Source organism: Microcoleus sp. S13_C3, assembly GCF_036700905.1.
Classification (GTDB): domain Bacteria; phylum Cyanobacteriota; class Cyanobacteriia; order Cyanobacteriales; family Microcoleaceae; genus Microcoleus.
Genome location: NZ_JAUBPT010000021.1, coordinates 1 through 54,203 on the forward strand (window position 1 = coordinate 1; position 54,203 = coordinate 54,203).

Here is a 54,203-nt window from a genome sequence, read left to right on the forward strand (position 1 = left end):
TATATTTCAATGATCCGGATGATGGTTCGTCGTTTAGCATAATTTCATACCACTCTCTGACTTTTCAAACACCCTCTCAGTGGAGTTTTAAGCGATCGCAGGTTATTGATATAGATAATCAACAATTTTAGTAGTTTCGTCAAGGGGTATTTGAGAAAAATTTTCACTGATTGGAGTTCAGGTATGTAAATCAGTAGGAAAAAACATCGTTATATCACGATGATGAGTGTTTTTGGCGCTTGATCGGAATGGGGCTTCTCGTTAGCCAAAATAGCAGCTAAAGGAATACCTCTAAATTTATTGATAAATAATACTATTAAGGAGTATTAGGGCTAGAGTTAATGGCTACTGGTTGACATATTCATCTCAAACTCCAAACAACAAAGCCTGAGAGCTAATGCTCTCAGGCTTTTCTAGCTGAATTTTTCACTGCTTGTTGCATCGGGCGCGCTACCTCAAGCAGAGGATTTGGTTTCTTCAGCTACTTGCTCGTTGTTGGGTAACTCCAGGCAATAACCAGCCCCGTATACGGTTTTGATGTACCGAGGATGGCGGGGATCTGGTTCCATCTTGGTTCTCAGGTGTCTGATGTGTACACGAATTGTTTCGATGTCGTCGTCGGGGTCGTAACCCCACACTTCTTTGAGAATTTCGCTGGGAGAGACTGTCTGACCGTGGCGCTGAAGCAAGCAGTGCAGCAACTCAAACTCTAGGTGGGTCAGTTTGACTGTCTGAGCGTACCAAACAGCTTCAAACCTTTCGGGGACAAGGGTCAGCGGGCCGTAATTCAGAATTTCGGAGTGTTTGGCAGCTTGGGGGATGCGGTCTGTTCGCCTTAGTAGAGCTCGCACTCGCGCCAGCATCTCTTCTAGTTCAAAGGGTTTGGTCAGGTAGTCGTCGGCGCCGGAGTTGAAGCCTTCTACTTTGTCTTGAGTTTGACTTAAGGCTGTCAACATCAAGACGGGAATGTCTGAGGTGCGCTCGTCACGCCGCAAACGCTGACATACGGTGAATCCGTCTACTCTAGGCAGCATGAGGTCTAGCATGATCAGGTCGGGGAGCAGTTGTATGGCTAGTGCCTGACCTTTGATGCCGTCTTCTGCCTGGGTGACTTCGTAGCCAGCCATTTCTAGGTTGACGGCTACGAGTTCGGCGATCGCCGCGTCATCATCAATAACAAGTATCCGGGGCATCATTATTTATCTCACCGCTAACCAGATTGGGGAGGCTACAGCCTTCTGGGGGTTCCAGGTAACTTTAACAAGCAATTTTTTAATTTTAAGCTTCATTTAAGAATTATAAGGTTGATTAAGACCTTTTTGAGCTATGTAAAAATTGTTGTATTAATTATAAGCGCCTTCAGTGGTTATCAGAAAGACTGTTCGCCAGAAATCTGGCCTGGAGTAGATTTTTTGTTGGCGGGCGCGACTTCTGTGGCGACGAGTGAGGATGGGATTTGAGATTTTAGAGCCACCCTGCGTTTGTTTGCTCGTAGTGGGTCATCGCCCCTGTTCTCGATCGACACCTTTGCGGGGCTGACCTTGCCAATTCTGCTCTCTGCAAGTTACCAAGAAACTGGGTCTAAATCCCCGTCCTTATAGGACGGCTTTAATTATAAGTAATATGAATAATTATTAAATATACAGACTTGTAAGTAAAAGTTTTAGCAAAAGTGAGAGACTATTCTAATGATAGTTTTAGAGTTTAAGTTGAAGGGCAAAGCGGAACAATATCGAATCATAGACGACATGATTCGGACGGCTCAATTTGTCCGAAATAAAACTCTTAGACATTGGGTAGACAATCAAGGGATTAAGCTAGTAGACCTGTACAAACAATGCGCGGTTATGGCAAAAGAGTTTGAATGGGCGGGCAAGCTTAATTCGACGGCACGTCAAGCTTCAGCGGAACGTGCCATTTTTGCTATCCAACGTTTCTTTGCTAATTGCAAAAGGAAAAAACCCGGAAAAAAGGGATATCCACAGTACAAGAAACATACTCGTTCCGTGGAGTACAAGCAATCCGGTTGGGCGCTTTCTACCGACAAAAGATGTCTAACATTTAAGGACGGTTTTGCTGCTGGGAGATTTAAGTTAATCGGCAGTCGGGATTTGCATTTCTATGCGCCCGATGAGATTAAACGAATCAGGGTTGTGCGTCGTGCCGACGGATACTACGCCCAATTCTGCATCAACGTTGAACGAAAAGAGGAACCCGTTTCTACTGGTAAATTTATTGGCATAGATGTCGGGTTAAACCACTTCTATACTGACAGCGACGGTGAAACAGTTCCTAATCCTCGGTATCTCAGAAAAAGTGAAAAAGCTTTGAAGAGATTGCAGCAGCGAGTTTCTCGGAAAAAGAAAGGTTCCAGAAACCGGAAAAAAGCGCTCAACAAGTTAGGAAGAAAGCACCTAAAGGTTAGTCGGCAGCGTAAAGACTTCGCCATAAAGACGGCATTGTGCGCGGTGAAATCTAACGATTTCGTAGCCTAGGTCGAACTTCAGGTGCGGAACATGGTTAAAAACCACAAGCTCGCTAAATCAATTAGCGATGTGGCGTGGTCATTGTTTGCTCAATGGTTGGAATATTTTGGAAAAGTGTACAGCAAAACAGTAATTGCTGTTCCACCTCAGTACACTTCCCAGGATTGTTCAAATTGTGGAAACCTAGTCAAGAAAACTCTGTCAACTCGAACCCATATTTGTAGTTGTGGTGCGGTGTTAGATCGCGATCACAATGCCGGAAAAAACATTTTGGTAAAGGGTTTGAAGCAGGCAGGAATCAATTTAAATACGGTGGGGCACACCGGAATTCACGCTGGGGGACAGACCGATCTCTACTCGCTGGTGGTGATATCAACGAGCAAATCGACTGGATGATCCAAGAATCCCTGCGCCTTCAGGTCAGGGAGTGTCAAATATTTTCGACGATCGCCCACTCTACGACTTGTGATTTATAAAGTTGGTGAGGTTGAGAAAAATTTTGTTTTTTTTGAGGGTTAGCCCTTGCTTTTTTTAGCTCTTGACTGTATTATTAAATAATAGAAATATAACTATTTTTTTTCAAAACAAGCGCTATTCCCATTATTAAATAATATCATACAAATGTCAAAGAGTCTATCCCAAACCCCTAAAATTTTTGGTCGATTTTGGAAAATCAGGCAATTTTTTTTGTGGCTCAGAAGCAGTGAAAGCAGTGAAAGCAGTGAAATAAGCTGTAACCATAGCCGACAGAACTACTGAGAAAGAGTTGATTTTTGAGCGGGCTGAGTATTTTTGTTGGGAAAAGTCGCCTGAGAGCCTAATTTTTGGAAATAAAGACCGCCGATGGTGGCTAAGAATATTGTGTAAGCCGCTGCTTGGACGAGATAAAGTCGATCTCTGTATCCAAACAGTGCTTTGAGAATCACTCCGGGAAATTGTCGATCGGGCAAAATTTCCGCTGCATTCCACATCATCGGGCCTAAAATACAAGAGTGGAGTGGTGCGAGGCGATCGTAATAAAAACAAATCGCTGCATACTGGCTATTCATCTGCGACAAAATCCCAGCGGCTTGGTCAAAATGCTTGAGTGCAGATACTGCCAAACCTGCCACGATTAACAGCAACAAAACCCCCATAAACTTGAAAAACAGGCGGATATCAATTTTTACGCCCCACTTGAATAGTAGCGCGCCAATGATTGCCGCCCCAGTCAAACCGCCCAAAGCACCTAAAGCAGGAGTTAAACCTTGTTGAAATTGAGCGCTGACAAATATAACTGTTTCAAAACCTTCGCGCAGTACCGCAATAAAAATTAAGCCAAATACGCCCCAGCCGGCATTGCTATTTTCTGTCAAAGCTGCTGTAACTGCTCCTTCAACTTCAGCTTTGAGAAAGCGCGCTTGCTGAGTCATCCAAATTAGCATCCAGCTTAGCATTGCGATCGCCACAATTCCCAACACGCCCTCTAATAGCTGTTTAATTACTGGTGCGTAAGGCTGCTCTGATGTTGATAGTGCTGCCAGCAATCCATTAAATAAAACACCCACAAAACCGCTAGCCGCAATGCCGGCTGCGATACCTGTATAAACCCAAGAATTGAGGTGACTTTGCTCGGCTTTTTTGAGGCAAGCTAGTACAATTCCGACGACTAAGGCGGCTTCTACGCCTTCGCGCAGGGTAATTACAAAAGTTGGTAAGGCTTCACTAAAATTCATTTTTTATAATCATGGGGCATGGGCAGGGGGCATTGGTCATTGGTCATTGGAAATACAACTTACCACTAACCAATAACCAATAACAATGATTAAATCAACTATAATCCCGCAGCATTTTTTTCAATTCTACTTGGTGCAATTCTTCTTGTCCAATTAGATTGCGGGCATATTCTTCCAAATAAACGCTGGAGTCTGTCACAACGTCAAGTAAAGATTTATACTTTTTGAGCGCTTTTTTCTCGTGATTTAAACTTTCTTCTAACAAGTCTTTCACCGAGTGTTTGTAGGTTTCTTCGATGGGAGCAATTTTCTGACTGGGATGCCCCTCTAAACCGGTGAGAATTTCTCCTGCTTGTTGGGCGTGGAGTAGGGATTCCGTTGCTTGTGCTTTAAAAAACTGCACGATGGGAATCCGGTTTGGCCCTGTTACCATTAGTGAATAGTGGGTATAGCGCACGACACCTGCAAGTTCCCATTCCATGATGGTGCATAGCAGTTCCTGAGTTTTTTTTTCGTCAAGTTCTTTCATTTGTTGTTTTAGATGTAGAATGCCTTAGAGGGCGCTATTTATAATATCACATTTAAGTTAAAAATGAAAAGTAAGGTGCGGATGGCGCACCTTACCGGAGAGATGTTGTATGGGAGTTACGGGTTAACTTCTAAGGTTCCAGTAGGAGCAAACACTACAGTAAACTTAGCGACTGGTGCTGCACTCTTACTGCTGCTAGTTTCGGAAGATTTGAGCAGATGTGGCAAAGGAGTTTCTTGGGTGTAATCCTTGGCTGGTTGATTGAGGGGCTCGAAATTGCCGATCGCCCCATCTTGACTTGTAGTGACTCGATAGACTAGATTTTGATTGAACGTAGGGCTAGTTTGCCAAGTTCGATCGATGCGATCGTAGACTTTTAGAGCTAACTCATCTAGTTTTACGCTATCGGTAATTTCTGCTGTCTGATTTGTTCCATCCACCGCCTGAACTTCCTGCTGGCCTGCTGATACAGGTACAGCTTGGACAGTCTTATCTGTAGGGCTACTCGCAATAGCCGTTTCAGTAGACGTATTAGTGAAAGGTACAACCTCTGGAGACTTGTCAGGCAGCTTTTTTTGGCTGTCAACAGCTAAAGCTGAAGGTGTTGTACTGCTGGCAATAGCTGGTTCCGTCGGTTTACTCGCAATAGCATTAGCGGGATTTTTCCCCTCGATTGTGAAAGACTTGACGTGGGAACCGAGAAACTTTTCTTTTTGGCTGACGCGCCACATTGAGATAGGAAAAGTCACAAAGAAAAGAGTCAAAACTCCCATACTAATCCAAACTATTTTGTGCATCTCCCTGGCTGGGATCGGCTTATTTTTGGTTTCCATCATCAAACCTCGCATTACTTAAGTTAAGGGCAAATAGGGGAAGAGAGGATGCCAGGACATAGCTGTCGCAGCAACTAACAAAGCAAACATCCAGAAAAATATGGTGCGACTTTTAATCTGCTGATTTTTCCACACCAGATGCAGAATGGGCCAACTGACAAGCCAACCGACAAGCAACATAGTTTCTTTGCCCGTATAGCTGCCGATGTTGCCCCACAATTCATCATTAGTCTTGCTTCCGGGAATCCAACTACCGAGGTTCCAAAGCATTTCGTTTATCTCTTTGGATGTGTCCCCTAAATGGTGACTCACCATCATTGTGAAACAACCAATTGCAGCGCTAACTATTGCTGCTGCTGCTGGGCCCGAAACCCTAGGCGCAGTTGCCGAACCCTCAGCTAAACCGTTAGGAAAGTGTTTTAATTTGCTCCAAAATTTACCGTAAAAAGGTTCATCCCCCGCATGACTTTGGCGGGATAATTGTCTGGTCATTTCACAAATCTCCTATGATAGTTGATAGTTGAGAGTTGGTAGGGGCAGTGCCACCTTGTCCGCCTTGAGAGTCAATCGATTGAGAGTTGAGAGTTGAGAGTCGATTGATTGATAGTTGAGAATTGGCAAATGCGGACTACAAAGCATGAATTTTAGCAACGCCAATTCCACTTACCATGCCACCCATTGAAAAAAACATTAGCGCCATCAAAGCTACACAGGTTGCGGTTAAAACCGGGCGATTCTGCTTTTCTAAAATTGCATCGCCGTAAGTCCACAGAATCCAGGTGCAAGCTATTGCTAATGGCAGGGTAAACAGGACGCTAAACTCGTGATATTCCATCAAAACATACTGCCCTAAAGGCGAGTTTTCTTTCAGCCAAGCCCGAGCTCCGCCAAAGTCCATGCCTGCCCGATAACGCATATAAGCCCAATTGCCGGTAGCTATGGCTAAAAAGCTCAAAATAGATGACCAAAAGGCTAATGTACGCATTTGTGGCAAGATTTTACCGGCACCCCGCAGCAAGGGGAAAGCTAAATGTCCCGTGTAAACCATCACTACCATTGCAAACATTGCGCCTAAGCCGTGAATGGTTCCCATCAATCGTTGCCAATGGCTGGGATGCAGTAGGTTGACTAGAGGTAAAAACAGAAACATACCAGCCGATAAAAAACTCAGTCCGTAGATAGAAACTTGAGCGATATCTAACTGTCTGGGAAATTCCGATGGAACTAAATCGGTAGTTGAGTCTTGGGTTGACGGCTGCACCACTGGCAAACCTCCTGTAGGTTGTGCGGAAAATTACTTGAGAATAAGCGCATTAGTATTTTGAGTTTCTTGATAATGGAGCTCGTGCAGGCAAAGCCGATCGCACTTGGGCGCGCTCGACAACTGCAAACCTACTGCTAACTATATTAAGTCGCAATAATTCGCACTTTTTAGTTTCTCTAACACGCAATACTTTGGCTGTGACTAGCTATCGGCTAACTTCACTGTTACGGTCGTCAAAAACTTAATGCTATTTTTTCTCAACAATTGAGAATAAAACCAATGAGAGATTTTCAGTAGATTCTTTATATTTTTTTAATATTCTTGTTTGAGCTTGACGGTGAATAGAATTTTGGAGTTGAATCGGTAAACAAATATTGATAATTCTTATCAAAAAGCTTCAATGTGCGAGTTGTTTGTAAAATATCCGAATAATTCTTCAGGATGATTTAATGTAAAATTTCTCATCCTCAAAATTCTGCCGATGAGGCGCTAATCTATATCCCATAAGCGATCGCCCGCCCCCCATCCCCCGATCGCTCGATCGCAGAAATACCCCCACAGGGGATGGTAAATTTTTGTAAAAAATAGTTGACTAAAGGGCTGGAAGTTCTCTTGTTTGGGATACATCAATGCACATACCTGATGGTTTTCTTTCACCGCCAGTAGCCGTTGCCACCGGCATAGCAAGTGCAGCAGTAATTGCAGTTGCCCTGAATCGAACCCGCGCGAGTCTTGGACTCCGACAAGCCCCAATCATGGGCTTAACTACAGCTTTCGTGTTTGCAGCCCAGATGATCAACTTTCCCGTCGCTGGCGGCACCAGCGGACACTTGTTGGGAGGAGCGCTGGCATCCGTCGTTTTGGGGAGCCCTTGGGCGGCAACTTTGGCGATGAGTACAGTTTTTATAATTCAGAGCGTCTTGTTTGCCGACGGGGGCATCACCGCCCTGGGAGCCAATATTTTTAACATGGGGCTAGTTGGCATTTGGGTGGGCTGGTGGCTGTTGCAGCCATTGCAGCAACTCTTGGGAGGTTCCAGAAATCGTTTGCCCCTAGCCGCGGGCATCGCCGCTGGCCTCAGCGTCGTGGCTGCTTCGATTAGTGTGGCGATCCAATTGGCAATTTCTGGTACAGTAGGGCTCAATATCGCATTGCCAGCAATGGTAGGCGTACATATTTTAATTGGCATTGGCGAAGGGGTAATTACAGGCGGCGTTTTAACTTATCTCGTCAAAGTGCGGCCGGATTTACTGCCGGGACAACAGCCACAATTGCAGAAATGGGTAGTGCCAGTAATCGGAGTTTTATTAATTTCCGGGGTGCTTTCACTGTTCGCATCAAGTTGGCCTGACGGGTTAGAAGCGGTAGCCGAAAAACACGGCTTTAAAGATAAAGAAGCTGTGGCGATCGAAAATCCCACTCCTTTAGCAGATTACACAGTTAAAGGATTAGAAGAACAGCCTATTGGTACTAGCATTGCTGGACTTTTAGGGTCTGCCTTCAGCTTCGGCGCGGCTTTTGGGATTGCTCAGTTGGTGGTAAAACCTAAAGATGTCTAAACTCTCCATACCTTTTCGATTGCGAATGTCTCTCACAATTGTGATTGGGATGGGTTTTCTGAAGACAGGCGCTTGGCTGTGGCTGGGAATTTATGGGGCGATCGCACTTTTTTGGTCGTTTTGGCTCCGGGCTCCGGTGCGAACCCTAGCGCAACTGTTGGGAGCAGAATTGGTTTTTCTCTCCTTATTAGTGCTGCCCCAAGGTTGGGAACGAGCCAGTTTTCTGTTGCTGCGTTCCCTAATTTGCCTGCTAATTATGAACAGCTTCCTGCTAACTTTGCCACCCCACAGTTTCGGAATCGCCCTCAAAGGATTACCCCTACCAGCAGGTTTGCAAGAGATTGTACTTTTAACAGGACAATACTTAGAAATCCTGCTGTCCGAAGTCAACCGCATGAAAATATCAGCCCAACTCCGGGGCTTGTCCGGTACCGGAGGATGGCTGCGCTACGCCAGTGCTTCCATGATCGGAGCGCTTTATTTGCGAAGTCTCGATCGGGCAGAAAGAGTACACGCAGCCATGCTAATTCGCGGGTATCAAGGAGCTTTACCTGCCGACTCAAAATCAACACCAAAAGAGCGACTCTGGCTGACACTAGCAATTTTAATCGCAGCCGGATTAACAACAGCTTCTTACGGTTATTCGTAATTGGGCATTGGGCATTTAACTGGTTCCCAGGCTCTGCCTGGGAATCCATATCCAGAGGCTCTGCCTCGCCTCTTGCGGAGGAAAATTGGACGCAGAGCCTCCCGATCTGCGTTCCCAGGCAGAGCCTGTGAACGAGTAGAATTGGTAATTGATTAATTCAGGCCTCTACCTTTTGCCTTATCCCTTCCCCTCTCTGCGCCCTCTGCGTTCTCTGCGGTTAAACACTCTTTTAACTGGTTCCCAGGCTCTGCCTGGGAATCCATATCCAGAGGCTCTGCCTCGCCTCTTGCGGAGGAAAATTGGAGGCAGAGCCTCCCGATCTGCGTTCCCAGGCAGAGCCTGTGAACGAGTAGAATTGGTAATTGATTAATTCATGCCTCTACCTTTTGGCTTATCCCTTCCCCTCTCTGCGCCCTCTGCGTTCTCTGCGGTTAAATACTCTTTTAACTGGTTCCCAGCCAGAGCCTGGGAACGAGTAGAATTGGTAATTGATTAATTCATGCCTCTACCTTTTGCCTTATCCCTTCCCCTCTCTGCGCCCTCTGCGTTCTCTGCGGTTAAACACTCTTAATCCTAAAATAGAGGAAAATAAAACTTGAGTAGACTAAAATCCGTGCCAACAATCGAAGTAGAAAACTTAGTATTTGGCTATCCCGATCAAAAGCCAGTATTGCGGGGAATTTCTTTTACTTTGCAACCGGGAGAAAGAGTTGCTCTACTCGGCCTGACAGGTGCTGGTAAAAGCACTTTGCTCGAAAACTTGATCGGATTAAAAATGCCTCAAGCGGGCGAGATTAGAGTGCAGGGAAAAAAGTTGGAAGAGGCGACTTTATCGCAGGCGCGCAGGCAGATTGGATTTTGCTTTCAAGATGCTAACGACCAGCTATTTATGCCCACTATTTTAGAGGATGTCATGTTCGGCCCCCGCAATTACGGAGTGCCGCCGGGAGTGGCGCGCGATCGAGCTTTATCATTATTAGACGAATTTGGTTTAGTAGAATTCGCCAACCGTTCGGCCCACGAACTTTCGGGAGGCCAAAGAAGATTAGCAGCCTTGGCAGCAATTTTAGCATTAGAGCCGGCAATTTTAATCTTAGACGAGCCGACCAACGGACTCGATCCCTCGTGGCGGCGTCATTTGGCTAAGGTTTTGTCCCAATTGCCGATCGAGGTAATTTTGATCGCTTCTCACAATTTGAATTGGATAGGTAAAACGACTGAAAGGGCGTTAGTTTTGGCGGATGGTGAGATTAAAATTGACAGAAAAACCAAAGATTTGCTGGCAGATACATCCACTCTCGAGTATTACAATTTGCCCCCAGATTGGTAATGAGCCCTTGGTCATTAGTCATTACATAAAGCAGTCATAACTAACCACAAGCGATGGTAAGGATTGGGGGGCAATTACAGGCAATATATATAGCGGTTCTCAAAAAAGTGAGGTATGCCCACGGAGGTCTATGCCCTATCCCCACGGAGGTCTATGCCCTATGCCCATGAGTACCTCATATGAGAGCTCGAAAGGCTATATCTGTAATTAAAGCTCGAATTGGCGGACGGCTTCATTATACAAATGAATAGCTAAATCCCGTATAATTTGTTCATTTTGAAACTCACTTCCTAACTTTTGTTTCGCCGTTTGAACACACATTTTCATCAACTCTGATGAACTTTCGATGTGAAGTGCGATCGCCCTATGCTTTTCTTCAAAGCCCACCTCGATTTCCGCCAGCCTTTTGACCGATTGACAATTCGCAGATTGCTCTAAATTTGCCGCCATTTTTTCCTGCTTTCTCCTTTGGACTTCCTCGGAAAAACCCGCAGCAATGAGCCCCGCAGGTAACGCAAAAATTCCGATTCCCAAAAATGCTAATATTGCTCCCAACAATTTCCCTAAAGGAGTGATTGGATAAATATCGCCGTAACCGACAGTAGTTAAGGTCACAACTCCCCACCACATTGCATCGGGGATGCTCGCAAAAGTTTCGGGATGCGCCTCATTTTCAACAAAATACATGACGCTAGAGGCAAATATTAACAGAATAAAAACTGCAAAGGCGGTGGCAATTAACTCCTCTTTTTTATCGTACAATACTGCTCCCAGAGTTCTGATTGACTCAGAATAACGGCTCATTTTTAGCAACCGCAACAAGCGCAGGACACGAATTAAATTAACGAAGTTGAAAGTAGGAAATAACAGCAAGAAGAAAAAAGGTAAGATGGAAATTAAATCTATCAAACTTAGCGGTGTAAGAGCATATCTCAATCTTCCCCAAAGCGGGTGGGTGTATCTGCGATCGACTGTAGACACCCACAGTCTTAAAAGATATTCTATTGTAAATACTAAGGAGGAAACAATTTCTATGTTTGCCAAAAGGGATGTGTTTTCTGGCGACAATGTGGGCGAAGTAGAAGCAATAAAAGCTGCGACATTTATCAGTATTAAACAAGTTATGAAAACATCATCTGCTAAACTGTATAAATTGCTTGATTCTGAGGTTTCTAAAATTTCATAAGTTATAGTTTTGATTTTTTTAGCCATCTGAGTCTCTCCTAAAAATTTAGCAATTAACGATCGCGCTTTACTACAGTCTAAGCAATTAGATTCAAAAAATTAAGCAGGAGTTGCCCTAAAGCTAAAAAATTGGTTTCTTCAGAGAGGCTCTTGTTACGAAATTCAATATTTCTCATGGAAAGTGGGTTGTTTGGGAGAACGGCGTTCTAGTAAAATTTAGAGTTGATCGGGAAAGAATTTCCCACTATTACTGGGTTTGCAGGCAAAAATCATGAAGGTAGCCGTATTCAGCACCAAATCCTACGATCGCACATTTCTGGAAGCAGCGAATGTCGGCGGCAAACACGATTTAGTTTTTTTTGAACCGCGTCTGAACCTGGAAACCAGCGTTTTGGCTGCTGGATTTCCGGCCGTTTGCGCGTTCGTGAACGACTGCTTGGACGCGAAAACGCTGCTTGCCATTGCCGAAAAAGGCGTCCGCTTGCTGGCCCTGAGATCCGCCGGATTCAATCACGTCGATTTAGCAGCAGCCAAGGATTTAGATCTAACTCTGCTGCGAGTTCCGGCTTATTCTCCCTACGCAGTGGCCGAACACGCAGTCGCTCTAATTTTGTCCCTCAACCGCAGAATCCACCGGGCCTACAACCGCGTCCGCGAAGGCAATTTCGCCTTAGATGGCCTGTTGGGTTTTGACCTCCACGGCAAAACGGTGGGAATCGTCGGAACAGGCAGAATTGGCGCAATTACTGCCCAAATTCTGCACGGATTCGGGTGTCGCCTGCTGGGATACGATGTTTACCAAAACCCGGATTGCCTCGCCCTAGGCATGGAATACGTCGCACTCCCGGAACTCTTCGCCGCTTCTGATATTGTCAGCCTGCACTGTCCCCTGATACCGGAAACTTATCATTTAATCGGTGCAGAGGCGATCGAGCAAATGAAACCGGGGATGATGCTGATCAATACCAGCCGCGGTCAGTTGATTGACACTAAAGCTGTCACCAAAGCACTGAAATCTGGTATAATTGGCTACCTCGGATTAGATGTTTACGAACAAGAAACGGATCTGTTTTTTGAGGATTTGTCAAATCACGTTATTCAAGACGACGTTTTTCAGCGTTTGCTGACTTTTCCAAACGTCCTGATTACCGGACACCAAGCTTTTTTCACCGAGGAAGCTTTGAAAAATATCGCCGAAACCACGATCAGCAATATCACCGACTTTGAACAAGGACGCCCTTGCCCGAATCAAATCGACCTCGATCGAGTGAAAAAATGAGTCAAAAGACCGATTTGGCAACGAAGGCCATTGTTTAAAATCAAGTCATATCGTTATTTTTGCTTGCAATTTGTGAAACTCTGCCTTAGTCTCATCAATTAGTCCCTGCAGCGCGGATGCTGTGCTAATTGCCGGAGAATTATACTGGCAGCAATTCACAGCCTGCAATTTTACCTGACAACGGAGGAAGTATCCAATGACACAAGCTAACTTTTCGGACGAGACACAAACCATCACTGAAATCGTGACAGTAGATCTGGTGGAGGACAAAGCGGGGGTCATGACTACAGTGACAACCACAGAAACAACGGCCAGCCAGTTCCAAGATATTAAAGACCAAGTTATTACAATTTTGTCGGAACTTCCAGCCTATCTCTCTAATTTTTTTGCTGACTACCAAAAACCCCTCATAACTGTTGGTTTAATTCTGGCAGGCGGTATTAGTATTAAGGTAATGCTGGGAGTTTTAGGTGCTCTTAATGATGTCCCTTTGGTAGCTCCAGTTTTTGAGTTGATTGGCATGGGATATACGGGTTGGTTTGTTTACCGCTATCTGCTCAAGGCTTCTAATCGCCAAGAGTTGTTAACGGAAATTGATTCTTTAAAAGAACAAGTTGTAGGTAAAGATTCTTAGAGGAAGTCATTAGTCATTAGTCATTGGTCATGGGTCATTAGTCATTAGTCATTAGTCATTGGTCATTAGTTAGTGGTTATTTGTTATTTGTAAGGCTATAGCCATAACCGATAACAAGTAACCAGCAACCCATGCCCTGCCCGGGCCAATGCCCAATGCCCTGCGCGGGCCAATGCCCAATGCCCAATGCCCAATGCCCAATGCCCAATGCCCTGCGCGGGCCAATGCCCAATGCCCAATGCCCAATGCCCAATGCCCAATGCCCAATGCCCTGCGCGGGCCAATTCCCAATGCCCAATGCCCCATTCCCAATGCCCAATGCCCAATCTTAATTTGGATGGCAAACTTGTTGCAAAGTGGCGGTAAAGTCGGGGTAGGAAATGGCAGCGGCTTCGGCCCGGTGAATGTTAGTAATACCTGTGGCGTTGAGGGCTGCGATCGCCAAACTCATCGCTATTCTGTGGTCGGTGTAGCTGTCAACATCCGCGCCGGTCAAAGGAGTTCCCCCGGTAATTTCTAAACCGTCGGGTAACTCGGAAATTTGGGCTCCCATGCGGTTGAGTTCGGCAGCAGTCACGGCCAGCCGATCGCTCTCTTTGACCCGCAACTCGGCCGCATCTCGAATTATTGTAGTACCCGACGCAAAGATCGCCGCTACGGCCAAAATCGGGATTTCGTCAATCAGCCGGGGAATTAAGTCGCCCGCAATGGTGCATCCCCGCAATTGGCCGGAACTCCGAACCAAAATATCCGCTACCGGTTCCCCAGCCGCCTCTCGCTGATTTTGCAGTTCAATGTCGGCGCCCATCATTTCCAAAGCTTCCAAAATGCCTGTACGAGTTGGATTGACGCCGACATTTTCGACTACGAGTTCCGAACCCGGGACGATCGCCCCAGCAACTAGCCAAAATGCCGCCGAACTAATATCCCCCGGTACAATCACATTCTGCCCTTGCAGTTGTGTCGGCCCAGTGACTGTCACGCTACAAGTTTCTGGATCGACGCTCAATTGGGCTCCAAACGCTCGCAGCATCCGCTCGCTGTGATCCCGCGACAGAGCGGGTTCTGTGACTGTTGTTTCTCCGCTTACCATCAAACCGGCGAGCAAAATGCAAGATTTAACTTGAGCCGAGGCGATCGGAGAATGGTAGTGAATCGGTTTTAACTGCTGTCCGAGTATCCCTAAAGGAGCTAAAGAATTACTTTTTCGGCCCCAAATTTGCGCTCCCATTTGTTGCAGCGGTTTAATGACGCGCGACATGGGGCGCGATCGCAAAGAACTGTCACCCGTTACCGCATAAAAACGCCCCGGATGAGAGGCTAAAATTCCCAACATCAGCCGCATCGTCGTGCCGGAATTACCCGCGTCCAAGACTTCCACAGGCTCCTCTAACTCGCCAATTCCGACGCCCCGGACTGTCACCCGTTCCGCGTTGAGTTCAGAAACTTTGGCTCCCAGGAGCGAGAAACATTTAGCCGTGCTGCGGGGGTCTTCTCCTAGGAGTAGTCCCTCAATAGTAGTTTCACCTTGGGCGATCGCACCCAACATCAAAGCTCGGTGAGAAATCGACTTATCGCCGGGAACTCGAATCCTCCCCACCAGCGACAAGCCCGATGCCGGTTTTTGAATGCTTAAAGTTTGAGTTTTGTCAAGAAGCGTAGTAGTTATAATGTCAGCTTGCATTGAGATAAACTAGGATTAGATGGCGTTAGCTATCCTACCTTTTTCTCAGTCCTAAGTTAGTCGTCTTTTGTACGGCCTGCGGGTTTTTTCCCAATGTGTCCGGTTAACTTAAAGCCTGATTAAACTCGCCCGGAGACTCCGCTGTCAGTTCTCGATGACACGGGAGTGCGGACGCAACGGCACGGATTTCACATTAATTTCACAAATATTATCCGTGTATCTGCTTAGATTTCATCTCCTGCTCTGAGTTATCGACCCGATGATTGAAGTTTGACTGAACAATTTTAGATTTTCGATTGCGAGTTTTAGATTTTTCATTTTTTTAAGCAAAAGCTCCGGAATTTGGAACCCAGCCCATCTAAAATCTAAAGTCTAAAATCTCAAATCTCAAACCGCCCGATCCACAACAACCCCTAAACTTTTATTTATGCTGACCCATCACCGCAAGCCTGTAAGTTTATCGCTGGTATCCACAGATTTACCTTTGTGGTCAGTCGTTGAAACCGCTGCTACGGTTTATCAAAAAGACCGGGATCGCTTTCACTTGTTGTTGCACGAACCAGCAATAATCGATCGCGACTTTTCCGACGGTTCCAACGAATCTGCCGAGCAAGTTACAATCTTACCCCCAACTACAAAACCCCGGTTGCTCTGGCTAGAAGTTTCGCCCTATCGAGTCATTATGACCATGCAAGGAAACGGCAAATACAGTTACCGCCACTGCTGGGAACGAGGAATGTACGGCCTGAGCCGTTATTGGCTTCAGGGTGAATCCTTGGCGACTCCCGAACAGTTGCGACTCCGCAACTTCACTCGCAACTTGACGCTGACAGGAAAGCCGGAACCGGATCACTTGCAGTTAGAATATGAGTTGTGGTCGGAGAAAGTGCAACTCGGTCGCTATATTTTGAATCTAGAAATTCATCACTAAATTGGGTAATGGGGAATTAGTAGATGCTATAGCCTTTCTCAGGTAAATTAGGTGTTCCTGGGCATAGGGCATAGGGCATCGGGCATCGGGCATCGGCGCTTCCTTTTCTTTCTCCGAATTCTATAGCGCGTACCTCACTTCCTTGAATACCGCTATAGATGAAGGCGATGCCTTTCTCAAACTCAAAACTCACGCATTCAAAACTCAAAACTCTTAGCCTTTAGCGATCGCCCTTACAATAATTAATCAGTTTGCTAGTCAAAGCGTCTTGATTTGCGGCTGCTTGATTCGCCTGCTGTCCGGCTCTAATAATATCTGCTTGAGCTGTTTTGATTTGCTCTCGACCTTCTATACTTGTAGAAGCGAGATTTGCAGCCTGAAGACTTTTGCTTATGTCGCCGAGTGCTTGACTAATTTCCTGGAAGGATTTAACCGATGGCTCCTGAATTTCTTTGAGGGTTGGATCTGTTATTCGCAGATTTTCAATTTCTTTGGCTATCAGGTTCAAATTTTTAGCTAAGTTGTCGGTCGTTGCAGCATCGTTGCTGTCTTTATCAACATCAATGAGAGCGTTGCCTTTGTTGACAATTTCAGTAAATTTAGTACACTGGATAGCTCGGCTATTGCTGCAACTAATCGTCAGCGTACAGCAAGCAACAACTATCAGCAGGACGGCAATCTGTTTGCGAAAAAAGTACATGAACCCTCGGTTGCAAAAAAAGTAGATTCTGGGATTTTATAGTAGAGTGCGTCACTCGATTTTCGATTTTCGATTTTCGATTTTAGATTTACTTGCGACATTGAATCAAAGGAGCTGGAACTTTGGTCTAAAATTAGGGATTGTCCACAAGGCGAGTGTACGCGGCACAGTATCCGTTTTTGGGTGTGTCAGCGGGCCGATCGATATATCGACTGTCGAAAAACTTTCGCGGCATTGAGACACGCTCTACTAAGCTAAACTACGTACCTGTTTAGGAACTATGGTCAAAAACAGCAATAACCTAAAGAAGGGAAGCATTTGGGGATATCTTACCCTGCTTTTGCCTATTTCCTTGACGGCGGTTGCCAGTTTCGAGTCGGGAAGGATGTTTTGGGCGATCGCCACCACAGCGGGCATTGCTTGGGCTTACAAGCTCTACCACCAGCAGCAAAAACACAAACTCGCTCATTTAGACTCGGTTTTCTATAAGTTGATCAAGGAAAATCAAGGGCGAGTTACGGCTTTGGATTTGGCAATGAATGCGAAACTCCCCGGAGAAAAGGTTCAAGAGTATCTCGACGAACGAGCCTCTGAGTTTGCAGCGGATTTTGAGGTGACGGAACAAGGCGGAATTTTGTATTATTTTCAAATAGCTCCACCTGTCAATCAAAGCGAAACAGCTAATGCGGGCATAGCTGTTCAAGACCCTCCCACAAATCGGGAAAAAACACAAGATAAAAAACCAAATTTATTCCCCATTGCTCAAACCAAGACTCCTCAAAAGCCCAAAATCTCTTTTACCCAGACGGAACTCTCTCGCAGGTTCAAAGTTCACGCAAGTACGATCGGCAAGTGGAAACTTAAGCCGGAGTTTGCTCAATGGAGCCGCGAAAAAGACCCAGAGGATCTCGCCTGGGAATATTCTACAGAAAACAAGCGATTTTATCCCAAAGATTGAGTTCCTTCGGTATTTACCAAAATATCTCAAGAAACGCGGTTTATACGACGCTCTGCGCTTAGTAACGAAGAATTTGGCAACAAACCTGGTTTCTGAGACTTGAGTGCGTCTTGGGCTGATTTTACTGTGGTTGACCTCCTCGCATCCAGGATACCCGCCACGTGATTCATTCCGAAAGCAGACTCAGGACCGGGGAAATAAAAAACCTGTATCCGATGAAACTTGCCCCCCGAATTTATCCGTGGGGTCAATGCTGCAATTCTTTAATCTAAAATCTAAAATCTAAAATCTAAAATCGATTGACCGCTCGATCTCTTTAGGTTATTTTAAGTAAAATCGTCTTTTGCTGAGTTTTCCAAGTAAAAATCGGTAAGTTCGATCGTCCTATCTGTGACTTTTTTCTCCTATGTCCAAAACAACCTTGCGAGTAGTCGCCCGCCTCGCCGCCTTTCCCGACAAAGTAGCAGAACTTAAATCTCTGCTGCTGAGCATTATAGAACCAACTCGTAAAGAAAAAGGCTGCATCAAATACGAACTCCTGCAAAATCAAGCCGATCCCACAGATTTTACCTATGTTGAAGAGTGGGAAAGTGCAGATTTGCTCGAGCTACATCTCGGTTCAACTCACATTCAAGACGCCGTGCAGAAATTAGACGGTTTGGCCGTTGGGCCTCCCGATATCCGCCGCTATGAGTTGCTAGCTTAATCTGGTTTTTATAGCAATTTGATTAATGTTTGTGAATTAGCTTCTATTTCTCCAAAGTTTGCGGGGAACCCTACATATATAGGTTCTGCGTAAGTCCAATTCTACTCACATCTTGCACTATTCTCGCTGAACAGGCAAGATGCCTGTTCCACAAAGAGTAGATTTTCTTGTGGAACAGGCATCTTGCCTGTTCAAAAAAAGATTATTGACAATGGTGCAAGATCTCAGATTCTACTAACTTCGGAACAGGCAAGATGCCTGTTCCACAAAGAGTAGATTTTCTTGTGGAACAGGCATCTTGCCTGTTCAAAAAAGGATTATTGACAATGGTGCAAGATCTCAGATTCTACTAACTTCGGAAAATTTTATGACATTAGCAACAATAAAACAGTTATTTATTTATCCATTTAAAGGGCTGACACCGCAAGAAATGTCGGAGTTTGCTTTAACAGCAGGACACGGAATTAAGGGCGATCGAGCTTTTGCCTTAATGTTTGCAGATAATCTTGAAGCTGCAAAGATGCCTGCCCAAAATATGCCTTGGATGAGCAAAAAAAATTTTGCTGTCCAAAACGATTGGCCTCTGTTAGCAGCTTTAGAATGTGATTATCAACCGGAAACGGCCGTTTTAACAGTCAAGCGTGAAGGAGTTGCAGTGTTATCTGCAGAAACGAACACAGCAGCGGGGCGCGATCGCATCGGCAGTTTTTTCACCGAATATTTGGCGGCAATTGAACCCACAAAAGAAGCGAGACATCCGCAGTTTGCACCTTTGCAATTAGTCGGCGACAGCAGCGGCGAAACTCGTTATCCCGATCGAGAACCCGTACACATTTCTTTACTCAGTCAAGCCACATTAGACCAATTAACAGAAATCGCTGTTCAAAACATTGACGTGGGCCGATTTCGCCCGAACATTGTGCTAGAAGGTATGGCAGCTTGGTCAGAATTTGAGTTGATCGGAAAACAGTTTCAATTAGGCACGGCGCTCATAGAAGTTACAGCACGAATCGGTCGCTGTGTCAATATAGAAGTGAATCCAGAAACAGGCGATCGGGATATTTCCCTACTCAGTTTACTCCAAAAGGAATTCGGTCACGCACAAACTGGAGTTTTAGCCAAAATCATCAACAGCGGCACAGTTAAAATCGGCGATGTTTTGACTGCTGTAAAATAGTAGCACTTACGGGCGGGCAAGATGCCCACCCCACAAGAAAACTCATTATTTGTGGAACAGGCATCTTGCCTGTTCATCATAATGGTGCAAGATGTGAGATGCACCCTACAAGTCAATAGTCTCTTAATCAAAAGCAACATTAAGATTGTGAATGCTGCCTAACTTCCTCTACTGATAAACCGAGTGCTTCTGCCACTTGCTGTGTATTCAATCCCATTGCCAATAACCGAGGGATGGCATCCCGCCGTGCTTGGGCTTCTGCACTCAAAGCCTGCTCTGCTAAGGAAGCTCGTTCTGTACCTGTCAGCAGCAAATTACCCTCGCTGTCCCACCACCGCAGCCACAGCATTGTCTGGTTTTGATAACGGCCTTCCCACAGTCCTAATTCTACCCCCATTGGCGCGATCGGATAATGAGCGCGATCGTTCGGAAGCAACTGCTGGTAAAACCCATTGTTCAGGCTGTAAACCTCCAGTCTGCCATTATTGATTTCATAAATCCCATAATACGGAATCCGCATGATCCGTTCATATACCCAAAACTTCCCAGGCCTTTGCGCCGCTCCAACTTCCGAGTACGATAGCGGCGTTGTGTCCCGCTCTTCTGAACCATCTCCCGATGCGAACTCCAAAGCAATCATCGGAGCCATGAATTCCCGCCACAGCACGTAAGAGCGACGAATCTGATTTCCTAGTGTTGGTGGCACATTCGGCACGTAGAACCAATCAGGAGCTTCTGCTCCCTTTTCAAGCGGGTCTGTTTCTCGCCAATAGATGCCACAGTCTTGCCCTATAGCATATTGCCCATCGGGATGAAGCCGTTGCAATACCGACCCAAGAGAATCAGTCAAAATAATGCTCTGGGGATGCTCCTGAAAATTCTTCACAAAAGTGCCGTCTTCCTCTGGCAGTTGAGTGTGGTCGGGGAAGGGAGAGGGAAGGACAATCTTTTCGGTTGCCGGGGTCATGCTACCTCTCAAGTATTGCAGCTTACCTGAATATCTTAACTCATCCTGCTTCCGGTACTCTCACCTTATTACCAATCAAGTTCAGAAAACTCGCTCCAAAATGTTGAATCTCCAAAAAATTAGCATAAGCAGGAGTTGACTTGTAAACTCTAAAAGTCCGCATAATTCCTAAAGTTGCCGCGCTTTCCAGCGGACCGATAAAGCTCGTATCCCTATCCAAAAAATGAGACTGCTTAGCCCAGTGTGCCATCTGTTCCGCATTCAAAAAATAGCAGCCGGAATGAGGATTCAACGCGCGCTCAAAAGCGATTGTTTGTTCCATAATTTTTCCCTTTAACTGCCGCTGCTCCTCGACATTTTGAAACGAAGAAGTCGCTGAGTCTGCTAAATCACCATCAACATATGCTTTAAAAACCGCGCCTTTAGGCGCTATTTCATAGCGATTCGGTTGCAGCAAATTTCCATTTCCTCCGTGATGCGTAAACCAGTTTAATTTACTAAAAAACCACGGATCATGCAGAACTAAATCATCTTCCAAGTAACAGAAATAATCATATTTGTTAAGACACGCTCGCAAAACTGCTTGACACTCAAACCCCAACAGCAGCGGTTCGCATTTGGTAGCATGGTGCATAAAACATCTGGGCTGCACTGGCAGTTGAGGCAACAGATGATAACCTTGAGTAGTGCAAACAACAATGTCAATTTCGTGCTGTTGAGATTGATTTGCTGGGATAGTTGCACATTCGCTAATGTCAATCATGGACTGAGATTTGCCGTACAAAGCTTGCAGCGATGTCACGCAAGCGGTTAAAGCATTTAGTCGTGGTTGCGGATCATTTCGCTGGGAAGCGTGTTTCCCGTCGCCGCTGGGATTGTAAAAGTGAGCAATAGTGAATAGAATTCGCATTGGTGTGGAGTAACAATTAGAAATTAAACAATAAAACAGAACGATCGCACAATAGCCTATAAATCTTACCGCACTTAGTCACCAAATAACTCCGGCAGGCGATCGCGCAACTCAGCATTTAAACGTGGCAACTCGTCGCGCATCTGTAAGTACCAATCTCGGCGCTGCCGGTAGTGCCCGCACAGCAAGCGGTTGTCCCGCACCCATTCGTAAGCATTCGCGGCTATTTTCCTGCGCCGAGAAGTGTCAGAAATCAGCGAATTAAGCTTCATTTCAAACTCTTTTTCATATCTATAAATCAATCCGGTTTCACCTTCGACAATCGAATGTTCGTACACAGTGGGACTTGCCAGCACCGCTACTCCCCGCGCTGCACATTCAATAAATTTTAAGTCGGATTTCATTTCGTTAACCGGGTTGGAAACAAGCGGTAGCAAAGCTATATCGCAACTGTACATAATTTCTTGATACCGTTCGTAACTGCAAAATGGTTCAAATTCTTTTTGCTGTATTTCCAACGCTTCAAAAAAACGGCTGTCGTGGATTACTTTAACTCTAATCCTGTGCTTGTGTGCGACTAAAACTCGATTGAGCGCTGCCATAATCGGCTGCCAATCTTTTTCGCGGTTGAGTGCACCAAAAAAGATGGTGACTGTATCTTCTGTCGGATAAATTCGCGCCGGAGGTAGATAAGCTAATTGATTGGGAAATACGGCAACATTGTGATTGTAAGACCGCAAAATTTTTGCTAGCGGTTCTGTAGAAGTTTGCACGCAGTGACAGCCGCGATAGCTGAGGTAATTATTGTCGGCGTATTCGCGGCGGCGAATGGGGTTGTCGTCAATCTCAGCTACTATTAAATAGCCTTGTTTAAGCAGTTCTTTGAGTTGGGGAATATAGCCGGGGTATTGCATGATTGTCCGCTGCCAGATGAAGACTTTTTCTTCTTCCGGCAGCGGCGGAATTAACTCTGCTGTTTTCACGCCGGATACGGTGCGGACACCGGGAATTGTAGCGCTAAATTTGTCCGGTTCCAAAACTCGCACGCGATCGCACCCTGTAGGAGCCATAATGATAGTCTGAATCAGCAGTCTGCGCGCAGGTACGGTCGAGTTGGTCGATCGCACGATATAATATTCAGCACCGGTTTCCGTAGCAAAACTGCTCGATGTGAGCTCTAAAGCCTGTACCATTGGATGCAGCAATTGCTGAAACTGGACAAAATTTTCGGTTTTGTGTCCCTTCCCTTGAAATTCATAAACCTGCAATCCGGCTTGAGCAAATAGTGATTTAATACTTTCTAGGGTAAACCAGTGCTGCATCTTGCTGTCGGGATTTTCCCACTGTCCCCGCAACAAATTGACAATCCGCCGCCAGTATTGAACATTAGGGATTCTGGCGAGAATTTGCCCCTCTGGATTCAGCAAAGCACTGTACTGCTTGAGCACTTCCCAAGGGTTTTTGAGATAGGGTAGCAAGTCACCAAAAACCAAACAATCGACGGTTCCTGGGGCGATGTCGAGACTTTCGAGAGCAATTTCTTCAATATCGGCTACCGTCACCCAGTTTAGCCGATCGACTGCAATTTTAGCTTTTTCTTGATCGCATTCAATGCCAATATACTGACAATGAGGATTGATCAGCTTGTACTCTTGGCCCGTCGCACCCGTACCGCAACCAATTTCAACAATGACTTTAGCATCCGGCGGTAGCAACTTCAAGAGGTCGTGGTTGACGCGATCGATCACTTTCTCTAAAATTCCTGATTAGTTTATCGTAAAATAAAACAGAGCCACCCATGCCGACAGACAACCAGCCGAAGGTTAGCATTGCGATGCCAGTATACAATGGCGATCGGCACATTTGTCAAGCACCAAATTTTCTGTTACCAACTCTTTCTCTTCCCTCTCTTCTCTTCCTCTGCGTTCTCTGCGCCCTCTGCGGTTCACTTAATCTTGTTCATCCATCCTGCAATGATTGCTATATCTTAGCCAATATTGAGCAAACTTATAATAATTTATTCTCAATCTATACCCTCCTTTAGCGCGATTAAGGAGCTCAATTAATTCGGCTTTTTCCCAAAAAATAAACCCAACAATTTGCTAAATACATTAGAAACTATGAAGCCTAATCTAGGAATAAACATCGCCGGCTACATCAACGGCGAATTTGGCATAGGAGAAGGTGTCCGAGCAAACATCCGAGCCGCAGAAGCCGCCAACATTCCCTTCGTCATCAACAATTTTACCCGCAGTCCCCACCGCAAGAAAGACACCACCTATCAAAATTTTAGCCAAGACAATCCCCATCCCGTAAACTTAATTCAAGTCAACGCCGATGAAGTTGCAACCTTTATTAAACATACAGGTTCCAGCTACTTTAAAAACCAATACAATATCGGCTTTTGGGCTTGGGAACTGCCCGCATTTCCCCCAGAATGGCAGCCAGCATTTAATCACTTTCACGAAATATGGACTTACAGCAACTATTGCGCCGAGGCAATTTCCGCAGTCTCGCCAATTCCCGTTATCAAAATCATGCCTAGTATTGCTCTTCCCGCACCTTCCCTGAAAAGAGAAGCACTGAATTTACCTAAAGATAAATTTATTTTCTTATTTGTATTCGACTTTTCCAGCCGCATCGAGCGCAAAAATACTTTAGCGACAATTCAAGCATTTAAACAAGCTTTTGGCGAAGATGACCGCCTCTTGTTGATTATCAAATCTTCTAATTCCAACAAATTTTTAGCGGCGCAAGCATCCTTAAACTCAGCCATAGCAAATAATTCAAATATCAAACATCTAGACGGGTATTTGTCCAAAAATAAACTTAACGGCTTGCTCTATAATTGCGACTGTTATGTATCGCTGCACCGCTGCGAAGGATTTGGCTTAACAATGGCTGAAGCCATGTTTTACGGAAAACCCGTAATTGCCACCGGCTATTCATCAAATACAGAATTTATGAATGTCGGCAACAGCTATTTAGTCAAGTATAAGTTAATCCCAATTGAGAAAGATTGCGGGCCTTACAAAAAAGGCAATGTTTGGGCCGAACCGGATGTCGAACACGCTGCGGATTTAATGCGGTACGTCTTCAACAATTACCGGGAAGCTCAACAAATTGGAGCGATAGCTGCTGAGGAAATTAAGACTTTACTCAACCCGCAAGTTACAGGGAATAAAATTAGAAAACGTCTCGAATATATTGCCGAGATTACCGATAGCTTTCAAAGCATACATCTTTCAGGAACAGCCAAAGCGCAGTCTGCCAAAATTAGGGCTAACTTGCCACCATCACAGCAAGAAAGTCAATCAAAAGCAGAACTGCAAAACGGGCAGCCGAAGGTTAGCATTTGCATTCCGACATACAACGGAGAAGCATTTATTGGGGAAGCAATTCAAAGTGCTTTGGCCCAAACCTACGCTAACATAGAACTGATTATATCCGATGACGGCTCCACAGACCGCACAATTGCGATCGCCCAATCATTCCAATCACAAACCTCAGTCGATTTCCGCATCATACTGCACCGCAACTACGGCTTATCACAAAACTGGAATTTTTGCATCTCTCAAGCAACAGGCCAATACATTAAATTTCTATTTCAAGACGACTTGCTCGCACCAGAATGTATTGAGAAAATGGTCGGACTCGCCCAAGAAAACCCCAAAATAGGTATGGTTTTCTCCCCGCGAGGCATCACCATAGCTGAAGATGAATCTAACCCGATTTTGCGGATAGCTTCCCAATCAATTAAAGATTTGCATAAAAGTTGGTCGAATTTAAAATCTATTCAGCCCGGAAAAGAATTACTGGCAGATACTAAGTGTTTGAGCAACCCTATCAACAAAATTGGCGAACCGAGTACCGTCTTAATTGCCGCGCGAGTCTTTGAAGAAATAGGATTATTTGATTCGGGATTATCTCAGTATGTAGACTTAGATATGTGGTGGCGAATTATGGGTAACTATCACATCGGATTTGTAGACGAAAAACTGTCCTCCCTGCGGATTCATCCCGAACAACAAACTTGGAAAAACTTCGCCGCTGGGGAAAACCATAAAGATGTAGTCAGATTTTACAAAAAACTACTAAATAGTCCTGATTACAGTTTCCTGGATCAACAAATCAAACAGACAATTCGCCAAAAGTTGGCATTGAGAACCCAGCCGAGTTTATCGGAATTGTCAGCAATGCTTGATCAATACAAGAAATTCCCCTCAAAACAGCCTCTTCTCGCGCTGCGCCCCTACCGCCAACAGCTAGCTGAATATTGGCTGAATTTGCCAGCGGAAAAATTAGAAACTGCTTACTCGAAAGACATGGGGAAAGCTCATAAATTGCTACTACATAGCGGTCTCAAACATGAAACTTTAACTGACGAAGAACAAAGTTTGGTTCAGGAGTTATCCTCGAAACTTGCTGAAGGAGGGGAAATTGCCGAGAAGATGCAATATCTCCTCGCAGTGATGCTGTACAGCGACGCTTATCAGTTGCCGCTTGAGTATAACAATGCAGCGATTCCCCAGTGGTTTTTTGACGACTTTTTGAAATTTATATTTCAGTCTCCCGGTTATTTTAAACAAAACTGGGAAGTAGAAAGGTACTCTGAATATTTCCAGCAGTTAATCAAGTACGTCGCTGCTAATATCGCCAGTTTTACCGATTCCGAAGTTTGGCGTTATTTGGCGGCTTTTATTGCGAAAAATGTTAGCTTCCAAGCTTTGTATTTGAGCGATATCAATCTGCTCAATATATTGAGTCAGCGAGCTGATATTCTGGAATTTTATTTGAAAAATATCGGCAGTCAAATAGAATGGAATTTTCCTCAGAGAGAACCTGAAAGAACTAAAATCAGAGTGGGGTTTTTGCTTGAGAAAATTAGTGATGAATCCGAGACTCGTGCAGCAATTGCGAGTTTTGAATATTTAGACAGAAGCAAATTTGAAATTATCGTGTACTATTTCCAGGTACAAGACGAGCAACTGGGGAAATATTGCGAAAATTGCGCCGACAAACTGGTGCAACTGTCAGAAGATTTGCCCAATCAAGTCCGAGAAATGCGATCGCACGATTTAGATATTCTGCTAATCTGCACCAATACTACCGACATTTCTCAACCAAGCGCGCTGCTGTGCCTGCACCGACTAGCGCGGGTGCAAATAGCTACGGGTGCATCAACCCCCGCAACCACCGGCGCCCGAAATATTGATTATTTCATTGCCGGAGATTTGACATTGCCCCCAGGTGCAGCAGCAGAGTATCGCGAAAAATTAATTAGTTTAGAAGGTTCGGGAGTTTGTTTAAGCTATACTGTAGGATCAGCACCTGGCCGAGTTGAACCGACTCGCAGGAGTTGGGGAGCCACCGACGAATCTGTAGTGTTCATGTCCGGCGCTCCAGCTTTGACAATTATCCCAGAACTGAGAGAAACTTGGGCAAAAATTATTGCGGCGGTACCAAATTCTATTTTAGTTTTGTATCCCTTTCGTTCGCGCAATGAAAACTATCCGACGGTGCCTTTTTACAACCAAATTCGATCGCTCTTTGCCGAATTTGGGATTGACAAAAAGCGCTTAGTTGTGATTAAAGCGCTGCCATCTCGCGCAGATTGCATAAAATGTCTGGAATTGGCTGATATATATTTAGACTCCTATCCATACAGCAGTGGCTGCTCCTTAGCAGAACCCCTGTTGGCCGGGTTGCCTGTAGTGGTAAGAAAAGGGCAAACAACTCGATCGCGACAATCAGCCGCAGTGATCGAAGAACTACTACTTCCGGAACTGGTAGCAAACAGCGAGAAGTCTTATTTAGAGCTGAGCACAGCACTGGGAACCAACCCAGAACTGCGTCGGCACTACCGGGAGCGAATCCAGCAAAAAATGGGGGCAAACCCCAAATATCTGGACAGTCGCGCTTGCTCGACCCAACTCGAAACACTCTTTGAAAGACTATTCCGAGAGTGAAGGAAGAAGGAAGTTCAGCAACTAAGCAGTGTACGGGATTTAACGGATGGATGTTGAGGGAAGAAGGAAGATGGCAGAAGTAAAGATTTTCCCACTCTCCCACTCTCGCATCCCCCTACCATTGTGAGACCCGTGGGGAACCCCTCGCTAGGCAGAGCGTCAAGAAATAGACAGCAATAGCGCTAGCCCACGGACGGTCTGCTATCATCGGGGAATCGAGGGGTTAGTGGTTGTCGCTCTTTTCCTGCCACAGCTAAATTAAAAGGGGAAGCGCAAGTCAGTTGGAGATAAAAAAATGACAGGACTTTTTCAAATAGGCGATAAATTACTGCAAGCTCAGGATATGCCATCGCTCCTGAAGCGGTACCAGTTGATGCCGCAATTCTTGCGCGGTGTAATAGTAGACCAAGCGATCGCATCCTTTAGTTGCAGCGACGAAGAACGCCAATCCGCCGTGGAGAACTTTCTGGCACAACACCAACTGACAGCCCCGGAAGCCAAAGAAGCTTGGCTGCGCGGCCAAAATATGACGGAAGAAGAACTTCAAGAGATGGCCGTTAGGCCCTTGCTGATCGAAAAATTTAAGCAAGCCACTTGGAGACCTAAAGTAGATAATTATTTTTTAACCCGCAAAGCCAGCCTAGACCACGTAGTCTATTCCCTGGTACGCACCAAAAATCCATCGCTGGCAAACGAACTTTACTTTCGCATCCTCGAAGGCGAACAAACCTTTGCTGAAGTCGCCCGCGACTATTCCGAAGGGCCCGAGTCCAAGTCAGGCGGCTTGTTGGGCCCAGTACCCCTCTCCCAGCCCCACCCGGCAATCAGCAAACTTTTGTCCGTCAGCCAGCCAAATCAACTCTGGACGCCGCGTCCTCTGGCAGAATGGATGGTAATTATTCGACTAGAAAAGTTCATGCCGGCCCAGCTCGATGAATCGATGCGGCTGCACTTGATTAACGAACTATTTGAAAGCTGGCTCGCCGAACAGATAGCGCAAATAGGCCCGCTACAGCCCCTCTCCTCCCTGTCTTCCATATCATGACAATCAAGCAAGTTGGTCAGGGGCCCCCGGATTTATCCGTGGAGACTTGAAAAAGCGTAGCATCCTGACAAAAACCCCCTGGATTCATCTGTGGATTCAATCTAAAATCTAAAATCTAAAATCTAAAATTGGATGACTTCTTCCGCTGTTTCCCTCTCCCAAATTCAGGATTTCCTAGCTCAAACACCTCCCTTTGACCGACTGTCAGAGACGGCTCTGACAGCCTTGGTGGCTAAATGCCAACTCCTTGGCTACCGGACGGGGCAACCCCTGTTTGAACGGGAAAAAATGCCGACTCAGGTGGCAATTATCTATCAAGGCCAGGCCCGGCTGCTGGGGTTTGACCAGCGCTCGCAGCGCCACGTAAGTTTACGCTTGGTGCAGTCGAAGGAAATTCTCGGCTGGGCTGGATTGCTCAGGGGAGTTCCCTGCGAAACCGCGATCGCCTCTACAGATGTGATCGCGATCGTCCTGCCTGCCGAAGAGTTCCTGAGCGTACTGGAAAAACAGCCGACCTTTGGAGAAGCATTTCGCGAACACTGTTCCTTGAGCGAAGTATTTGAACTGTTGAGCCTGGAATTGCAGCGCCAAGCCGACGGCACTTCCAATCTCAAGGAACTCACCCTGCAAGCTTGGCAAGATGCGACAGTTGTCAACGTGCCAAACGGCAACAAAAAAACTCAAGACATCGCCAAAGAGCTAGATGCCGATCGAGTTTGGCTTGTCAGCAGCGGCGTCTTGGGCGACTTTCCCACCGGCAGCCGCTTCTCTGTGGAAAACGCAGCCAAATCCTTAAAAGTAGAAGGCCGCCTCGGCGCCCGCTTGGTAGGGTTCCGGGAACCCCCAGAACCTCAAGAAACAGACCCATTGGGCCCGACAGATATAGTAGACCCAGGGCCCAAGCCGATCGGTGGAAAATTGATCGAGGTTTTACCCGGCCCAGACCGTCCCCCAGAACCCAAAACCGACCCCCAAACAAAGGATGGGGCGAGATACCCAGTTTTCCGCGCCAAAGGGCAGATTGACGCCCCGCTAGCTTGCTTCCAAATGTTGAGCAAGTATTTCGGCCTCAAATTTCGTCGAGATATCATCCGCAAAGTTCTAGAAAATCAGTTAAAAACCGCCGGTTCCATCAGCATCCAAGCCTGCGGGGCGATCGCCCAAAGCATCGGCCTCACGCCTCAATTGGCGCAAGTCCCAGCAGAAGCCATCAACCGCATCAAAGCTCCCGTAATGATTAAATGGCAAGATAGCTTTGCCATTATTTACAGCATCACCGAGCAAGAATTGGTGATGGCCACGCCCGAACAGGGGCTGATGCGGAAGCGGATACCTCAGTTTAAAGAAATCTGGGGCGAACAGGGAGAAGTCCTGCTGCTGCAAGCTCCGCAAGTTGAGCAAAAAGAGCAGTTCAGCTTCTGGTGGTTTGTGCCGGCGCTGATGGAACACAAGACAGTGTTTTTTGAGGTGTTGCTCGCTTCGTTTTTTGTGCAGCTATTCGGTCTGGCCAACCCATTAATCAGCCAAGTAATTATTGATAAAGTCTTAGGTCAGCGCAGCATTGACACCTTGGATATTTTGGGGGCATTTCTGTTAGGTGTTGCTCTGTTTGAAGGACTGCTCAACGGTTTGCGTACCTTTTTGTTTATAGACACCTCAAACCGCATCGATGTCAAATTGAGTGCAGAAATAATCGACCACTTGCTCCGCCTCCCCCAAAATTACTTTGACAATCGGCGCGTCGGAGATTTGGTATACAAATTCAGCATGATGGGCCAGATTCGGGAATTCATGACGAGTACAGCTCTGACAGTGGTTCTCGATGCGGTATTTTCGGTGGTTTACGTCGCCGTGATGCTCTCCTACAGCGTGCAGCTAACGTTTGTATCTTTGGCAGTGGTACCGATACTGGGGCTGATGATTGTTCTAATCAATCCGCTGGTGCTGCGCCTGATCAAACAGAGAAATATGCGTTTTGCTGACTCTCAATCTTATTTAGTGGAAGTAGTCAGCGGGATTCAAACTGTTAAGGCTCAAAATATTGAATTGAAATCCCGTTGGGAGTGGTCGAGCCGCTACGCAAAATACATTACAGCCAGTTTTAAAACAATTATCACGGGGACTACCGCAGGTACGGTTAGTAGCTTTTTAAACCAGGTGGGTAACTTAGCTCAGTTGTGGGTGGGAGCTTATTTGGTACTGGGAAATGAGATTACTTTGGGTCAGTTGATTGCTTTCCGAATTATTTCCGGGAACGTGACTGGTTCGCTGCTGCGTTTTGTGAGCGTCTGGCAGAGTTTCCAAGAAGTCTCGATGTCGATCGATATGCTTAAGGATATCGTCGATAAGCCGACGGAAACCAGCGAAGAAGACCGGAGCAATATCCCGCTGCCGGCAATTCAAGGGCAGGTTACCTATGAGGAAGTTTCCTTCCGATTCCTCGAAAGCGGGCCACTGCAATTGGCTAATGTGAATTTGGAATTTCCCGCTGGCAGTTTTGTGGGAATTGTGGGGGGAAGCGGTTCCGGTAAAAGTACGGCGATGAAGCTGTTGCAGCGTCTTTATCCGCCGCTGTCGGGCCGGATTTTTATTGACGGGTACGACATTTCTAAGGTGGAACTGTACTCGCTCCGCAGCCAACTTGGGGTGGTATTGCAAGATACTTTGCTGTTTAACTGCTCGGTACAGGAAAATATTGCTCTGAGCAATCCCGATGCAAGTACGGATGAGATTGTGCGAGCTGCGAAATTAGCGGTAGCTCACGATTTTATTATGGGCTTGCCTGCTGGCTACAATACGATAGTCGGAGAACGGGGTGCCTCGCTTTCTGGGGGTCAAAGGCAGCGTTTGGCGATCGCCCGGACGATTTTGCAAAACCCGAAACTGCTGATTTTGGACGAAGCTACAAGCGCCCTCGACTACCATTCCGAACGCCAAGTTTGCAATAACTTAGCAGAAGCTTTTGCCGGCCGCACGGTGTTTTTCATTACTCACCGCCTGACTACAATCCAAAACGCCGACATAATTATTATGATGGATCAAGGTTCTGTAGTCGAGCGGGGAACTCATAAAGAATTAATGGCTCTTAAAGGGCGTTACTACTGCCTCTTCCAACAACAAGAGTCATCGAATACCTGATATCTAACAACTCACAACCTATCGCTAACGCTTAACAACTGAGAACTAACAAATGGCAATGAAATCGTTAATACTTTCTGAGCAACCAGTCATTCTCGAAAAACCAGCGATTTGGTCGCACTTGTTTTTGTGGATGATCATGCTGATGACCACTTCTGCTGTAGTGTGGGCTTATTTTGCTAGCGTAGAGCAAGCTGTCCCCGCTGTGGGTCAATTAGAGCTAAAAGATGGTGCTAGAGACATCCAAGCACCTGCTACGGGCGCTGTGGTGAGACTTCACGTTGAAAATGGCGATCGTGTGGAAAAGAACCAGCCTCTGCTCACTTTCAACCCCCTTGCACCCAGTGCCGATTTAACATCGGTTCAGAAAACTAAAGAAGCTCTGGAAAAGGAAAATAAATTTTACGAAGATGTTGTCAACGGCAAAATTCAAGGCGCTGTTCCTTCTAACCTAGAATCAACTATCAAGGACAGACAGAGCCTCACGGCACAAAATCAAGTGCTGCAAGCTTTGATTGACGAACTGTACCTCAATCGGGGAGCCAGCGGAAATTTTGATGCTGCTCAGCAAGGACTTTATGTTAATTATCGATCGGAATTTCTGTCTCGCGTTGCTGCTGCTCAAGGCCAAGTTCAGGAGTTGGAAAAACAACTGAAGCAAGCTCAGGATGCTGAGAAAGCCGCCGGCGATCAAATGACAGTGGCACAGCAACAATTGGGTTTTGCCCAGAACCAATTAAATTATGCTCAGCAGCAGTTAAGTTCTTCGCAAGAGCAAGTAAAATCAGCCCTGGCTCAGAGAGATTTGGCCCAAGAACAGTTAACGAAATCCCAACAAGTATTGAAGTCGAACCAAAACATTCTAGGCAGACTCGCCCCCCTGGTGGAGGAAGGAGCCATTGCTGAACTGCAAAAAGAAAAACAGGAACAAGATGTTTTCAGAGGGCAAAGCGACGTTCTCAAACAGCAAGATCAAATCAAGCAGCGCGAAGGTGAAATCAACTCTCGCAAAGGCGAAATTAACACGCGCCTCGGTGAAATCAATACGCGCCGAGGCGAAATTAACGCGCGTCAAGGTGACATCCAAAAAATTACTGCTGAAATACGGCGCCAGCAAGGAGAGCAAGCACGCATTCAGGAGTCCATCAGCCGCGCCCAAGAACAGTTGAAAAACACCAAGGATTCCTGGGCAAAAGAACTTTACAGTAAAATTGCTGAAAACCAGAAACAAATTGCCAGCAGCGATTCTCAGCTAAGTCGCTTCAAAGTGGAAAACCTGAAAAAGTTGTCCGAGGTGAACGCTCAGCTAGAAAAGGCTCAACAAAACCGCGATACTCAAGTTCTGAAAGCTCCGGTATCTGGCGTTATCTTCGATTTGAAACCTTCTACGAAGGAGAAAGCTAAGTTGGATATGGCGAAAGATCCGATATGCCAATCCATTATTAATTCGGTGGTGAAACCGGGCGAACCGCGCCCAGCACGCTGCGAAGAAGCTTATTACGAAGCGCAGCAAACTGAAAAGCTGCTCAAAGTTTTGGATGACGACAACGGTCTGCAAGCAGTGGTTTACCTGGAAAACAGCAATGTGGCTCTGGTATTGGATGCTTTGAGACAGAAGCGGGCAAAATTGGAACAGTATCACGGCAAGCAATTAGACGGAGAAAAGATTGACTGCGAAATAGGTAAAAGTTGCGTTTGTCCAGAGAAGGAAGTTAACAGAGAGAAACTGGGTTTGACGAAATACCAATGCGTGCCTGTGGAAGTGAATGTAGAAGCTTTCCCGGCGCTGGAGTTTGGTACTGCTGAGGGTGAAGTGATAGAGATTAGCAGCGATGCAGAGCCTCCTACTGAACTGCGGAAATACTACGCTTTCAAAACCAAAATAAAGCTCAAAAATCAGAAGTTTGTTTTGAACAAGGGCAAGGCAAATCAAGTGGAGGTTAACTTGCAGTCGGGAATGTCCGTGAGTTCTAATATCAATATTGGCAAGCGGAGTGTTTTGCAGATGTTTATCAACCGATTTACTGGGAAAATGGATACGTTCAAGACTATTAAGTAGCGAAGAGTTGACTGTTGACGGTTGACTGTTGACGGTTGACTGTTGACGGCTGACTGTTGATTGTCAGTGGAAAAGCTGATGATGTCATGTCCGGTCGAGCGATCGCGATTTTTGTAGGGGCCCGTGAGCCAACAATACCTGCGAATAATTGACAATATCAAAAACCCGCCCCGGCCGGGATATGATGGTTAATCGATCGGACATGATATGACTAGATTTTACAATTCCGATGCTACCGGATTGGATATTAATGAAAAAAATCATATTATTTACTTTATATCTAATTCCTCTCCTCTTATTAATCGGATTTGTATCGAATTTTAGCGTTAACGTTCCCGTTGATGACGAGTGGAGGTTAGCTAGCCTTTTTGAAAAAATAGCTGCGGCAAATGTAACTTTTAACGATTTTTGGGCTTTGCACAGCAATCACCGCATAGTGTTCCCGAAAATAATTATTGCTATTTTGGCTTTTGCTTCCCAATGGAATATTAATTATCCGTTGTGTCTCAGCATAGGTTTGGCTGCGATAACTTTTATCGCTATGTACAAGTTATCCTCGATGCAGGTTAAGAATGCCGGGGATAATTTGTGGCATTTAGCTAATATTTTAACTTGTATTTGGCTTTTCTCTCTAGTTCAGCACGAAAACTGGCTTTGGGGATTTCAATTGGCTTGGTTTTTAGTCAATTTTTGTTTTGTCGCTGCGGTTTATGCGCTGGTTTTACCTCACAAATTATTGCCTAATATAGCGGTTTTTAATCGGATGAAACAGAGATGTTGCACCACGATTAATAAGCTATTTAGGAACGGGCAAGATGCCCGTTCCACAAGAAGATTGAATTTTTGTGGAACGGGCATCTTGCCCGTTCTGGAGAATGATGCAACACCTCAGATCGAACAGAGTAGGGACACGGCACTGTCGTTTCCCTACGATATTCAAATATCGATTGCTGCTTTATTCTGCTTTATTGCCAGTTTTTCCCTCGCGCAAGGCTTGCTTTCTTGGTTGGCTGCGATTCCGGCTGTGGCGGCTTTAGAAGGAAATGCGGCGCAAAAAAGAAAAAGACTTATTGTCTGGATGCTGCTGTTTGCGACAACTTGTGCTGTTTACTCAATTGATTATCATCCTAGCCGGAAAGCAAGTATTATTTCATTGTTGAATAAGCCGTTTGTGGTGATTGATTACTTTTTGAGTTTGTTGGGTTCGCCAATTGTGCGATCGCCTGGAATTTCAGCATTAGTTGGATTGCTAATAGTTGCAAGTTTCTTATTTTTGGTATTCTATTTCTTTGTCATTGGGAACCCTGCGAAGCTATCTCCCGCCCCTGCGATTCCTTCGCCCCAGGCAATGACAGATAGGAATGATATTGCTGAAAGCTATAGCAATCCCAACTCAGTTATGAACGTGGTTCAGGCTGCGACGCTGGACGGGCAAGATGCCCATCCCACAATTCATTTAGGATTACGGCAAGATACTCATTCCAATATTGATTTAGGAGTGCCATATCAGGCTTTACCTTGGCTGTCAATAGGTTTTTTTTCGGTTTTATCGGCTCTGTTTATTACGGCTGGTAGGGCAGAATTTGGGGCGATTCAGGCGATCGAATCGTCGAGATATACGACTAATTCAATTTTGCTATTAATTGCTGTGGTTCAGCTAGGGCAATTGTTTGTTCGAGGTAATTATCAAGAAACAAAAGCAACGTTAAAACGTAATTATAAATTTATTTATCGCGTAGTTGCAGGGCTGTTAATTGCCACAATTATTGTTAACTCTCAACAGGCGATCGCCCAAACTAGATCGGCACTTATTTACAAACAAGGCGCTCAAGATTGTTTGCAGTTAATTAACTATCTGGAACCCTCGGATTTTTTCCAAAATTCGCCGGAAAGCTGTTTGAGGGTGCTGAGCAAAAAAACTTGGCTGGTGAGAGAAGGCGCTGCAATTATCGACAAAATAGGTTGGAGAAAGTTCGCGAAAAATGTAGAGTTTATTTCTAATACGGAGAAAGTTTACGGTTATTTAGACAAACCTCAAACTAGCGAGAAATCCTTGACTGTTAAGCAAAATGATGCTGTCAAGGCTGCGGGTTGGGCGGTTTGGCCAGAAAAATTGCAACAGCCGAATATTCTACTGCTATCTGTCGGCGATAAACAATCTTTTTTTGCTAACGCTTATGTAAATTTGGACAGTCCCGACATCGCTAAGAGTTTAAAATCTGAGTTATACAATAATGCAAGGTGGGCTGTTGATTTGTCGGATAATAATTTGCCGATCGCCCAAACGGAAATTAAAGCTTGGGTGTATAATCCTGTTGACAACCAGTTTGTCCAGTTGCGCGGAGGATGAGGAGTGAAAATTTCTGTGATTATACCAGCCCACAATGAGGAGGGCTGTTTGTACGGTACTGTGCGGGCGATCGCCCAGACGCTCGATTTAGAAGGCATTCCGCACGAAATTTTGATTGTGAATGACAATAGTGTCGATCGAACAATTGATATTTGCCAGGAGTTGTCAGAGACTTTTCCCACAGTGAGATACATCAACAATCAACCTCCCAACGGTTTCGGATTTGCTGTGCGCCGGGGATTGACGGAATTTGACGGAGATGCTGCAGCAATTGTGATGGCGGATGCTTCCGACGATCCGATGGATTTGGTAGCAGGATACCGCAAGTTGCAAGAAGGATATGATTGCGTTTTCGGTTCCCGCTTTATCAAAGGTGGCTTGATAGTTGATTATCCAATTCACAAGTTAGCAATTAACCGCTTAGCAAACTGGTTTGTCAAAAGTATTTTCGGCTTGCGGTACAGCGATGTCACCAATGCTTTTAAAATTTACCGCCGAGAAGTAATTGAAGGCGTACAACCGATTTTGAGCCATCATTTTAATTTGACAGTGGAACTGCCTTTAAAAGCAATTGTTCGTGGTTTTTCCTATAAGGTAATTCCTTTGAGGTGGTACAATCGGACTGCTGGGATTTCTAAGCTGAAAATCAAAGAGATGGGCAGTAGGTATTTGTTTATTGTCTTGTACGTTTGGCTGGAAAAACATCTCTCTCGCGGCGACTACCACCGGACTAGAAAGATGAATGAATTGAAATTAGATTTATTGCCAAATTCAAGGAGTGAAGTTTTGACGGCGAAGGAATGATGACTAATGATTTTGGTACCGCAGCTATTGATACTTTGATGCAGATCGGAGATAATCAGTGCGATCGGTTAATCGTCATCCTACCTGGCATATTCTCGCGAGATGGAAAAATTCATGGCAACTTTGCGCTCTTCTCGCGGATTGCGTACAAAATCGAGTTTCCCGATTATAATGGTGAAGGGGATAAAAAGTAGGATAGTCAGCGATAATTTGACGAGAGAGGCGATGGGGAAGTTTGGGTTATAAAATATACCAAATTGGGAGGATTGAGTCATGGTTTTTACAGCCCAAGAAATGGCAAGATTGATGCCAGATGCCAGTCAATTAGAAAGTGACGAACCGGAAATGGAAAGTTCCCTACATTATATTCAACTAGCATTATTAGTTGCCTGTTTGGAATGGCAATGGCGCGAGCGCCACGACTTTTTTATTGGAGCAAACCTGACGGTTTACTACAGCCAGCAACAATTGCGGAATCGGGATTTTCGCGGTCCGGATTTTTTTCTGATCGCAAACACAGAAAAACGTCCGCGTCGTTCCTGGGTAGTTTGGGAAGAAGAGGGGAGATATCCCGATCTAATTATAGAATTGCTATCTAGTTCTACGGCAAGAGTCGATCGCAACGAAAAAAAGATATTATATCAGAATCGGTTTAGAACTCCCGAATACTTTTGGTTCGATCCTGAAGATTTAGATTTTAGCGGTTTTCGTTTAATCGGTCAAGAATATCAACCTATCATTGCCAATGAATTTGGTAGATTGTGGAGTGAGGTACTAGAATTATATCTGGGAATTCACGATGGGAAATTGCGTTATTTTACCCCAGATGGTGAGTTAGTTGCTACACCAGAGGAAGCTGCACTGCAAGCACAGGAGCGGGCCAATCGATTAGCGAATCAGTTGCGGGCTTTGGGCATTGAACCAGAATAGTTGAAGACTTACGCATTTCCGACCAAAGAAACCGGGTTTTTTATCTAATCTGCGGATTGCAGCGAAGGATTTTCGCAAAAAACCCGGTTTCTGGTCATCCGTGCGTCAGTCCTATAGTTGTCAAAATTCATTAAAAAGATGATTCGGTTTTAATGCGAGGTATACCTCAACACCCATTGTTCAATAATTTAACAGCAGTAATTAATCCTCTAAGAAAGTTGAGTCAATGCCTGAGAGAATTTTAATTGTGGGTGGTGCGGGTTTCATCGGCAGTTGTTTGGCAATTGGCCTGAAGAAACTGCACCCGGAATGGCAAATAATTTGTTTAGATAACCTGCGTCGCCGGGGTTCAGAATTGAATCTGCCTCGGCTTAAAAGTTGCGGTATTCAGTTTGTTTATGGGGATATTCGCACCGCGGCAGATTTAGATCCAGTTGCACTGAATGCTGACTGCATTATAGATTGTGCTGCGGAGCCTTCTGTGCTGGCTGGTTTTAGTTCGCCTCAGTACGTTTTGCAGACGAATTTACTGGGCACTGTAAATGTTTTGGAGTTGGCGAGACAAACGGGTGCGAGTTTGTTGTTTTTGTCTACGAGTCGGGTTTATCCGATCGCCAGTGTCAAATCTGTTAAGCTGTTAGAGTTGCCGAATAGATTTGCGATCGCCCCTGAGCAAACTTTACCCGGTATATCTGAGTTGGGCATATCAGAAGACTTCCCATTAAAAGGACACCGTTCGCTTTACGGAGCAACTAAATTAGCTTCGGAATTGCTGATTGAGGAATACAGGGAAGCATACAATGTGCCGACAATTATTAACCGCTGCGGGTTAATTACTGGTGCTTGGCAAATGGGTAAAGTAGATCAGGGAGTTTGCGGTTTGTGGGTGGCTGCTCACTATTTTCAAAAGTCCCTGAGTTATATCGGTTTTGGCGGCAGTGGGAAGCAAGTTAGGGATTTGCTGCACGTTGAAGATTTGTTGATGTTAGTTAATTCTCAGTTAGAAAATTTTCCTGAATTTGATGGCGAAGTTTTTAATGTAGGCGGTGGTTTTAGCAACAGTCTTTCTTTAGTTGAGACAACAGATTTGTGCCAAAAGATTACGGGGAAATCGATTTCAATTAATCCTGTTTTGGAGGAACGCGCGGGGGATATTCCGATTTTTATTACGGATTCTTCTAGGGTGATGGAGAAAACAGGATGGCGGCCTGTTATTGGGCCGGAAGCCGCTTTGCAGGATATTTATAATTGGATTGCTGCTAATGAGGTGGTTTTAAGTTCGATTTTGTAGGGAGTTTTTTAATGGCAGATTGCAAATAGTAGGGTGCGTCGCTATGGGAAATTTCGTCACTATTTGAGTGACTAGAACCGACGCACCCTACGGCGAAATTTCATCTCCGTCTAAAATTCCCACCATTATTTTCATTAAATCCTCTAAATCGTCAGGCACTTTAAACAAATTGATATCTTGAAAAATAGTGTGCTGATTTCGGTCTAACTTGCCAAATCGCCAGACATCTCCCATTGTCACCGCACCGTAAAAGATATTTTGCTCTTCAACGTGAGACATCGCAATCAATTCTACAGCTAGTTGGGTAAATCCTCTAGTCATATCGTCGTTCTTTGCTTCAATGACTAGCAATTCTCGCTCGGATTTTAGGAAATAATCTAAATTTCCCTTTAACCAGCTATTAACGTTGAGAGTATACTCAAATCGCAGTTGACATTGGCAGTATCGAACGATGTCCAGCAAAACTGGCGATACTAATGATTCTCTTCTAGCTGTTTCGCTGCTGAGACTGACATAAAATAAAGTTTCTTTAATTCTTTGTTTGAGAAAAGCTATTTCTGCCAGTTCCCTAGAGGTATGCGGCAAAGACAGCTCAGTTTTGATCGGCGAGTAATCAAATTCTGCTAAAATTTGCTCCGTTTCGTAAGGTAACTCAAAGTATGAACGAAATGTATATTCTCGACCTTCCTGTAAGATTTTTTGCTTGGTCATACTGTTTGAAATCGCAATGTGTTTATTTGTCAATAATAGCAAATATAAATCATTTATACAGATTTGTAGGGGTAGTGCTCCCGTGCCTACCCTCTATCGATTATCCCCAAACTTCTGTCAAATCTAAGACAAACCCCGGCAACACATCTTCACCGGACAAACTAATAGGATTTTCCAAGACTTCTACATCTTGATTTTGCCTGTAAATTTCCACCTTTCTGTTTTTTCTATCTATCAACCAACCTAAACGAGCGCCATTGTTCATATACTCTTTCATCTTGGCTCGCAGCGGTTCCATGTTGTCAGTTTTAGAACGAAGTTCTACCACAAAATCAGGACACAAGGGAATAAAACTTTCTTTTTGTTTTGGGGTGAGCCCATCCCACCTTTCTTGACGCACCCAAGCTGCATCGGGAGAGCGATCTGCTCCATTGGGCAGGTGAAAACCAGTAGAAGAGTTAAATGCTTTACCGAGTCTAGTCCGCCGATTCCACAGCCAGAGTTGCCCTTCTATATCCAGATTCCGATATCCTGTTTCGCCTCCGGTTGGTGGGTTCACGATTAATTCTCCTGTTGCTGTGCGTTCTAATTGTAACTCCCGATTGGCGATCGCCAATTCAACGAACTGTTCGTGGGTAACGGTGAGTGTTAGTGTTAGTGGAATATTGACGGGAAGGGCAGCGGATGATTGAGTTTGTGTCATCATTTTTGTCCTCAAAGTGATGCTTTAATGGCAGATTCATCCTAATTGGGCTAAGCCCGAAATGCGGGATACTTTGTAACTTTTATGATAACACTTAAAAGTGCCATCTACAAAGTGCGATCGCCCTTTTGTCCACCAAAGCTCGATCGCATCTGGTATCATAGAAAAAAAGTTCCCCGCCCAGACGCAAAAACATGATAACTTCTACAGTTGTTGCCCAATCGAAAATCTACTCTCTAGAAGCATGGATGGAAAGTCCACCGGATCTGCAAGAGTGGGTTGATGGCGAATTATTGGAGAAAAATGGCATGACTCTCAAGCATAGCAGAGTGCAAGGAAATCTTTACTTTTATTGGAGAACGTACAAAGACTCTAGCGGACAAGGAGGGGAGGTTTATACTGATGTTCCCTGCCGCACAAACAACCAGGGGCGCTATCCTGATGTTGCCTACCTTCCCCCGGAATTAGCAGCACAATTTGGCAATCTCAAAGTGCTGCCGCAAAGTTTTCCTTTATGTGCTGAAATTGTTTCACCAACAGATTTGGCGGAAGATGTAATTGCTAAAGCTACAGAATATTTAGAATCGGGAAGTGAGGAAGTTTGGCTGGTATATCCTGAAAACCAATGGATTATTGTAGTAACAAAACAAACCAGAAGCATCTTTATTGCTGGGGAATTTGTTACCACTCAAATTGTTTTACCGGGTTTTAGTATTCCAGTAGATGAGTTATTAAAATGAGCGCTTTCCCTACATTCTCATTTTCAGCCTCCGACGGCAAGTGTCGATATTGAGGAAGATACTCAATTGTTTGGTTTCGATGCTTTAACAAACATTTGCCCTCCCAAAAAACGCCACAAAAAAGGCAATTTTAAGTAAATTTTTAACAGCAAGGGCGAGGCCGGTCTGCCTTTGGTCGAAAAGGGTAAAAATCTCGGTACAATCAGGTCAATTTCAAACCCGACAGTTTGTAAAAGCTCTTGTAGCGATAAATGCGTTATCGGTAATTGATGGTCGATAAAATCGTAGTATTCCTTGTAGGAATATTTGAAATTAGGCTGAATTACCAACAGAGAACCGCTAGGCTTGAGGGCCTCGAAGCAAAAGGAGATAATTTCTACAATTTCCTCTTTGTTGCGGAGGTGTTCAAAAAAATTTGAGATAAAAATACTATCGAACTGTTCGGTAAAAGATGTGTAATCTTCCAAATTTAACACATCAATATTAAGCACATTTACATCAGCATTAGCAAATAACTTTGAATCGGGATTAAGATCAATTAAATATTTTTTTTTAGCCCGAATTTGATTGATAAACTCGCAGTAACCGCCGCCAATATCTAAAACTGCTGATTCGGGAGGAACATAATTTTGTAAAAATTCGTCAATTAAAACTTTCCAGAGTGCCACCTTGGCTTGCAGTTGTCGGGAATCAAATCGATTGGCATACAACTTTTTGAGATATGTGTCAGTTTTCATAGTAAAATAGCCTAGACTGAGTATGAGTTTATCACGCGATACAGCAAACTATGAATGTTATATCTACTGAAATACCGGAAGTTCTGATCATTGAGCCGAAAATTTTCGGAGACGATCGCGGTTTCTTTTTTGAGAGTTTCAATCACAAAGCTTTTGTAGAAAAAACAGGCGTGACGGCCGAATTTGTGCAAGACAATCATTCCAAATCTTCTAAAAATGTGCTGCGCGGTTTGCACTACCAACTGCAGCAGCCTCAAGGCAAATTGCTGCGGGTAGTTGCGGGCGAAATATTTGATGTAGCGGTGGATATTAGAAAAAGTTCGCCGAATTTTGGAAAGTGGGTTGGGTGTTTGCTGAGTTCAGAAAATAAACGGCAATTTTGGGTGCCGGCGGGATTTGCTCACGGTTTTTTAGTGGTTTCGCAGACTGCTGAAGTTTTGTACAAAACTACAGATTATTATGCACCGGCACACGAGCGGTGTATCCTGTGGAATGACCCGGATTTGGCGATCGACTGGCCGCTAGATGGTGCCCAACCAATCTTATCAGCTAAAGACCAAGCTGGACAAACGTTGAAAACAGCTCAAGTGTTTTGATTATGAAAATTTTACTCGCAGGTGGCAGCGGACAGCTAGCTCAAGAATTGCAGCCAATTTTATTATCTTCGGGAGAGGTAATTGCGGTCGATCGCACTCGCCTCGACTTATCCCAACCGGAAAGCATCCGTCAAGCAATGGCTGAAATTCAACCGAATTTAGTCGTCAATGGGGGTGCTTACACTGCGGTAGACAAAGCAGAAAGCGAACCGGAATTAGCAAACGCCATCAACGGTATTGCACCCGGAATTCTCGCCGAAGAATGCGAAAAACTGGGAGCAAGTTTGATTCACTTTTCTACTGATTATGTATTTGACGGCAGCCACGGTTCTGCTTATCAGGAAACAGATTCTACCAACCCGCTGGGAACTTATGGGAAGTCGAAATTAGCAGGCGAGGAAGCAATTCGGCAAGCGGGAAACCGACATATTATTATTAGAACCGCGTGGGTTTACGGCAACGGTGGCAAAGGTAATTTTGTCAAAACCATGTTGAGGTTGGGAAAGGAAAGGGAAGAAATTAGAGTAGTAGCAGATCAGATCGGCAGTCCTACTTGGACGGGGGATTTAAGTGCGGCGACTTCGCAAATTATTCCTCTGCTTGGGCCAGAAAGTTTTGGGACTTATCAGTACACTAACAGCGGTGTTTGTAGTTGGTACGATTTTGCGATCGCCATTTTTGAGGAAGCCGCACAACTCGGCTTTCCTCTAAAAGTTCAGCGCGTAATTCCCATCACCACCTCCGAATATCCGACACCCGCAAAACGTCCCGCTTTTTCTGTCCTCTCTACAGTAAAAATATCAGCACTTCTAGGCACGTATCCTCCCCACTGGCGGCAAGGGCTCAGACAAATGCTGGCAAGAGAAGTGAAATAAAAAATTGAGGAAAACTCAAAACGCTAGGGCGGGTTTTGTTCAGAAATCATCTGTTATAAGCTGTCCCGCATCTAAGTTGTATTTTTCGGGCGGGCGGGACGCCCACCCCACAAGAATTTCATCAAACTTGACTGTAAAATTTAGATGTGCCTGGGCTTATGCAAAGTTTCTCACCTAAACTCGCCCCTACCAATTAATAAAAATCTCCCCATGTCTGAATCCATGAAAGTCAAGCAACAATATATTTTAATTGCCGCATCAATTCTCGGAATTCTAATACCAGCGTCATATATTTTGTACTTGATATCGCAAGCGGGAGACTTGTCTAATTTTGATTATTGGTGGATGACATGGAATTTTTATTCAGTAGACGGTTTTTCCACAAATCTTTTTAATTGGATATTTCGGGCGAACGAGCATTTTGTCTTGATTCCGGCAATTATTTATGGCTTGAATATAGCTGTCACCCAAGGTTCAAATATTGGTTTGTGTTTAGTTGCCTGGTTCTTGGCTTGGATTCAGTGCCACGTATTAATTGCTCTGCTTCCATTAAATTTGAGGCGTTTTCCGCTGCAATTTATCTCGCTAGTCCTTTGCATTTCTATTTTTAATTTTACTCCGGCGGCGGCTCACAATTGGATGCGGGGATTCAGCGGCGTTCACTGGATAATTGCTAATTTATTTGTGATTTGTTCGATATTTTGTTTGCAATCCTATGCGACTTTTTTGGGTACACCGGGGGCGGGCACGGGGACACCGCCCCTACGGAATGGTTGGGTAATTTGCAGCATTATTTTTGGCGTTTTAGGCTGTATTAGTTACAGCACTCCTTTAGCTTTGTGGCCGATATTGTGTGCTGCTGCTGTTGTGCTGCGGTTTCCTCTGCGAATAACTTATTTGTATTTCATTGCTTCGATTGCGGTGATTGGTATTTATTTTTTAACTTATAAAACTCCATCTCATCACCCTTCTTTAACGAAAATTAACCCGCTCAAAACTCTCGAATATATTCCCACTTATCTCGGCGGTATTTTTAGCGAAAATATAATTGTTGCTTCAATTATTGGTATAATTGGTTTGATTGCAGCGACGGGTTTTGTGGGTTATTGGCTATTTGTAAAAAAGGTCGCTCGCCCGGATTGGCTGCCTTGGCTATCAATCCAACTTTACACGCTGCAAACGGCGTTAATGGCTGCGGTTAGTCGATCGGGATTTGGCGTCGAACAAGCCACCGCTTCCCGCTACGCCACACTCCCAGCTTTGTTTTGGATGAGCACAATTGTGCTGACAGTATTGTGGGTGCGCGAGTTGCAGCCAACACCAAGAATCCAAGGGCGTTGGCTGACACCGCTGTTTGCAGTCGCCACAGTCGCGATTATTTTAATGTACGGGGTGGGAGGCGAAACTGCAATGGCGATCGCCCGCAGAGCAACCTATCAACCGTTAGTAGCATTATCACTGCAATTAGGCATCACCGACGTAACGCTAATTAAAGACCGCGTAGGCAACAAACCCGCCGCTTTTGTCGGCTTAATCGACGCCTTAAAAACTAACAACTTAGTGCCATTTAACCGAGACATCAAAAAACACAATTTTTGTGCAGCATTAGACACAAAAATAGACCCAAATTTACTGTCAGCGCCCAAAGACGGAGTACCCGGATATTTTGATACAGTAACTAAACTTGCACCCGCCGCCTCCAGAGTAATTGGCTGGGTAGGAGACCCCGAAAACAATGTAAAATGTATTGCCATTCTCAACCAAGAAAATGTCGTTCGAGGTTTCGCCATGTCAGGATTTCCACGGCCAGATTTAGTTAAATTATTTGGCCCTTCCTACGAATTCGCAGCTTGGAGAGGATACATTCAAACATCACCAACAGATAAATTATTGACAGCCTATGCCTCCTTTAAAAACCGCAAAGGTTGGATAGCCTTGCGAAACTCCCAAGTTATCAATAAAAACTAAAAAACCTCTCTTTCTCCTCCTCTGCGCCCTCTGCGCCCTCTGCGGTTAATAAAAAAATCTCATTGACAACACAAATGAAATAGAATAGCCCTATGCCAAAACATCTCAGCTTCGTAATCCCAGTTCACAACGAAGAAGCCACCATAAAATTGCTGTTTGACAAAATCCAAATTGTCATGTTCCAAACAGCAATTGACAGTTACGAAGTCATTTTCATAGATGACGGTAGCCGCGATTATTCCTGGCAAGAAATCACCGATTTAGCCAACAAACATCCCAAACTAATTAAAGCGATTAAAATGCGCCGCAACTTTGGCAAATCCGCCGCGCTTTCAGCAGGATTTCGCAATGCAGCAGGGATAATTATCTTTACTCTCGATGCTGACCTTCAGGATGACCCCGCTGAAATTCCCAAATTCTTACATCATTTAGAATCGGGATTTGATTTAGTTTCCGGTTGGCGAAAACAACGGAACGACCCGCTTTCTAAAACTTTACCTTCCAAGCTGTTTAATGCCGTTGCGTGTTTGCTGACTGGGGTGCAAATGCACGATATGAATTGCGGTTTTAAAGCGTATCGTAGGGAAGTTTTGCAGTCGATTAAATTGTACGGAGAATTGCACCGCTACATTCCAGCTTTAGCAAACAATTTAGGGTTTAAAATTGGCGAAGTAGTTGTGGAACATCATCCGCGAAAGCACGGAAAATCAAATTACGGCTGGGAACGTTATGCGCGGGGATTTATTGATTTGTTGACGGTGTTAGCCACGACGCAGTATTTGCACAAACCGGGTCATTTGTTTGGGGGTTTGGGATTGTGTTTTGGCTTGGTTGGAACTGTTTCGCTGAGTTATTTGATAGTTATTTGGTTTCTGAACTTGGCGGGGATGAATTTTGGGCCGATCGGGAATCGACCTTTGTTATTTTTTGGGATTTTGTGTACAATTCTGTCGGTGCAGTTGATTTCTTTGGGGATTTTGGCTGAGTTGATGGCGCGGAATGTGGATGCTGATTATGTGGATAAGCAAATTAGCGAAATTATTGATGATTCGGGTTTTGATGTTTAACCACATATCTGATTCGGCGGTTGAAACCGCTTCTATACAAACAAAGTCTGCCTTCGCAGACTGAATAAATATCTCATGTTTTGAAGAAGAGTATTATCTAATTTTAAACAGTATCCATTTGCCTTCTCGATCTACTATTTCTCCGTCAATATTTGGATGCCAATCGCTGCGAGTCAGGATATAATCGGCATGATAGTTTTTGGCTACTTTGACTAAATCCGCACTGCTGCGGCGGATGAAAAAGTCATTTCCTCCCCAAATCATTTGCGGGTTTAAGGGGACTCCTAAAACGGTTTCCATGCGATTTTGCCATTCTTTGATGCCTTTTTCGGTAAAGGGAAAGTTCTTGAAGTTGACGACAATCGCTCTTTCGGAGAAAAACTGGAAGCTGGTAACTGAAGGTGGAATTAATACGAGTGAATCGCGGCTGCTAATTTGCGAAAATCGCACCGCTAATTTGCTTAAGTCGTCTCTGGGAACGGTATTGATATTAACTCTTGTTTGAAATACATTTAATATAGGTTTGGGGAGAATTCCTGCTATTCCCAAAACTAAGGTGGCGGTAGTTATTAAGGCTAATGTGTGAGTTAGAGTTTGTTTGATAGATGTAGCTAGGGATGTTTTTTCTAAAATGAATGGGAAGGCGAGGATTGAGAAAAAGATTGGGATGCTAATTATTCGATCGCCCATTATTTCCCATGAATCAGTCACCGGATATATCAAGCTGAAAATTACCGTTACTATTGCTAAAATCCACAACAATATATTATATCGTTTGGAAAATACATGATTTTTTGTGTGCCCAACTGATAATCCTAAAAAAATGACACCCCTAAATGGCAAAGTTAGTACAGCTAACAGCAACAAGCTAACAGGTATTTGTTTTTCTCTGTAAAGTTGCTCTACCGTCAAAGCTACAGCAATAAATATAATTATTTGAGCAAAAGGTACAGTTCTAGCTAACTGTAGTTTGGCGATAAAAGCCAGCGGGTAAAATTCTACAAAAACGTAATTTAGAAACAGTGCAAAAATTGATGTGCCAACAATTACATAAAAGTTAAGTTTGTCTTCTTTTGGCAATAAATCGGAATTTTTGATGCACAGCAAGCCACCAATTATGAAACATATAAAGTTAAACCAACTCCAAAAATTCCAATTTGACGGCAGGATGTGGTGGGGGTTGCGGACTTTCGCGTGAATGTAGACAAACTCGGCGTTGCCGATAGTGTGAGTGCTGGTAGTACCTGTTAATAACATCGGTACGTAAACGATACTGGCCATTGCTGCTAAAAGTGCGATCGCCAAAATCAATGTTTTGAACTTCCGCTGTTTTACAGATTGAATTACCAAAACGGGAACCATCATCAATCCCGGCAACAAGCCAACTAAAAATTGCAGCAAACAACCCAGCCCAAAAAAGAAATATCCTGTCAGCCATTTTTGGCGCAAACTAAAGTAAATTCCCCAGATTGCGAAACCCATTGCGAAGGTACTGGGTACTGATTTGGTGGAAAATATCAGCGTGTTACCAACATCTGTAAATGAAGCGGCTATACATAAAAAAGCCATCGCTGCAGCAGGCAGTTTAGAATTAGTATAGATATTGATAATTGCGTAACAAGCTACGATAAATGAACCAAAGGCTAGGAATTGATAAATAAAGTGCGCTAGGGGAATGCTGGTTCCTAAGTTGGCGAGCAAATAAATGATATAATAATAGTAATATCTCGGATTAAATTTAACCATTTCCTGAACGTAATAATCATTTTTGTAGAGTTCAGGATTTAACATAAATTGAATTGGTGGCACTTCGGGGAAATTGCCTCCAATGGGGAAAATATAGCCCGTGGCCATCAGGGAGCCGATGATGACAAAAGTATAGAGAGATAGATTAAAATACCAGTGGGATTTTTGATGTTTTTGCATTGACGGTTCAACTTACCTACTGACAGCCAAATTGTTAATCTCTAGTTGGCATTGGTTTGATAAATCCTGTTTGCTGCTACTCAATACCTCAAGCAGCAGATAAATGGGATGTTTGCCCTCAACTAATAGATTTAAGCCGATCGCACTTTTTTGACTATAAGCCATCTCTGCTGAGTCTACTAATTTACCTTGCTTGTCCCACAAAGTCAAGCGCAGGGCAACTCCCGGACATTGTTTGTTAGGTAAATTGAGTTGGCCGGTAACTTTCGCTTTGTCTGAGATGGAACCTAAATACAGGAAAGATGTATCGAGTTTCTGGCTGTTTTTAATTGGATGAGTTACAATTTTATATAGGTTATCCGATTCTTGACTGACTGAATAATTGGCACTTGTGTAGATTGATTGATGCAAACTAATCCAATCTAACTGCGTGCCTGGTCGATCGACTATTTGCCGCTGCATTGCATCCAGAGTCCTAACTGCCGTTGCTGTATCAGTCGGCCGCATCCTCCGGTAAACGCTGAGTGTCACGCCGTTTTCTAGCTTAAACTGTTCCGGTAGCAATTGGAAATCGCGGGCAATTTCCCAGTTTTGAGTAAAGGCATCGTACACAACTTTAACAACATCTTGTTCGTGCGATCGCAAAACTTGTTCGTCAGTCGGTAACACCTGCTGAAAAGGTACAGCAACCACCGCATATTGTGACTGCAACAACTCCGGTAGCGGGTAAGTATCGCGCGAGTCAATTTGCGGCCTCCCGATTGTATTTAACTTCCACCAACCCTCCGGCGGGTTTAGTTTGCGGTTAGCTTGTCTGAGTATGTTAGCATTGAAATTGTTAGAAGCACCGGCAATATAAATCGGTTCTTCGTTGGGTGCTAATTTTCGCAGAAACTCTACTAATTTTACAACTTCGTCGTAGTCCGATCGCACTAACGGCGGAAAATTACCCACAAACAGTCTTGGCAAATCAATTTTGAGAGGAATTAACCCGACTGCGGCATTTACAACCAGGTACAAACCCGCCGCGCCCAGCATGAAATACCGAATTTTTCCCTTGAGTGTCAGCCAAGTTGTCCAGAAAAATGTGGATAGTCCTAAAAGTGCGATCGGTGTAAGATGAATTGTATAGTGCAAGTAGCCGTAACGCAAAACTAACAGCCATTCAATCAGCGACAAAACCCCAAACAACGAAACAAAAATAGTCGCCGCCGGAACCAGGATTCGGGTGATAATTCCCGCCGAAAAACCAATCAGTACCAGCAGCCAAGTTCCCAAACCGTAAAAATCCGCATAACGAGTTAAAATATCATTTACAGGCAAACTCCAAGCGAAATACAAATTGCGGTAGTCAACCGTCAGAGCACTGCGAGTAAAATCGCCCGCTACCAACATTAAAATAGTCAAGCTAGTTGCAGCTATCAAGCCCAATTTGATGGCGGATTTAAACAAATTTTTCCAACCTTTGTTTTGAATACTTTGAAATAGCAATCCTAAATGACTTGTGGGATGGGTTTCTAGCCCGTCCCGGCTAAAAGCCTGAACCATTTTGATAACTGCCTGGGGATTGCTATACTGTATAATAAACTCGATGAAAGCCTGTAAAGCCGCTGCACCAAAAAATGCGATCGCACTATAAGCAAAATGGCGGCGCAACAGAATGGCCGCCGCCAGCAAAAACCCAATTAATGGGATTTTCCACCAAGATTTCAGCTTAACATCCTGCAAATAAACCAAAATTGCCAAGGCTACAAACACACAGCCACCAGTATCCAGATATCCCCGCAGAGTCGGTATCCAACTCATCGGAATCAATAAACTCAGCAGCACCGTTGACCAAAACACCCGGCGGGGATAAACTGGAATTAGCTTGGCAGAAATTGCCCCCAGCAACAGGCGAAACGGCAGCACATAAATCAGGGATACGCTGAGAATGTAACTCACCCGAGACTCGCCAAATAAGAGAATAAACGGCACTAACGGCAAAGAGATTAAGAGGTTTTTTTCCTTAGATAGCGATTCTATAACTCCGCGCCATGCTTTATCTGGCGAGTCTCGAAATAAATTTGCCGTGTTGACTGTAGCGGTATTGTATCCCGCGTAATCCCACCAATAAAAAGTATGTTCGCTAGATACATAGATTGATGTTACTGCAACTGTGACTAGAACAAGCAAAAACAGGAAAAACCCATCAATTATAAATTTTCGAGGCAATTTAAAAGAAACAAAATCAAATAATCCCATCAGTCTAGCAACCCTAAGTAACTCCTAAACTTCCTCTTTATCTCTGCCTTCGCGCCCTTTGCGCCTTCGCGGTTCGTTAACTTACTTTAAAACAGTACGTTGCAAAAAATCCTCCAACTTTTCTGCATATTGCCGATTCGCGATCGCGCTTGGATGAATGTCATGAGGTAAATTATTATTGGCAGGTATTTTCAAATCAACCGAAATATCCGCCGTAGCAATTCCCTCCTGACTTAACTCCCCCAACATCTTAGCAGAACCCGCATTAATTCCCGCAACAACTAACTTAACACTGTTAGCCTCAGCCACACGGTTAAACTCTTGAATAATTGCCTTAGAAAGGTCACGGATTCTATACAAGCCCTCTTCAAATTGATTGTAATTAACCTCCAAAAAAAGGCTGAATGCAGAAACCCGCATCAGCGGGAACTCGCGATATTCAAGTTTTGCCATGCTGTAGGTAAAACTATTTTCTCCATTCAGCCTCGCATCGGGCTGAAATAGAATACCGAGTTTATTCCAAGCAGCCATTTGCTTTCTTCTCGCCCTTAACAAAGTATTGCGACGGTCATGAAATCCCGCATAAGCAATCACCGCAATTTTGGGTTTATTTCCTTGTTTGAGTGCTTCTTTAAATTGAATCAACGAGTGCAGCGTGCCGTAGCCGTTAACGCCAAAATTCACTATTTCATATTTGGGTAATTTCTCTTGCAACAACCAAGCATAAGTTTCGCTATCATTCAATGACCAACCGTAGGTAAAAGAACAGCCAAATATCCAAATTTCCGGCTTTTTTGAGGATAAATTGTAAGTAGTGAGGGGATGTGTGATTCTTAAACTATTATTGAGATGAGTTGTATTAAATGAGTAATTGCCGTTAAGTATCACCTTGAATTTTCCCGGCAAATGTTTGTAGCCGAGTTCCGAGTCTTTAGTGAAAAAGTTACCTTTTGGTTCGACCGCAACATCAATATTTTCTATTTGCCAGGGTTTGTATCCCGCAACTCGCAAGACAATTTCAGCCGTAGTGGTAGAGAGAAATATTGGAAAAATTATATATGTTATTAATATGAAAATAGAGGTTTTAATAAATTTTTTTTTCATAATTTATCGTAGGGGCGGGTTTCACCAACCATATCGGCGTAAGACCAACAATATAATAAACTCGCCCCCGCCCAACGAATAATCGGAATCTACTTTTTTTTGGATGATGTCGAACATCAGGTTAATCTAGATTATCGGTTGTGTGGGGGCGGGTTTATCTAAATTGTTTGTGAACCTCAAATATTGTTTGTAAAACCCGCCCCTACAGGCAATTGTAGGGGCGGGTTTCACCAACCATATCGGCGTAAGACCAACAATATAATAAACCCGCCCCCGCCCAACGAATAATCGGAATCTACTTTTTTTTGGATGATCTCGAACATCAGGTTAATCTAGATTATTGGCTGTGTGGGGGCGGGTTTATCTAAATTGTTTGTGAACCTCAAATATTGTTTGTAAAACCCGCCCCTACAGGCAATTGTAGGGGCGGGTTTCACCAACCATATCGGCGTAAGACCAACAATATAATAAACCCGCCCCCGCCCAACGAATAATCGGAATCTACTTTTTTTTGGATGATGTCGAACATCAGGTTAATCTAGATTATTGGCTGTGTGGGGGCGGGTTTATCTAAATTGTTTGTGAACCTCAAATATTGTTTGTAAAACCCGCCCCTACAGGCAATTGTAGGGGCGGGTTTCACCAACCATATCGGCGTAAGACCAACAATATAATAAACCCGCCCCCGCCCAACGAATAATCGGAATCTACTTTTTTTTGGATGATCTCGAACATCAGGTTAATCTAGATTATTGGCTGTGTGGGGGCGGGTTTATCTAAATTGTTTGTGAACCTCAAATATTGTTTGTAAAACCCGCCCCTACAGGCAATTGTAGGGGCGGATTTCACCAACTATCTATGTCTAAAACAAACAATCTCGTAAATCCGCCCCCGCCCAACCGAGGGATTAATTCCTAATAACCAGGCTCCTCCTCGTACTCAGGAGTCTTAGTCTTCTCAGGGATATTCACCCGAGGAGCCTGGTAAGGCTTCGGTGCCTCATCGTCAGCCCAAGCATCCGCCTCCACATCATCCTCGTACTCGTACTGCACCACCGGCTGCTTCGGGCGAGAAATTTCCGCGCGAGTGTACTGCGGCTTCTCCTCGTACTCATCCTCCTCGTAATCGTCCTCCTCGCCGCCCCAATTATCCTCTTCGTAATCCTCGTAATCGTCGATGGGCGGCTGCTGTACCTGCACCGCGCGCATCGGCTGGCGCACCGCAGGCCGATTCCACTCTAAATCCTCATCCCAAGGAACTTCCTCCACCGCAGGCGCAGCTACCCGGCTCCGCATTTCCGGTGCAGGTATCCGCACGCCCGGGCCCAATTGATTTCCCGTAGCCACGGGTTTCGGATAATAACCGGCCTCGTCCTCTTCCCGTTCCCAAGGTGCTTGGCCCAAACCAACGCGCTCCAGCAAACCCACACTAAGCTGCCTGAGCCTTTCCTCGGAACCTTCAAACACAATCAAGCGATTCGGGCCACTGCTGACAATTTCTTCAATCCCCAACTCGTAAGTGCTCAGAACTTGGTCGGGGATTTGGGGTATTCCCAGGGAAGCGATAATTATAGAAACTAACTTACCGTCTTCGGGATCGAACCTAAAGCCCCGCACCCTACCTAAAAGTTCGCCGGTTTCGGTAATAACTTCGCTGTTAATCAAAATGCTGTAGACTTCAACATCAACATCATCTTCGATCGCGCTCTCATCTTCCACCAACAGCACGTCGCCGATTTCGCTGACATTGCTGAGGAACATAAACCTCGGCATTCCAGCGACCGCGAATATATTATCACGCAGACCGATCGCCACAACTTCCCGCCGATCGATGTCCACCCACAATTGACTAACCACCCCCAAGCGTTTACCTCTGTCGCGAGTGATGACTTGAGTGCCGAGAAGGTCGGAGCGTTGGCAGATTTGTTCTGATGTCATTCTAACTTTAATCCTTATTTATCATAAAAATGGGCCTAAAACCCCCGTGCTTCTAGCACGGCTTTGCTGTATGCTTGTAGTAGTGGAAAGGTAATCAACCACTCTAAAAACCTAGCTGTCAAAAGACAAAGCGCTGAACCTTGAAAATTGAATCTAAGCGGTTCTACTGCATTTTTCTAGACTCCACCTCGCAGTAGGTAAAAGATTCAGAGGAGCTAGACAAACAGCATGTGAAGCGAATTTGCTTCAAACTGAAACAGGACTTGCCTAAAAGCAAATAGGGTAGGGCATACCCGAATTAACGCTTGGGGAGAGTCCCACCTCTGGGCTAGAGACTTCAAGGAATCTAGTTTAAGTGGTCTCGGTGAGCCAAGAATCCTCGTACCTTCAGGTCGAGGAGTGTCAATAAGTACATATATCACTCAACACGAGCGTTAACAGACACTCCGGGACTACAACTTCAGTCAGTCGATTTTAGATTTTAGATTTTAGATTTTAGATTTACTCCACAGA

46 protein-coding genes and 1 pseudogene are annotated in these 54,203 nt (G+C 44.7%); 24 read left to right on the forward strand and 23 right to left on the reverse strand.

Annotated elements, in window-relative coordinates; genetic code table 11:
- Positions 1 to 455: 455 nt before the first annotated feature.
- Positions 456 to 1,193 (reverse strand): response regulator transcription factor, encoded by a 738-nt coding sequence (locus tag QUA16_RS08510; protein WP_039886887.1) that lies wholly within the window; start codon positions 1,191 to 1,193, stop codon positions 456 to 458.
- Between the two features lie 495 nt (positions 1,194 to 1,688).
- Here QUA16_RS08510 and QUA16_RS08515 point away from each other — a divergent pair.
- A pseudogene (locus QUA16_RS08515) lies at positions 1,689 to 2,882 on the forward strand (RNA-guided endonuclease InsQ/TnpB family protein).
- 356 nt (positions 2,883 to 3,238) lie between these two features.
- Here the strand turns inward: QUA16_RS08515 and QUA16_RS08525 are convergent.
- The 6 genes from QUA16_RS08525 to QUA16_RS08550 all read right to left on the reverse strand — a co-directional run bounded on the left by QUA16_RS08525 (position 3,239) and on the right by QUA16_RS08550 (position 7,454).
- Positions 3,239 to 4,201, reverse strand: a complete 963-nt coding sequence (locus tag QUA16_RS08525; RefSeq protein WP_333102834.1) for an FTR1 family protein — start codon at positions 4,199 to 4,201, stop codon at positions 3,239 to 3,241.
- Between the two features lie 94 nt (positions 4,202 to 4,295).
- Positions 4,296 to 4,730: a ferritin-like domain-containing protein gene (locus QUA16_RS08530; protein ID WP_333102835.1), complete on the reverse strand. Its 435-nt coding sequence runs from the start codon at positions 4,728 to 4,730 to the stop codon at positions 4,296 to 4,298.
- Positions 4,731 to 4,846: 116 nt separating this feature from the next.
- Entirely contained in the window at positions 4,847 to 5,566 is a 720-nt protein-coding gene (locus tag QUA16_RS08535; protein ID WP_333102836.1) for a hypothetical protein, read from the reverse strand.
- Positions 5,567 to 5,581: 15 nt separating this feature from the next.
- Positions 5,582 to 6,055, reverse strand: a complete 474-nt coding sequence (locus QUA16_RS08540) for a hypothetical protein (RefSeq protein WP_333102838.1) — start codon at positions 6,053 to 6,055, stop codon at positions 5,582 to 5,584.
- Between the two features lie 136 nt (positions 6,056 to 6,191).
- On the reverse strand, positions 6,192 to 6,827 hold the full coding sequence (locus QUA16_RS08545) for a hypothetical protein (RefSeq protein WP_333102839.1): 636 nt from the start codon (positions 6,825 to 6,827) through the stop codon (positions 6,192 to 6,194).
- A 489-nt stretch (positions 6,828 to 7,316) separates the two neighbouring features.
- Positions 7,317 to 7,454: a hypothetical protein gene (locus tag QUA16_RS08550; RefSeq protein ID WP_333181095.1), complete on the reverse strand. Its 138-nt coding sequence runs from the start codon at positions 7,452 to 7,454 to the stop codon at positions 7,317 to 7,319.
- Positions 7,455 to 7,456: 2 nt separating this feature from the next.
- Here QUA16_RS08550 and QUA16_RS08555 point away from each other — a divergent pair, with 2 nt between their 5' ends.
- The 3 genes from QUA16_RS08555 to QUA16_RS08565 all read left to right on the forward strand — a co-directional run bounded on the left by QUA16_RS08555 (position 7,457) and on the right by QUA16_RS08565 (position 10,365).
- Positions 7,457 to 8,386 carry an energy-coupling factor ABC transporter permease gene (locus QUA16_RS08555; RefSeq protein ID WP_333102840.1) on the forward strand — a complete coding sequence of 310 codons (930 nt, stop codon included), beginning with the start codon at positions 7,457 to 7,459 and terminating at the stop codon, positions 8,384 to 8,386.
- 25 nt (positions 8,387 to 8,411) lie between these two features.
- Entirely contained in the window at positions 8,412 to 9,035 is a 624-nt protein-coding gene (locus tag QUA16_RS08560; RefSeq protein ID WP_333181096.1) for an energy-coupling factor transporter transmembrane protein EcfT, read from the forward strand.
- Between the two features lie 595 nt (positions 9,036 to 9,630).
- A complete protein-coding gene (locus tag QUA16_RS08565; protein ID WP_333102842.1) occupies positions 9,631 to 10,365 on the forward strand; it encodes an ABC transporter ATP-binding protein in 735 nt (244 codons plus the stop codon).
- 207 nt (positions 10,366 to 10,572) lie between these two features.
- Here the strand turns inward: QUA16_RS08565 and QUA16_RS08570 are convergent, their stop codons facing one another.
- On the reverse strand, positions 10,573 to 11,577 hold the full coding sequence (locus tag QUA16_RS08570; RefSeq protein ID WP_333102843.1) for an ion transporter: 1,005 nt from the start codon (positions 11,575 to 11,577) through the stop codon (positions 10,573 to 10,575).
- Between the two features lie 244 nt (positions 11,578 to 11,821).
- Between QUA16_RS08570 and QUA16_RS08575 the strand changes: the two genes are divergently transcribed.
- Positions 11,822 to 12,829 carry a 2-hydroxyacid dehydrogenase gene (locus QUA16_RS08575; protein WP_333102844.1) on the forward strand — a complete coding sequence of 336 codons (1,008 nt, stop codon included), beginning with the start codon at positions 11,822 to 11,824 and terminating at the stop codon, positions 12,827 to 12,829.
- Between the two features lie 196 nt (positions 12,830 to 13,025).
- Positions 13,026 to 13,463 carry a CAAD domain-containing protein gene (locus QUA16_RS08580; protein WP_333102845.1) on the forward strand — a complete coding sequence of 146 codons (438 nt, stop codon included), beginning with the start codon at positions 13,026 to 13,028 and terminating at the stop codon, positions 13,461 to 13,463.
- 69 nt (positions 13,464 to 13,532) lie between these two features.
- Here QUA16_RS08580 and QUA16_RS08585 read toward each other — a convergent pair whose 3' ends face one another.
- Both QUA16_RS08585 and aroA read right to left on the reverse strand, forming a co-directional pair.
- The gene (locus QUA16_RS08585) at positions 13,533 to 13,769 is read right to left on the reverse strand and encodes a hypothetical protein (protein WP_333102846.1); all 237 of its coding nucleotides are present in this window, start codon (positions 13,767 to 13,769) and stop codon (positions 13,533 to 13,535) included.
- A gap of 22 nt (positions 13,770 to 13,791) precedes the next feature.
- Positions 13,792 to 15,147: a 3-phosphoshikimate 1-carboxyvinyltransferase gene (gene aroA / locus QUA16_RS08590; protein WP_333102847.1), complete on the reverse strand. Its 1,356-nt coding sequence runs from the start codon at positions 15,145 to 15,147 to the stop codon at positions 13,792 to 13,794.
- Between the two features lie 427 nt (positions 15,148 to 15,574).
- Between aroA and QUA16_RS08595 the strand changes: the two genes are divergently transcribed.
- Positions 15,575 to 16,078 carry a hypothetical protein gene (locus QUA16_RS08595; RefSeq protein ID WP_333102848.1) on the forward strand — a complete coding sequence of 168 codons (504 nt, stop codon included), beginning with the start codon at positions 15,575 to 15,577 and terminating at the stop codon, positions 16,076 to 16,078.
- A 16-nt stretch (positions 16,079 to 16,094) separates the two neighbouring features.
- On the opposite strand, the gene QUA16_RS08600 is transcribed toward QUA16_RS08595, so the two are convergent.
- Complete coding sequence (locus QUA16_RS08600; protein WP_333181098.1) at positions 16,095 to 16,286, reverse strand: hypothetical protein; 192 nt, start codon at positions 16,284 to 16,286, stop codon at positions 16,095 to 16,097.
- A 12-nt stretch (positions 16,287 to 16,298) separates the two neighbouring features.
- Positions 16,299 to 16,778: a hypothetical protein gene (locus QUA16_RS08605; protein ID WP_333102849.1), complete on the reverse strand. Its 480-nt coding sequence runs from the start codon at positions 16,776 to 16,778 to the stop codon at positions 16,299 to 16,301.
- 280 nt (positions 16,779 to 17,058) lie between these two features.
- On the opposite strand from QUA16_RS08605, the gene QUA16_RS08610 reads away from it, so the two are divergent.
- The 3 genes from QUA16_RS08610 (at position 17,059) to QUA16_RS08620 (ending at position 19,619) form a co-directional block, all read left to right on the forward strand.
- Entirely contained in the window at positions 17,059 to 17,736 is a 678-nt protein-coding gene (locus QUA16_RS08610) for a hypothetical protein (RefSeq protein ID WP_333102850.1), read from the forward strand.
- Positions 17,737 to 18,142: 406 nt separating this feature from the next.
- A complete protein-coding gene (locus QUA16_RS08615) occupies positions 18,143 to 18,442 on the forward strand; it encodes a putative quinol monooxygenase (protein ID WP_333053347.1) in 300 nt (99 codons plus the stop codon).
- A gap of 367 nt (positions 18,443 to 18,809) precedes the next feature.
- Entirely contained in the window at positions 18,810 to 19,619 is an 810-nt protein-coding gene (locus tag QUA16_RS08620; RefSeq protein WP_333102851.1) for an MOSC domain-containing protein, read from the forward strand.
- 139 nt (positions 19,620 to 19,758) lie between these two features.
- Here the strand turns inward: QUA16_RS08620 and QUA16_RS08625 are convergent, their stop codons facing one another.
- The 3 genes from QUA16_RS08625 to QUA16_RS08635 all read right to left on the reverse strand — a co-directional run bounded on the left by QUA16_RS08625 (position 19,759) and on the right by QUA16_RS08635 (position 23,244).
- Positions 19,759 to 20,586 (reverse strand): Uma2 family endonuclease, encoded by an 828-nt coding sequence (locus QUA16_RS08625; RefSeq protein ID WP_333102852.1) that lies wholly within the window; start codon positions 20,584 to 20,586, stop codon positions 19,759 to 19,761.
- Between the two features lie 40 nt (positions 20,587 to 20,626).
- Positions 20,627 to 21,496 (reverse strand): calcium-binding protein, encoded by an 870-nt coding sequence (locus tag QUA16_RS08630; RefSeq protein WP_333102853.1) that lies wholly within the window; start codon positions 21,494 to 21,496, stop codon positions 20,627 to 20,629.
- A 74-nt stretch (positions 21,497 to 21,570) separates the two neighbouring features.
- Positions 21,571 to 23,244: a methyltransferase domain-containing protein gene (locus QUA16_RS08635; RefSeq protein WP_333102854.1), complete on the reverse strand. Its 1,674-nt coding sequence runs from the start codon at positions 23,242 to 23,244 to the stop codon at positions 21,571 to 21,573.
- A gap of 372 nt (positions 23,245 to 23,616) precedes the next feature.
- Here QUA16_RS08635 and QUA16_RS08640 point away from each other — a divergent pair, with 372 nt between their 5' ends.
- From QUA16_RS08640 to QUA16_RS08680, 9 genes are all read left to right on the forward strand, one after another.
- Complete coding sequence (locus tag QUA16_RS08640; protein WP_333102855.1) at positions 23,617 to 27,465, forward strand: glycosyltransferase; 3,849 nt, start codon at positions 23,617 to 23,619, stop codon at positions 27,463 to 27,465.
- A 295-nt stretch (positions 27,466 to 27,760) separates the two neighbouring features.
- Complete coding sequence (locus tag QUA16_RS08645) at positions 27,761 to 28,510, forward strand: peptidylprolyl isomerase (protein WP_333102856.1); 750 nt, start codon at positions 27,761 to 27,763, stop codon at positions 28,508 to 28,510.
- A gap of 132 nt (positions 28,511 to 28,642) precedes the next feature.
- A complete protein-coding gene (locus QUA16_RS08650) occupies positions 28,643 to 31,648 on the forward strand; it encodes a peptidase domain-containing ABC transporter (protein ID WP_333102857.1) in 3,006 nt (1,001 codons plus the stop codon).
- A 52-nt stretch (positions 31,649 to 31,700) separates the two neighbouring features.
- Positions 31,701 to 33,707 carry a chromosome partitioning protein ParA gene (locus QUA16_RS08655; RefSeq protein ID WP_333102858.1) on the forward strand — a complete coding sequence of 669 codons (2,007 nt, stop codon included), beginning with the start codon at positions 31,701 to 31,703 and terminating at the stop codon, positions 33,705 to 33,707.
- Between the two features lie 250 nt (positions 33,708 to 33,957).
- Positions 33,958 to 36,057: a hypothetical protein gene (locus QUA16_RS08660; RefSeq protein ID WP_333102859.1), complete on the forward strand. Its 2,100-nt coding sequence runs from the start codon at positions 33,958 to 33,960 to the stop codon at positions 36,055 to 36,057.
- Between the two features lie 3 nt (positions 36,058 to 36,060).
- Positions 36,061 to 36,861: a glycosyltransferase family 2 protein gene (locus tag QUA16_RS08665; protein ID WP_333102860.1), complete on the forward strand. Its 801-nt coding sequence runs from the start codon at positions 36,061 to 36,063 to the stop codon at positions 36,859 to 36,861.
- Positions 36,858 to 37,055 carry a hypothetical protein gene (locus QUA16_RS08670; RefSeq protein ID WP_333102861.1) on the forward strand — a complete coding sequence of 66 codons (198 nt, stop codon included), beginning with the start codon at positions 36,858 to 36,860 and terminating at the stop codon, positions 37,053 to 37,055. Before QUA16_RS08665 ends, QUA16_RS08670 begins: the two co-directional genes overlap by 4 nt.
- A 79-nt stretch (positions 37,056 to 37,134) precedes the next feature.
- The gene (locus QUA16_RS08675) at positions 37,135 to 37,791 is read left to right on the forward strand and encodes a Uma2 family endonuclease (RefSeq protein WP_333102862.1); all 657 of its coding nucleotides are present in this window, start codon (positions 37,135 to 37,137) and stop codon (positions 37,789 to 37,791) included.
- 226 nt (positions 37,792 to 38,017) lie between these two features.
- Positions 38,018 to 39,082, forward strand: coding sequence for an NAD-dependent epimerase/dehydratase family protein (locus tag QUA16_RS08680; protein WP_333102863.1), 1,065 nt, complete (start codon positions 38,018 to 38,020; stop codon positions 39,080 to 39,082).
- Positions 39,083 to 39,169: 87 nt separating this feature from the next.
- Here QUA16_RS08680 and QUA16_RS08685 read toward each other — a convergent pair whose 3' ends face one another.
- From QUA16_RS08685 to QUA16_RS08695, 3 genes are all read right to left on the reverse strand, one after another.
- Complete coding sequence (locus tag QUA16_RS08685) at positions 39,170 to 39,793, reverse strand: hypothetical protein (RefSeq protein WP_333102864.1); 624 nt, start codon at positions 39,791 to 39,793, stop codon at positions 39,170 to 39,172.
- A 100-nt stretch (positions 39,794 to 39,893) separates the two neighbouring features.
- Positions 39,894 to 40,496, reverse strand: a complete 603-nt coding sequence (locus QUA16_RS08690; protein ID WP_333102891.1) for a Uma2 family endonuclease — start codon at positions 40,494 to 40,496, stop codon at positions 39,894 to 39,896.
- A gap of 36 nt (positions 40,497 to 40,532) precedes the next feature.
- A complete protein-coding gene (locus tag QUA16_RS08695) occupies positions 40,533 to 40,658 on the reverse strand; it encodes a hypothetical protein (RefSeq protein ID WP_333102865.1) in 126 nt (41 codons plus the stop codon).
- Positions 40,659 to 40,690: 32 nt separating this feature from the next.
- Here QUA16_RS08695 and QUA16_RS08700 point away from each other — a divergent pair, with 32 nt between their 5' ends.
- Positions 40,691 to 41,236, forward strand: a complete 546-nt coding sequence (locus QUA16_RS08700; RefSeq protein WP_333102866.1) for a Uma2 family endonuclease — start codon at positions 40,691 to 40,693, stop codon at positions 41,234 to 41,236.
- 62 nt (positions 41,237 to 41,298) lie between these two features.
- On the opposite strand, the gene QUA16_RS08705 is transcribed toward QUA16_RS08700, so the two are convergent.
- Positions 41,299 to 41,973: a methyltransferase domain-containing protein gene (locus QUA16_RS08705; RefSeq protein WP_333102867.1), complete on the reverse strand. Its 675-nt coding sequence runs from the start codon at positions 41,971 to 41,973 to the stop codon at positions 41,299 to 41,301.
- Between the two features lie 50 nt (positions 41,974 to 42,023).
- Here QUA16_RS08705 and rfbC point away from each other — a divergent pair, with 50 nt between their 5' ends.
- The 4 genes from rfbC (at position 42,024) to QUA16_RS08725 (ending at position 46,479) form a co-directional block, all read left to right on the forward strand.
- Complete coding sequence (rfbC, locus tag QUA16_RS08710) at positions 42,024 to 42,569, forward strand: dTDP-4-dehydrorhamnose 3,5-epimerase (RefSeq protein WP_333102868.1); 546 nt, start codon at positions 42,024 to 42,026, stop codon at positions 42,567 to 42,569.
- Positions 42,570 to 42,571: 2 nt separating this feature from the next.
- The gene (rfbD, locus tag QUA16_RS08715) at positions 42,572 to 43,444 is read left to right on the forward strand and encodes a dTDP-4-dehydrorhamnose reductase (protein WP_333102869.1); all 873 of its coding nucleotides are present in this window, start codon (positions 42,572 to 42,574) and stop codon (positions 43,442 to 43,444) included.
- 210 nt (positions 43,445 to 43,654) lie between these two features.
- Positions 43,655 to 45,412 (forward strand): hypothetical protein, encoded by a 1,758-nt coding sequence (locus QUA16_RS08720; RefSeq protein WP_333102870.1) that lies wholly within the window; start codon positions 43,655 to 43,657, stop codon positions 45,410 to 45,412.
- Between the two features lie 92 nt (positions 45,413 to 45,504).
- Positions 45,505 to 46,479 (forward strand): glycosyltransferase family 2 protein, encoded by a 975-nt coding sequence (locus QUA16_RS08725; RefSeq protein WP_333102871.1) that lies wholly within the window; start codon positions 45,505 to 45,507, stop codon positions 46,477 to 46,479.
- A 93-nt stretch (positions 46,480 to 46,572) separates the two neighbouring features.
- Here the strand turns inward: QUA16_RS08725 and QUA16_RS08730 are convergent, their stop codons facing one another.
- The 4 genes from QUA16_RS08730 to QUA16_RS08745 form a co-directional block, all read right to left on the reverse strand.
- On the reverse strand, positions 46,573 to 48,405 hold the full coding sequence (locus QUA16_RS08730) for a DUF6798 domain-containing protein (RefSeq protein WP_333102872.1): 1,833 nt from the start codon (positions 48,403 to 48,405) through the stop codon (positions 46,573 to 46,575).
- A 12-nt stretch (positions 48,406 to 48,417) separates the two neighbouring features.
- The gene (locus QUA16_RS08735) at positions 48,418 to 50,580 is read right to left on the reverse strand and encodes a hypothetical protein (RefSeq protein WP_333102873.1); all 2,163 of its coding nucleotides are present in this window, start codon (positions 50,578 to 50,580) and stop codon (positions 48,418 to 48,420) included.
- A 150-nt stretch (positions 50,581 to 50,730) separates the two neighbouring features.
- The gene (locus tag QUA16_RS08740; RefSeq protein WP_333102874.1) at positions 50,731 to 51,753 is read right to left on the reverse strand and encodes an SGNH/GDSL hydrolase family protein; all 1,023 of its coding nucleotides are present in this window, start codon (positions 51,751 to 51,753) and stop codon (positions 50,731 to 50,733) included.
- Between the two features lie 914 nt (positions 51,754 to 52,667).
- Positions 52,668 to 53,690 (reverse strand): PRC-barrel domain-containing protein, encoded by a 1,023-nt coding sequence (locus QUA16_RS08745; RefSeq protein ID WP_333102875.1) that lies wholly within the window; start codon positions 53,688 to 53,690, stop codon positions 52,668 to 52,670.
- Between the last annotated feature and the right edge of the window lie 513 nt (positions 53,691 to 54,203).

What these genes read in the sequence shown, in the direction of transcription:
- QUA16_RS08655 (WP_333102858.1), top strand. Translation starts at nt 31,701, where the DNA reads ATGGCAATGAAATCGTTAATACTTTCTGAGCAACCAGTCATTCTCGAA.
- QUA16_RS08695 (WP_333102865.1), bottom strand. Translation starts at nt 40,658, where the DNA reads ATGATACCAGATGCGATCGAGCTTTGGTGGACAAAAGGGCGATCGCAC.
- aroA (WP_333102847.1), bottom strand. Translation starts at nt 15,147, where the DNA reads ATGCAAGCTGACATTATAACTACTACGCTTCTTGACAAAACTCAAACT.
- QUA16_RS08575 (WP_333102844.1), top strand. Translation starts at nt 11,822, where the DNA reads ATGAAGGTAGCCGTATTCAGCACCAAATCCTACGATCGCACATTTCTG.
- QUA16_RS08700 (WP_333102866.1), top strand. Translation starts at nt 40,691, where the DNA reads ATGATAACTTCTACAGTTGTTGCCCAATCGAAAATCTACTCTCTAGAA.
- QUA16_RS08535 (WP_333102836.1), bottom strand. Translation starts at nt 5,566, where the DNA reads ATGATGGAAACCAAAAATAAGCCGATCCCAGCCAGGGAGATGCACAAA.
- QUA16_RS08725 (WP_333102871.1), top strand. Translation starts at nt 45,505, where the DNA reads ATGCCAAAACATCTCAGCTTCGTAATCCCAGTTCACAACGAAGAAGCC.
- QUA16_RS08745 (WP_333102875.1), bottom strand. Translation starts at nt 53,690, where the DNA reads ATGACATCAGAACAAATCTGCCAACGCTCCGACCTTCTCGGCACTCAA.
- QUA16_RS08740 (WP_333102874.1), bottom strand. Translation starts at nt 51,753, where the DNA reads ATGAAAAAAAAATTTATTAAAACCTCTATTTTCATATTAATAACATAT.
- QUA16_RS08730 (WP_333102872.1), bottom strand. Translation starts at nt 48,405, where the DNA reads ATGCAAAAACATCAAAAATCCCACTGGTATTTTAATCTATCTCTCTAT.
- QUA16_RS08560 (WP_333181096.1), top strand. Translation starts at nt 8,412, where the DNA reads ATGTCTCTCACAATTGTGATTGGGATGGGTTTTCTGAAGACAGGCGCT.
- QUA16_RS08585 (WP_333102846.1), bottom strand. Translation starts at nt 13,769, where the DNA reads ATGGGGCATTGGGCATTGGGAATTGGCCCGCGCAGGGCATTGGGCATT.
- QUA16_RS08645 (WP_333102856.1), top strand. Translation starts at nt 27,761, where the DNA reads ATGACAGGACTTTTTCAAATAGGCGATAAATTACTGCAAGCTCAGGAT.
- rfbC (WP_333102868.1), top strand. Translation starts at nt 42,024, where the DNA reads ATGAATGTTATATCTACTGAAATACCGGAAGTTCTGATCATTGAGCCG.
- QUA16_RS08530 (WP_333102835.1), bottom strand. Translation starts at nt 4,730, where the DNA reads ATGAAAGAACTTGACGAAAAAAAAACTCAGGAACTGCTATGCACCATC.
- QUA16_RS08620 (WP_333102851.1), top strand. Translation starts at nt 18,810, where the DNA reads ATGACATTAGCAACAATAAAACAGTTATTTATTTATCCATTTAAAGGG.
- QUA16_RS08595 (WP_333102848.1), top strand. Translation starts at nt 15,575, where the DNA reads ATGCTGACCCATCACCGCAAGCCTGTAAGTTTATCGCTGGTATCCACA.
- QUA16_RS08625 (WP_333102852.1), bottom strand. Translation starts at nt 20,586, where the DNA reads ATGACCCCGGCAACCGAAAAGATTGTCCTTCCCTCTCCCTTCCCCGAC.
- QUA16_RS08615 (WP_333053347.1), top strand. Translation starts at nt 18,143, where the DNA reads ATGTCCAAAACAACCTTGCGAGTAGTCGCCCGCCTCGCCGCCTTTCCC.
- QUA16_RS08580 (WP_333102845.1), top strand. Translation starts at nt 13,026, where the DNA reads ATGACACAAGCTAACTTTTCGGACGAGACACAAACCATCACTGAAATC.
- QUA16_RS08525 (WP_333102834.1), bottom strand. Translation starts at nt 4,201, where the DNA reads ATGAATTTTAGTGAAGCCTTACCAACTTTTGTAATTACCCTGCGCGAA.
- QUA16_RS08685 (WP_333102864.1), bottom strand. Translation starts at nt 39,793, where the DNA reads ATGACCAAGCAAAAAATCTTACAGGAAGGTCGAGAATATACATTTCGT.
- QUA16_RS08675 (WP_333102862.1), top strand. Translation starts at nt 37,135, where the DNA reads ATGGTTTTTACAGCCCAAGAAATGGCAAGATTGATGCCAGATGCCAGT.
- rfbD (WP_333102869.1), top strand. Translation starts at nt 42,572, where the DNA reads ATGAAAATTTTACTCGCAGGTGGCAGCGGACAGCTAGCTCAAGAATTG.
- QUA16_RS08550 (WP_333181095.1), bottom strand. Translation starts at nt 7,454, where the DNA reads ATGTATCCCAAACAAGAGAACTTCCAGCCCTTTAGTCAACTATTTTTT.
- QUA16_RS08720 (WP_333102870.1), top strand. Translation starts at nt 43,655, where the DNA reads ATGTCTGAATCCATGAAAGTCAAGCAACAATATATTTTAATTGCCGCA.
- QUA16_RS08680 (WP_333102863.1), top strand. Translation starts at nt 38,018, where the DNA reads ATGCCTGAGAGAATTTTAATTGTGGGTGGTGCGGGTTTCATCGGCAGT.
- QUA16_RS08705 (WP_333102867.1), bottom strand. Translation starts at nt 41,973, where the DNA reads ATGAAAACTGACACATATCTCAAAAAGTTGTATGCCAATCGATTTGAT.
- QUA16_RS08640 (WP_333102855.1), top strand. Translation starts at nt 23,617, where the DNA reads ATGAAGCCTAATCTAGGAATAAACATCGCCGGCTACATCAACGGCGAA.
- QUA16_RS08555 (WP_333102840.1), top strand. Translation starts at nt 7,457, where the DNA reads ATGCACATACCTGATGGTTTTCTTTCACCGCCAGTAGCCGTTGCCACC.
- QUA16_RS08670 (WP_333102861.1), top strand. Translation starts at nt 36,858, where the DNA reads ATGATGACTAATGATTTTGGTACCGCAGCTATTGATACTTTGATGCAG.
- QUA16_RS08690 (WP_333102891.1), bottom strand. Translation starts at nt 40,496, where the DNA reads ATGACACAAACTCAATCATCCGCTGCCCTTCCCGTCAATATTCCACTA.
- QUA16_RS08570 (WP_333102843.1), bottom strand. Translation starts at nt 11,577, where the DNA reads ATGGCTAAAAAAATCAAAACTATAACTTATGAAATTTTAGAAACCTCA.
- QUA16_RS08660 (WP_333102859.1), top strand. Translation starts at nt 33,958, where the DNA reads ATGAAAAAAATCATATTATTTACTTTATATCTAATTCCTCTCCTCTTA.
- QUA16_RS08510 (WP_039886887.1), bottom strand. Translation starts at nt 1,193, where the DNA reads ATGCCCCGGATACTTGTTATTGATGATGACGCGGCGATCGCCGAACTC.
- QUA16_RS08605 (WP_333102849.1), bottom strand. Translation starts at nt 16,778, where the DNA reads ATGTACTTTTTTCGCAAACAGATTGCCGTCCTGCTGATAGTTGTTGCT.
- QUA16_RS08650 (WP_333102857.1), top strand. Translation starts at nt 28,643, where the DNA reads ATGACTTCTTCCGCTGTTTCCCTCTCCCAAATTCAGGATTTCCTAGCT.
- QUA16_RS08610 (WP_333102850.1), top strand. Translation starts at nt 17,059, where the DNA reads ATGGTCAAAAACAGCAATAACCTAAAGAAGGGAAGCATTTGGGGATAT.
- QUA16_RS08540 (WP_333102838.1), bottom strand. Translation starts at nt 6,055, where the DNA reads ATGACCAGACAATTATCCCGCCAAAGTCATGCGGGGGATGAACCTTTT.
- QUA16_RS08630 (WP_333102853.1), bottom strand. Translation starts at nt 21,496, where the DNA reads ATGCGAATTCTATTCACTATTGCTCACTTTTACAATCCCAGCGGCGAC.